At 45.0% G+C, this 57,671-nt stretch carries 42 protein-coding genes and 1 pseudogene (1 of these 43 running past the window's edge); 26 read left to right on the top strand and 17 right to left on the bottom strand.

Going from position 1 to position 57,671, the window contains the following annotated elements:
- Positions 1-1,147 carry the 5' portion of a maltose ABC transporter permease MalF gene (gene malF, locus AB4185_RS18820; RefSeq protein ID WP_017060049.1) on the bottom strand. Its footprint begins 425 nt before the window's first position, so only the first 1,147 of its 1,572 coding nucleotides appear in the window; it begins with the start codon at positions 1,145-1,147; its stop codon lies off the left edge, out of view.
- A gap of 82 nt (positions 1,148-1,229) precedes the next feature.
- Positions 1,230-2,414, bottom strand: coding sequence for a maltose/maltodextrin ABC transporter substrate-binding protein MalE (malE, locus tag AB4185_RS18815; RefSeq protein ID WP_017060048.1), 1,185 nt, complete (start codon positions 2,412-2,414; stop codon positions 1,230-1,232).
- Positions 2,415-3,078: 664 nt separating this feature from the next.
- Here malE and malK point away from each other — a divergent pair.
- On the top strand, positions 3,079-4,191 hold the full coding sequence (gene malK, locus AB4185_RS18810) for a maltose/maltodextrin ABC transporter ATP-binding protein MalK (protein ID WP_017060047.1): 1,113 nt from the start codon (positions 3,079-3,081) through the stop codon (positions 4,189-4,191).
- Between the two features lie 258 nt (positions 4,192-4,449).
- Here the strand turns inward: malK and AB4185_RS18805 are convergent, their stop codons facing one another.
- Both AB4185_RS18805 and AB4185_RS18800 read right to left on the bottom strand, forming a co-directional pair.
- Positions 4,450-4,650, bottom strand: a complete 201-nt coding sequence (locus AB4185_RS18805; protein ID WP_372135754.1) for a restriction endonuclease subunit S — start codon at positions 4,648-4,650, stop codon at positions 4,450-4,452.
- Positions 4,651-4,858: 208 nt separating this feature from the next.
- On the bottom strand, positions 4,859-6,775 hold the full coding sequence (locus AB4185_RS18800) for a methyl-accepting chemotaxis protein (protein WP_017067914.1): 1,917 nt from the start codon (positions 6,773-6,775) through the stop codon (positions 4,859-4,861).
- A 456-nt stretch (positions 6,776-7,231) separates the two neighbouring features.
- Between AB4185_RS18800 and AB4185_RS18795 the strand changes: the two genes are divergently transcribed.
- Genes AB4185_RS18795 through AB4185_RS18770 form a run of 6 tightly spaced genes read left to right on the top strand, consistent with a single transcriptional unit; the run spans position 7,232 to position 14,174 of the window.
- Complete coding sequence (locus tag AB4185_RS18795; RefSeq protein ID WP_017060045.1) at positions 7,232-8,188, top strand: MoxR family ATPase; 957 nt, start codon at positions 7,232-7,234, stop codon at positions 8,186-8,188.
- 10 nt (positions 8,189-8,198) lie between these two features.
- Positions 8,199-9,125: a DUF58 domain-containing protein gene (locus AB4185_RS18790; RefSeq protein WP_017065688.1), complete on the top strand. Its 927-nt coding sequence runs from the start codon at positions 8,199-8,201 to the stop codon at positions 9,123-9,125.
- Positions 9,122-9,607, top strand: coding sequence for a DUF4381 domain-containing protein (locus AB4185_RS18785; RefSeq protein ID WP_065583800.1), 486 nt, complete (start codon positions 9,122-9,124; stop codon positions 9,605-9,607). Before AB4185_RS18790 ends, AB4185_RS18785 begins: the two co-directional genes overlap by 4 nt.
- Complete coding sequence (locus tag AB4185_RS18780; protein WP_017060042.1) at positions 9,600-10,607, top strand: VWA domain-containing protein; 1,008 nt, start codon at positions 9,600-9,602, stop codon at positions 10,605-10,607. Before AB4185_RS18785 ends, AB4185_RS18780 begins: the two co-directional genes overlap by 8 nt.
- Positions 10,600-12,492, top strand: coding sequence for a VWA domain-containing protein (locus AB4185_RS18775; RefSeq protein WP_372135753.1), 1,893 nt, complete (start codon positions 10,600-10,602; stop codon positions 12,490-12,492). The genes AB4185_RS18780 and AB4185_RS18775 overlap by 8 nt, the downstream gene beginning before the upstream one ends.
- A 2-nt stretch (positions 12,493-12,494) precedes the next feature.
- Positions 12,495-14,174 (top strand): BatD family protein, encoded by a 1,680-nt coding sequence (locus AB4185_RS18770; RefSeq protein WP_372135752.1) that lies wholly within the window; start codon positions 12,495-12,497, stop codon positions 14,172-14,174.
- Between the two features lie 69 nt (positions 14,175-14,243).
- On the opposite strand, the gene AB4185_RS18765 is transcribed toward AB4185_RS18770, so the two are convergent.
- From AB4185_RS18765 to AB4185_RS18745, 5 genes are all read right to left on the bottom strand, one after another.
- On the bottom strand, positions 14,244-16,388 hold the full coding sequence (locus AB4185_RS18765; protein ID WP_017064257.1) for a GGDEF domain-containing protein: 2,145 nt from the start codon (positions 16,386-16,388) through the stop codon (positions 14,244-14,246).
- A 336-nt stretch (positions 16,389-16,724) separates the two neighbouring features.
- Positions 16,725-17,474: a phosphate ABC transporter ATP-binding protein PstB gene (gene pstB / locus AB4185_RS18760; RefSeq protein WP_004737715.1), complete on the bottom strand. Its 750-nt coding sequence runs from the start codon at positions 17,472-17,474 to the stop codon at positions 16,725-16,727.
- Positions 17,475-17,564: 90 nt separating this feature from the next.
- Entirely contained in the window at positions 17,565-18,428 is an 864-nt protein-coding gene (pstA, locus tag AB4185_RS18755) for a phosphate ABC transporter permease PstA (protein WP_017064256.1), read from the bottom strand.
- Between the two features lie 15 nt (positions 18,429-18,443).
- Positions 18,444-19,373, bottom strand: a complete 930-nt coding sequence (gene pstC / locus AB4185_RS18750; RefSeq protein WP_017064255.1) for a phosphate ABC transporter permease subunit PstC — start codon at positions 19,371-19,373, stop codon at positions 18,444-18,446.
- A gap of 111 nt (positions 19,374-19,484) precedes the next feature.
- A complete protein-coding gene (locus tag AB4185_RS18745; protein WP_017064254.1) occupies positions 19,485-20,306 on the bottom strand; it encodes a phosphate ABC transporter substrate-binding protein in 822 nt (273 codons plus the stop codon).
- Between the two features lie 482 nt (positions 20,307-20,788).
- Between AB4185_RS18745 and AB4185_RS18740 the strand changes: the two genes are divergently transcribed.
- Entirely contained in the window at positions 20,789-22,432 is a 1,644-nt protein-coding gene (locus tag AB4185_RS18740) for a methyl-accepting chemotaxis protein (RefSeq protein WP_372135751.1), read from the top strand.
- 107 nt (positions 22,433-22,539) lie between these two features.
- Here the strand turns inward: AB4185_RS18740 and AB4185_RS18735 are convergent, their stop codons facing one another.
- Together AB4185_RS18735 and AB4185_RS18730 are read right to left on the bottom strand one after the other, a co-directional pair.
- On the bottom strand, positions 22,540-23,427 hold the full coding sequence (locus AB4185_RS18735; protein WP_102332719.1) for a lipase secretion chaperone: 888 nt from the start codon (positions 23,425-23,427) through the stop codon (positions 22,540-22,542).
- A 38-nt stretch (positions 23,428-23,465) separates the two neighbouring features.
- Positions 23,466-24,407: an esterase/lipase family protein gene (locus AB4185_RS18730; RefSeq protein ID WP_372135750.1), complete on the bottom strand. Its 942-nt coding sequence runs from the start codon at positions 24,405-24,407 to the stop codon at positions 23,466-23,468.
- A 481-nt stretch (positions 24,408-24,888) separates the two neighbouring features.
- Here AB4185_RS18730 and AB4185_RS18725 point away from each other — a divergent pair.
- Positions 24,889-26,135: pseudogene (locus AB4185_RS18725) on the top strand (SGNH/GDSL hydrolase family protein).
- A 115-nt stretch (positions 26,136-26,250) separates the two neighbouring features.
- Here the strand turns inward: AB4185_RS18725 and AB4185_RS18720 are convergent.
- Positions 26,251-27,582: a DEAD/DEAH box helicase gene (locus AB4185_RS18720; RefSeq protein WP_372135749.1), complete on the bottom strand. Its 1,332-nt coding sequence runs from the start codon at positions 27,580-27,582 to the stop codon at positions 26,251-26,253.
- A 361-nt stretch (positions 27,583-27,943) separates the two neighbouring features.
- On the opposite strand from AB4185_RS18720, the gene AB4185_RS18715 reads away from it, so the two are divergent.
- Positions 27,944-28,210, top strand: a complete 267-nt coding sequence (locus AB4185_RS18715; protein WP_017064250.1) for an Lpp/OprI family alanine-zipper lipoprotein — start codon at positions 27,944-27,946, stop codon at positions 28,208-28,210.
- A gap of 157 nt (positions 28,211-28,367) precedes the next feature.
- On the opposite strand, the gene AB4185_RS18710 is transcribed toward AB4185_RS18715, so the two are convergent.
- Positions 28,368-29,342, bottom strand: a complete 975-nt coding sequence (locus tag AB4185_RS18710; protein WP_029235850.1) for a L,D-transpeptidase family protein — start codon at positions 29,340-29,342, stop codon at positions 28,368-28,370.
- Between the two features lie 346 nt (positions 29,343-29,688).
- Here AB4185_RS18710 and deoD point away from each other — a divergent pair, with 346 nt between their 5' ends.
- From deoD to AB4185_RS18690, 4 genes are all read left to right on the top strand, one after another.
- Entirely contained in the window at positions 29,689-30,399 is a 711-nt protein-coding gene (gene deoD, locus AB4185_RS18705) for a purine-nucleoside phosphorylase (protein ID WP_017061880.1), read from the top strand.
- Positions 30,400-30,481: 82 nt separating this feature from the next.
- Positions 30,482-31,951 carry a lactate dehydrogenase gene (locus tag AB4185_RS18700; protein ID WP_017064249.1) on the top strand — a complete coding sequence of 490 codons (1,470 nt, stop codon included), beginning with the start codon at positions 30,482-30,484 and terminating at the stop codon, positions 31,949-31,951.
- Positions 31,952-32,137: 186 nt separating this feature from the next.
- Entirely contained in the window at positions 32,138-33,607 is a 1,470-nt protein-coding gene (locus AB4185_RS18695; RefSeq protein WP_065583795.1) for a hypothetical protein, read from the top strand.
- The gene (locus tag AB4185_RS18690) at positions 33,607-35,187 is read left to right on the top strand and encodes a GGDEF domain-containing protein (RefSeq protein ID WP_017072413.1); all 1,581 of its coding nucleotides are present in this window, start codon (positions 33,607-33,609) and stop codon (positions 35,185-35,187) included. Before AB4185_RS18695 ends, AB4185_RS18690 begins: the two co-directional genes overlap by 1 nt.
- A 32-nt stretch (positions 35,188-35,219) precedes the next feature.
- On the opposite strand, the gene AB4185_RS18685 is transcribed toward AB4185_RS18690, so the two are convergent.
- Entirely contained in the window at positions 35,220-36,122 is a 903-nt protein-coding gene (locus tag AB4185_RS18685; RefSeq protein WP_065583794.1) for a DMT family transporter, read from the bottom strand.
- Positions 36,123-36,372: 250 nt separating this feature from the next.
- Here AB4185_RS18685 and AB4185_RS18680 point away from each other — a divergent pair, with 250 nt between their 5' ends.
- The 6 genes from AB4185_RS18680 (at position 36,373) to AB4185_RS18655 (ending at position 41,974) form a co-directional block, all read left to right on the top strand.
- Positions 36,373-36,768 (top strand): DUF3302 domain-containing protein, encoded by a 396-nt coding sequence (locus tag AB4185_RS18680; protein ID WP_065583793.1) that lies wholly within the window; start codon positions 36,373-36,375, stop codon positions 36,766-36,768.
- Positions 36,768-37,898: an HlyD family secretion protein gene (locus AB4185_RS18675; RefSeq protein WP_050650987.1), complete on the top strand. Its 1,131-nt coding sequence runs from the start codon at positions 36,768-36,770 to the stop codon at positions 37,896-37,898. The genes AB4185_RS18680 and AB4185_RS18675 overlap by 1 nt, the downstream gene beginning before the upstream one ends.
- Positions 37,899-38,200: 302 nt before the next feature.
- A complete protein-coding gene (locus tag AB4185_RS18670) occupies positions 38,201-38,749 on the top strand; it encodes an ECF-type riboflavin transporter substrate-binding protein (RefSeq protein ID WP_065583792.1) in 549 nt (182 codons plus the stop codon).
- A gap of 6 nt (positions 38,750-38,755) precedes the next feature.
- The gene (locus AB4185_RS18665) at positions 38,756-40,450 is read left to right on the top strand and encodes an ABC transporter ATP-binding protein (protein ID WP_372135748.1); all 1,695 of its coding nucleotides are present in this window, start codon (positions 38,756-38,758) and stop codon (positions 40,448-40,450) included.
- Complete coding sequence (locus AB4185_RS18660; protein ID WP_017064241.1) at positions 40,447-41,286, top strand: energy-coupling factor transporter transmembrane protein EcfT; 840 nt, start codon at positions 40,447-40,449, stop codon at positions 41,284-41,286. Before AB4185_RS18665 ends, AB4185_RS18660 begins: the two co-directional genes overlap by 4 nt.
- Positions 41,287-41,509: 223 nt before the next feature.
- Entirely contained in the window at positions 41,510-41,974 is a 465-nt protein-coding gene (locus AB4185_RS18655) for a TetR/AcrR family transcriptional regulator (RefSeq protein ID WP_372135747.1), read from the top strand.
- Between the two features lie 98 nt (positions 41,975-42,072).
- Here AB4185_RS18655 and glgB read toward each other — a convergent pair whose 3' ends face one another.
- The 3 genes from glgB to AB4185_RS18640 form a co-directional block, all read right to left on the bottom strand.
- Positions 42,073-44,253 (bottom strand): 1,4-alpha-glucan branching protein GlgB, encoded by a 2,181-nt coding sequence (glgB, locus tag AB4185_RS18650; protein ID WP_065583790.1) that lies wholly within the window; start codon positions 44,251-44,253, stop codon positions 42,073-42,075.
- A gap of 174 nt (positions 44,254-44,427) precedes the next feature.
- Positions 44,428-46,608 (bottom strand): 4-alpha-glucanotransferase, encoded by a 2,181-nt coding sequence (malQ, locus tag AB4185_RS18645; RefSeq protein WP_017067441.1) that lies wholly within the window; start codon positions 46,606-46,608, stop codon positions 44,428-44,430.
- A 185-nt stretch (positions 46,609-46,793) separates the two neighbouring features.
- Positions 46,794-49,247 (bottom strand): glycogen/starch/alpha-glucan phosphorylase, encoded by a 2,454-nt coding sequence (locus tag AB4185_RS18640; RefSeq protein WP_102332726.1) that lies wholly within the window; start codon positions 49,245-49,247, stop codon positions 46,794-46,796.
- A gap of 567 nt (positions 49,248-49,814) precedes the next feature.
- On the opposite strand from AB4185_RS18640, the gene malT reads away from it, so the two are divergent.
- The 6 genes from malT to rsgA all read left to right on the top strand — a co-directional run bounded on the left by malT (position 49,815) and on the right by rsgA (position 57,338).
- Positions 49,815-52,523 (top strand): HTH-type transcriptional regulator MalT, encoded by a 2,709-nt coding sequence (gene malT, locus AB4185_RS18635; protein ID WP_017067440.1) that lies wholly within the window; start codon positions 49,815-49,817, stop codon positions 52,521-52,523.
- 579 nt (positions 52,524-53,102) lie between these two features.
- The gene (locus tag AB4185_RS18630; RefSeq protein WP_017064236.1) at positions 53,103-54,023 is read left to right on the top strand and encodes a DUF368 domain-containing protein; all 921 of its coding nucleotides are present in this window, start codon (positions 53,103-53,105) and stop codon (positions 54,021-54,023) included.
- A gap of 203 nt (positions 54,024-54,226) precedes the next feature.
- On the top strand, positions 54,227-54,667 hold the full coding sequence (locus AB4185_RS18625; protein WP_017064235.1) for a hypothetical protein: 441 nt from the start codon (positions 54,227-54,229) through the stop codon (positions 54,665-54,667).
- Complete coding sequence (locus AB4185_RS18620) at positions 54,664-55,260, top strand: SCO family protein (protein ID WP_372135746.1); 597 nt, start codon at positions 54,664-54,666, stop codon at positions 55,258-55,260. The genes AB4185_RS18625 and AB4185_RS18620 overlap by 4 nt, the downstream gene beginning before the upstream one ends.
- A gap of 85 nt (positions 55,261-55,345) precedes the next feature.
- A complete protein-coding gene (locus tag AB4185_RS18615) occupies positions 55,346-55,804 on the top strand; it encodes a copper chaperone PCu(A)C (RefSeq protein WP_065583786.1) in 459 nt (152 codons plus the stop codon).
- A gap of 469 nt (positions 55,805-56,273) precedes the next feature.
- Positions 56,274-57,338: a ribosome small subunit-dependent GTPase A gene (gene rsgA, locus AB4185_RS18610; RefSeq protein ID WP_372135745.1), complete on the top strand. Its 1,065-nt coding sequence runs from the start codon at positions 56,274-56,276 to the stop codon at positions 57,336-57,338.
- Positions 57,339-57,671: the final 333 nt, after the last annotated feature.

Here is a 57,671-nt window from a genome sequence, read left to right as displayed (position 1 = left end):
TCAACACCATGGTTTTCGCTAAGATAGGGTCTGAGAACCAGTTCGGGCTTAAGCCGAAGATATTCTCGAGCACCATGTTGATCTCACCAAAGCTTTGGTTGAATAGACCCTTAAAGATAAGAATCGAGATAAACGCGGGTACGGCGTAAGGCAGAATCAGTAGAACACGATAAATAGAACGACCTTTCAACTCTTCCCATTGCACGATGTTAGCCAATACAAGGCCGATAACTAGCGTGAACGCTACGGTACATACCGAGAAGATAACCGTCCAAATAAAGATGCTGATAAACGGTTCTTTAATGCCGTCATCTTTCCATACACGCTCAAAGTTATGCGTACCAATGCTAACCACGAAACCTGGAGAGATGGTATTACCCGTAAACTCACCATTTGCATCAACAGGCTGGTAGAAACCCACATCCATATTTGGCTTGAGAACTTCACCCGTTTCATTGTTGATTAACGTTTCTTCATCGTCTTGTAGCGTGTAAAGCGGAGCAACAGAAGCAAACTTACGTAAGCCACTCATGCGGATGTCACCACCGTCAGGTAGATTGAAATCAACACCACTGATTGCTGCTCGGTTTTGAATGATCGCTTTGATCTTCTCTTTTTCACCTTGCGCAGACTCAATAACAGATAGGTCCATCTCTGTTTCTGTCATATTGTCTAGAGAAAATACGTCAGTCGCTAACAGTTGATCGCCATCTTTTACAACGATCTGGTGACCGTCATCTGTCTTGTACAAAGTAAATGGGTAGCTCTCACCGCTTTGGAAAGAACGGTCTAAAAGAACGGTTTGAGTACGCTCTAGAGAAAGTTGGTTTTTCGCGCTGTAGTTAGTAAACGCAAGCCCTACGGTGTATGCCAATGGGAAAAGAATGAACAAGATCATTCCGGCAATACCTGGGTAAATATAACGGTGGGCGTAAGTTTTTTTACTACCAAAAATGTAAAGTGCCAAAGCCGTTAAGATCACTGTAAGCAGCGCAAAAGCGAGCTCACCGCGAGAATACATTAGAATTGTAGCGTAGCCGTTTATTAAGCCAACGCTACCAAGCAACCCCCATTTAATGAAGACGCTTTTACTGCCTGGAAGGCTTGATGGTGCTGGGATAGCATCTGTACCTTGAACTGACTGCATAGAGGAACCTGCTAGCGATATAGATAAAAAAATAGAAAAGTAAGGAGAGGTTACCCTCTCCTTAAAAGGTAGTGCCTGGGTGTTACTTAACCATACGACCTTCAGCAGCTTTTAGTGCTTGGTCTACTGATTGACGGCCGTCAACTACGTTGCCGATCGCTTCTTCCATGCTGTACCAGAATGTTGTGAACTGAGGGATGTTAGGCATGATTTCACCGTTCATCGCGTTGTCCATTGTTGCTGCAATACGAGTATCGCTGTCTAGTTGACGTTGGAAAGAGTTAAGAGCAACAGCGCCTAGTGGCTTGTCGTCGTTCAGGCTCTTCATACCTTCATCTGTTAGTAGGTAGTTTTCCATGAACTCAACAGCTAGGTCGCGGTTTGGAGACGCAGTGCTGATACCACCTGCCCATACACCAACGAAAGGTTTAGACGCTTTACCGTTGAACTTAGGTAGTGTTGTTACGCCGTAATCTACGCCAGCTTTCTTGATATTTTCCCAACCCCAAGGGCCGTTGATTGTCATTGCAACGTTACCCGCAACAAATTCAGACTCAGCAACTGAGTAATCCATGTCTGCAGAGATAACCTTGTCTTGTACCATCTTCTCGATGAAACCTAGAGACTTCTGAACACCATCAGTCGCTACGCCCGCATCTTTAATGTCGTAACCTTCTGCAGTCTGTTTGAATGCGTAACCGCCGTCAGCTGCAAGTAGAGGCCATGTGAAGTAAGCGCCGCCACGTAAAGGCCACATGATCGCTTTCTTGCCGTCTTTTTTAAGTTCAGCATCAAGTGCTGGGATTTCTTCCCAAGACTTAGGTGGGTTAGGAACAAGCGCTTTGTTATAAATTAGCGAAACTGACTCAACAGCAACAGGGTATGCGATTGTTTTACCTTCGTATGAAACAGCGTCCCATGCGAAGTCTACGATACCTTCTTTAGTTTCTTTAGAAGGTTTGATATCAACAAGAAGTCCCGCTTCTGCATAGCCGCCAAAACGGTCATGTGCGTAGAAGATCATGTCTGGGCCATCGCCAGCTGCTGCTACTTGAGGGAATTTCTCTTCTAGCTTGTCAGGGAAAGCGACGGTTACTTTAACACCAGTATCTTCTTCGAAGCGTTTACCTACTTCAGCCATGCCTTCATAAGCTTTGTCACCACCTACCCAGATTGTTAGTTGTCCTTCTTCGATAGCAGCATTTGCACCAAAAGAACCCAGAGCAACTATTGTACCTAGAGCTACAGCGCTTAGAGCGTTTTTCATGTGAATATCCTTTTTATATTTATACGTAGGGCACATCTACCAAGACGAGCCAGTTTTCGGAGGTTATGATCTGAGAAAACAGACCCTAGCTCATCATCCTAGCCACTACGCCCTAGCTATTATGGCTTAAATTCGTGATCGCCATCCGGTCAGATTAGAGACTGCAATCACAAAACGTATACTCATCGTGATCAACATCACCGTTACGTGGTGGATTTATTTGAACTGGATCGCCAATTATTAATAACCCCATTTATCTACTCCTCCCCTCCTACTCCCCCTAGTTAATTTTCCATTAGGAGGATGTACCCTTACGCCAATTCACCGAAACTGCATTCATCCAAGAGTGGATAGTAAGAACCCTTTACCGGCAAGTGTTATGCGTTGACGCATTATTCATTTAGTTGGCTTCACTGCCCGCTGGTGTCTTATATTAGCATCGAGCTAAATCTGTGATTGAATCACGGGGGAGGTTTAGCTGGATGTGGGGGAAATGGGCATCAGTTTGGCTATGACGGGTGGGCTTGGTTAAAGAAGCCAAGTCTCACCCACTTTTTTCTTACTCACTCAATACTTACCAATTCCTACAGTTACTGCTGACCCAAAAATTTCTTATAATGATAAGCAGTAAAACTTAAAATTTGATCGATCGAGGACAAGCTAGATGGCGAGTGTCACGTTAAAAAACGTTTATAAATCATATGGTGATGTACAGATTTCTAAGGACGTAACCTTAGACATCAACGAAGGTGAATTCGTAGTATTCGTTGGACCATCAGGTTGTGGTAAATCGACGCTATTACGTTGTATCGCAGGTCTAGAAGACATTACGTCTGGTGATTTGTACATTGGCGACCAACGCATGAATGACGTTGAACCGTCAAAGCGTGGCGTAGGTATGGTATTCCAATCGTACGCGCTTTACCCTCACCTTAACCTATACGACAACATGTCTTTCGGTCTTAAGCTAGCAAACGCAAATAAAGCTGAGATCGACAAACGCGTTGAACATGCTGCAGAAATCCTTCAGCTTGGTCACCTTCTTGAGCGCCAACCTAAAGCGCTTTCTGGTGGTCAACGTCAACGTGTTGCGATTGGTCGTACTCTGGTTTCTCAACCAAACGTATTCCTACTTGATGAGCCTTTATCAAACCTAGATGCCGCGCTACGTGTTCAAATGCGTTCGCAAATCACCAAGCTACAGCGTCAACTGGGTTGTACCATGATCTACGTTACCCACGACCAAGTGGAAGCGATGACAATGGCGGATAAGATCGTTGTTCTGGATGGTGGTTATGTATCTCAAGTCGGTAAGCCGCTTGACCTTTACCACTACCCTCAAAACCGTTTCGTTGCTGGCTTTATTGGCTCACCGAAGATGAACTTCATGTCGGTACACATTGAACAAGCTGAAGCAGAACGCGTATTGGTACAACTTTCTAATGGCATGACTTTCTGGATCCCTGTTGATGGTACGACTGTCAATGCTGGCGATCGTATGTCTCTGGGTATTCGCCCTGAACACTTGATGTCTGCTGAATCAGGTGACGCGACGATTGAAGCTGACGTGATGATGGTAGAGAAACTAGGTAACGAAACTCAGGTTTACCTAAACCTTGAAAGTGCCGATGCTGATGTTATCTATCGCCAGCCAGACACGTTGAAAATCGAATCAGGTGACAAGTTGGCGATTGGTATTCCAGCGCACCGTTGTCACCTGTTCCACAGCGATGGCCGCGCATGTCGTCGTTTGTACAAAGAATACGGCACAGACTAATCGCTTAGCCTTTTAGGATATAACTTGCCCATATCGAATCCCTCTTACTCAGTAAGGGGGATTTTTTTATGTGCTGGATATTTTTATGTGTTGGATACGAGTTTCACTTACATTGAATAGTTCATGAGTCAGCCACTCGGTCTTTCGCTAGCGGCAATAAAAAAGGTCTAGCAAGCGCTAGACCTTTATCTGTTAGTTAGGCTATGAACCCAACCGCTAATATCACTTCTTTCAGACATGAAACCTGTCTAAATCAACTTAGTGAATTGGCGTATCATTCTGTTTGTTGAACTGGCCAAAATGCTTCTCTAACACTTCAGGAGTCAGTTTGCCTTCCGCCTCTAGTCGCTTGAACTCAGCAACAATTGCTTTTTGCTCTTCAAGTGATGGCAGTTTCACCTCAGGCTCATCGCCCATCTCTTGAGTCATCTGCTCTAGTTCTTTTTCAAATTCGCTCATGATACTTACCTAAATATTAAACCTAACGAGATTTTACTCATTTACGCCCTATGATGCTAGGGTGATTAAAAGCAAAGCCCGAAACCAGATCAAGCTAAAGGCAGTTAGAGGCAAATTAGCGCACTAATAAAAAGAGCCGGATTCACGATGAAATGACCCCAGCTCTTCGTCTATATCCCTTTCTAAGTCATGTTACAGCTTGAAAGAATTAAAGCTTAAATGAACCAACCATCTTATCTAGACGAGACGATAGATCACGAAGCTCTTGGCTCGCTTCAGCAAGTTGCTCAGCCGTGCCCGTTGTCACTTCGTTGATTGCGTTAATCTCTTCAATGTTCTGGTTGATGGTGTGAACTACGGTTGATTGCTCTTCCGTTGCCGTTGCCACTTGAGTGTTACGGTCTGTGATATCAACGATACGGTCTGAAATGCCACTCAGCACGTCTACCGCTTCATCCGAAGCCGATACACCTTCAAGGGTAATCACCTTACCCGCACTCATTGCCGTTACCGCATCTTTAGCATCGCTTTGCAGTTGGTTGATCATCTTTTGAATCTCTTCCGTTGAATCTGCGGTACGGCTTGCTAGGTTACGTACTTCATCCGCTACAACCGCAAAACCACGACCTTGCTCACCAGCACGGGCGGCTTCAATTGCAGCGTTCAATGCGAGTAAGTTAGTTTGCTCTGAAATATCACGAATAACACCCAGAATAGAACCGATGTCTTGAGTTGTAGAAGCCAGTTGCTCTACTACCTGACCTGTGCTTTCAATATCTTGCGCCAAACGGCTGATCGCGTCTTTTGCTTTGTTCACCACAGAGCGACCTACTTCCGTATTGCCTGAAGCTTGAGTTGCCGTTTCTGCTGCGGTTGCCGCGTTCGATGCAATCTCACTGATGGTCATACCCATTTGGTTAATGGCAGCTACGACTTGAAGGGTTTGGTCGCGCTGTTCTTGGCTGTTGTCGTGGGTGATGTGAGCTTTATTCGAAACACTCTCTGCAGCCACTTGAAGCGCTTGGCTTGTCGAACACACCTCTTTCATCGACTCGTGAATCTTTTCAATGAATCCGTTGAAGCCTTTTGAAAGCTGTGCAATTTCATCGTTGCCTTTCACTTCGATACGCTGTGCAAGGTCACCGTCGCCTTCACCTAAGTCGCCGAAACGCTTAGCCAAAAGCTTGATCGGTTGAGTAATGCTGTTCGCCAGAACTACGCCCATTAGGATAAACACTAATGCCACAACCGCAGTCATGATCAGCATCTTCTGCGCTGTCGCATCTAACTCTGCAAACACTTCACCAGTCGGAACGACACCAATAACAAACCAGTCCATTGAAGACACATACAAGCTCGCCACGAACAGCTCTTGGCCTTGGCTTTCAGTGGTAATCAGGTTAAAACCCGACTTGTTCAGTAGTTGGCTTGCTTGAGGACCGTAAAGTTGTTGAAGTGAAGAGTCACTGCGAGAACGCTCACGGTGAATTTGAACATCACCTTGGCTATCGGTTAAGAATACGAAGCCGGTATTTTCAATCTTAAAGCCGTTCAGCAGGTTAACCATGTCATCCATCGACTTTGATAGACCAGACATCGCCAAACCAGAAGGTTGTTGATAGTTAGCAAACATCTTCACTTCGCCATTGGCTTCTTGGAACATGCTCACCATGGTCGGCTGTCCAGATTGCGTAAAGCCAAAGAACCAACCATCTTGCTGTTGGTTTAACTGACGTAGGAAGCCATTTTGGTTCCAGTAGTAAGCAGTTTGACGGTTCGCCACTGAGGCATCGTTCAACTGATACTGGTTACGAACATTGTTCAGCTGTTTCACCAGTTTATTTTCTAGTGCGGGATCGCGATCGGTCGATTCGATAGCATCAGAAATAAATTCATTTGAAGCAATTTGCTCCGCCGCTAGTAATAGCTGAGAGACTTCTCGGTCAATTTCACCATTGATTCGCTCTAGCATTCCTGGAAGTTCAATATCGATCAATCGATGACTTAATACATCTCTTGCTTGTTGTTGTGCCATTGCGCCGACAATCACTGTCGATGCAAGAACCGCAAAGGTAATTCCAAGTACAACTTTTTGCTTGATACTCAGAGAGTTAGTTTTAAACATATTTGGACCTTTAAAAAGAATCGCTCGTTATTGGTATACCCTGAACAGGACTTTTTTAGTGCACTCCAACAAGCAATGCACAATCTGAGTGATGTATCGGCCACAACCAATAAAACTAGAGACTTTCTTCTCAAAAAACTGCAAATATGATGTAACAATTAGAAATATTCACCTTGAGCATGAATTAACTAAGCAAATACCGCATTGTCGAGAGTCAATTTTAGTTCTCACCCCCTGAGACCCAACCGAACTCAAACCACTCCCCACCGCCGAGCTTTTGTATATAAAAACCAATTGATATAGTAATAATCACAACCTAACGATTTTTTTAGCTAACCACTTGTAAATATTTCCAATTTTGAAAAAATAAATTACGCAAATGTACTGGAACTTTTTCCTCGAAATCAGTGACCAATACTCAAAATAAAAATCAAATGGATACCCAGAGAGTCCAAAATGCACAAAACAAATTTCGAAGTCCTTCAAAACTATCTAGAGTCTCAAATCATTGGTCAAAAAGAGCTCGTTAAGCAACTGATGATCGCCCTTTTAGCAGATGGTCATATCCTCGTTGAAGGACCTCCCGGCTTAGCAAAAACTCGCGCAGTAAAATCATTGGCTGACTGTGTTGAGGGTGACTTCCACCGTATTCAATTCACTCCCGATCTGTTGCCAGCTGATTTGACGGGTACCGACATTTTTCGCCCTGAGACTGGGGAGTTCACTTTCCAATCAGGCCCGATTTTCAACTCATTGATTCTAGCGGATGAGATCAACCGTGCTCCGGCGAAAGTTCAAGCGGCAATGCTGGAAGCGATGGCAGAAAAACAAGTAACTGCCGGTCGAAAAACCTATGCGCTGCCTGAGCTATTTTTGGTAATGGCAACACAGAACCCAATTGAACAAGAAGGGACTTACCCGCTACCGGAAGCTCAGTTAGACCGATTCTTGCTTCACCTAGAGGTTGAATACCCAGATATGGAAAGCGAGCTTGAGATCTTACGACTCAACCGTGGTGAGGCTCAAGGTAACGAATCAGCTCAGCCACAACAGATATCTCAGCAAACGATCTTTGAAGCGCGCCAAGAAGTGCTCAACACTCACATGGCAGACACCATTGAGCAGTACATCATCAGACTGGTTATGGCGACTCGCCAACCTAAGCAATACAGTGACCAACTTGATCAATGGTTAGACATGGGTGTCAGCCCGCGTGCAACCATTGCGTTAGACCGTTGTGCCCGCGCTCACGCTTGGCTTGCAGGACGAGATTACGTCACTCCACAAGACGTTCAAGCGATGGCATTCCCTGTGTTACGCCACCGTCTACTGCGCAGCTACCACGCACAAGCTGAAGGTGTCACCGCAAACCAAGTGATCGCACACCTTATTTCATTGGTTGGCAGCGCATAGGGATACGCGCATGAATAATCAACTACCCAACCATAGTGACGGTGTCACGTTAAACCTGGACGAACTTCTGCAATACAAAGCGCAGTCTGTTCGCTGGTTGCCTCCCGCCAAGAGCCTTTGGTCACAGCTTAACGGCCAACACGAGAGCAACCGTAAAGGTCGCGGGATGAATTTCTCTGAAGTTCGTCAATATCAAGCGGGAGATGACATTCGCAGCATTGATTGGCGTGTAACAGCCAGAACGGGCAAAGCGCATACCAAACTTTTCTCTGAAGAACGAGAACAGCCTGTCATTTTATTCTTGGATCTATCAAGCAGTATGATTTTCGGCTCAACCTTGTTGCTGAAATCGGTTCAACTTGCACACTTTGCTAGCCAACTGTGCTGGCTTACTGTGGCTCAAAAAGATCGAATTGGCGCGGTGATCGATACTGGCAAAGAGGTCATTGAGATTAAGCCAAGTGCAAGCAACCATGCTCCACTGCGTATTTTGCAAAAAGTCATAGAAATCAATAATGCAGCGCTGACTCATCACGACAATCATAATGACACAACCTTAGAGCATGGGCTGAAATCTCTGCACCAGCTTTGCCCTAAAGGAAGCGATATTATTATGCTCAGTGACTTTGTGCGTTACCAAGAAAGTGACTACTCACTTATCAGTCAAATTCGCCGACACAACAGAGTACGTCTGGTGCATTTCTACGACCCACTAGAGCAAGGTGAAACCACCTATAAAGGCTCTAAACAGGTCACCGATGGCAGCAAAACTCAATGGTTTAATTTCTCTTCTAATAAAGAAAAGCAAAAGCTTAACCATGCTTTTTCGCTTAAGAAACAGCAGCTGCAACAGATGGGGTTATCTCTCGCGATACCTTATAGCTCGCTGTCGAGTGCGCAGTCACTCATGAGCCAGATATCAGGAGCTCAGTCATGAAACAGCCCTTAGATTTAAGTCCGGTGATTGCGCCAGACGCCCCGACTTGGTGGCCTTTGGCGTGGGGTTGGTGGGCAGTCATTATCACAGCCATTTTCCTGATTGCCTTGGTGTTTTTCATTCTAAAACGTAGAAAAAACAATCAACAGGCGAAACAAGAAGCGCTGTCTTACTTTAGTAATAGTCAGTCCCAAGATGGCTTGTCTCCGAGCAAAGCTCAAGACATCGTTCGTCAAGCAGCACTGAGCTATTTCCCTCGTGAAAAAATTGCAGGTTTGTCTGGTGATGATTGGTTGAAGTTCTTAGATGCGCAATTGGCGAAGCCGTTATTTGTAGCAAAACAATCCCAGTGGCAACAAGCGCTCTATCAAGATGTAGCCCTTATGAACGACGAACAGAAAAAGGCTCAACAACAATTAGTTAATGATTGCGAAACTTGGCTTCGTAAAGCCCTTCCTCCTAAGCGAGGTCTTTATGAGTGATTTTCTAAGCCCTATGTTTCTAAGCGGGGACTTGCTAAACATCGAGTTCGTTTGGTGGTGGATGTTCTTCATCGCGCCACTGCCGTTGCTCGTTTACTTGTTCTCACCAAAGTCAGAATCAAGCCATGTCCTAAGACTTCCATTTCTGCCAGAAGACAGTAATACCAAAACACCGAGCAGTCGCTTACCAAAGGCGTTGTCCGTGATTATCTGGCTTCTGCTGGTTACGGCGAGCGCGCGCCCTGTATGGTATGGCGAACCGGTAGAGTTTCAACCGAAACATCGTGATTTGATGTTGGTTGTCGACCTCTCCTACTCGATGAGCCAAGAAGACATGCAGTTCAATGGCGAATACATCGACCGCTTGTCGGCGGTGAAACGCGTATTGAGTGACTTTATTGAGCGTCGTAAAGGTGACCGAGTTGGACTGGTGTTATTTGCTGATCACGCCTACTTGCAGACCCCGCTTACGCTAGATAGAGATACGCTTTCACAACAGCTCAATCAAGCGGTGTTAAAGCTGATTGGTACTCAAACAGCGATTGGTGATGGTATTGGTCTTGCCACCAAAACCTTTGTCGATAGCGATGCGCCCCAACGTGTAATGATTCTACTCAGCGACGGCAGTAATACCGCCGGGGTATTAGACCCATTAGAAGCGGCGGATATTGCAAAGAAATACGACGCAACGATTTACACCGTGGGCGTCGGTGCAGGCGAGATGATGGTCAAAGAGTTCTTCATGACGCGCAAAGTCAATACTGCTCAAGACTTGGATGAACGTACACTAATAGAAATTGCCAAACGCACCGGCGGTCAGTACTTCCGAGCGCGTGACAGCAAAGAGTTAGCGACGATTTACGACACCATTAACCAGTTAGAGCCCGTGACGAACGCCACTAAGATCTGGCGACCGCAACAAGAGTGGTTTGTATGGCCACTGTCGGCGGCAATGTTCTTCGCATTTATGCTGTTAGCCATTAGGAGAAACAATGTCTAACTTTACTTTTATCTACCCATATTGGTTCTTGGCGCTTGCCGTGCTGCCCGCTATTTGGTGGCTGAGCAAGACACAGTCCAAACAAGGATTACTCGCGTCACACATCGCCCGTTACTTGGCGCCAGAATCAAGCAAGCCATCGAAAAATCGCAGTACTTACTTCGGTATTTGGTGGCTGGTCGGCGTTATTGCGTTAGCTGGGCCAAGCTTCGAGAAAAACGAACAACCAAGCTTTGAAAAAACGCAGGCACGAGTTGTGATCATGGACATGTCGATGTCAATGTATGCCACCGACATTAAGCCGAATCGCTTAACTCAAGCGCGATACAAGGCTCTTGATCTGCTTTCATTATGGAAGGAAGGGCTAACAGGCATGGTGGCGTATGCTGGGGATGCTTACACCATTAGCCCGCTAACGTCAGACATCAACACCATCAAAAACCTAGTGCCTAACCTATCGCCAGATATCATGCCTTATCAAGGTGGTGATGCCGCATCAGCCGTTAAGCTTGCGATTGATATGATGACTCGCGCGAAGATCTACCAAGGTGATTTGGTATTGATTGCTGATGACATCGATGACCAAGAGAAGAAGCAGATCGACTCCCTACTCTCTGGCAACGATTGGACATTGTCGATTCTAGCTGTAGGGAGTGAAAACGGTGCGCCAATCTCGTTACCTACGGGGTCGATGCTGCAAAGCGACTCAGGACAAACCGTGGTGGCAAGAACCAACTTGAAGAACATGCGCGAGCTTACACGCAGCTATGGTGGCACGTTCACTGAAGTTCAATTTGATAACTCAGATGTTGAACACATCGCGAGCTACCTCGACCGCGTTGCAACAACATCGGAAGTAACCAAGACCAAGAACTCACTCAACACCAGAGTGAACAACGGTTTCTGGTTACTGCCTTTGCTATTACTTCCGGCACTTGGATTATTCAGGAAAGGGGTTATTTGGTGTGCCTTAGCTGGAGTTATCTCTTTTAGCCAACCAAATACTGCGTTTGCGAACCCGTGGAAAACCAATGATCAAGTAGGCTATCAGCTGTATCAGGACGAGGACTTCCAACAAGCTGCTGAACAGTTCACCCAACAAGAGTGGAAAGGCATTGCTCAATACAAAGCCGGTGATTTCGAAGCCGCAGAGCAGACGCTGCAAGAGCTTTCTAGTGAAGATGCTCGCTACAACCTTGCTAACGCTCAAGCCCAACAAGGTAAGTACGACCAAGCGATCCAAGAGTATCAACGTATTCTTGAAAGCAACCCTGAACATGCTTATGCGAAGAAGAACCTAGAGATTGTCGAACAGGCTCAGAAGCAACAGCAACAGCAACAGCAAGGCGATTCTGACTCCAAAGACCAGAATGACCAAAATCAGCAAGGTCAGCAAGGTCAGCAAGGTCAGCAAGGTCAGCAAGGTCAGCAAGGTCAGCAAAATGATTCTTCGCAAAGCTCTCAGGATCAACAACAAAGCTCCAGTGGCAAGTCGCAAGATCAAAGCAGTAACCAAGATCAACGCGGTAGCCAAGACCAAAACTCATCTCAAGGCCAACCTGAAAATCACTCTGACTCTGAAAAGTCTAAACAAGACGACAAGCAAGCCACGCAACAAAGTAACAGTGATCAGCCGAAACAGAGTGACCAAGAAGGCGCTACACCTCAAAGTGCTAGCGCACAACAAGCTTCAAAAGAAGATGGTGAGCAAAGTAGTCAGCAAGCTGTAGCACAAACCTCAGATCAACCTCTGTCGAGCGACCCTGACATGCGAAAACTTGAGCAAGTAGAAAGCGCCCGTGACCCGAGCCAACTGCTTAAAGCGCAAATGATTTTACAAGCACGACAAAAAAGTGCTCCTAACAACCAGAACAAAAAGTGGTAACCATGCGATTTTTAAACAAGCCATTTTTATCCGTACTCCTAACATTGTTGTTGGGAGCTTTCTCGTCCTTCTCAGTATTGGCTGCAAACGCCGTGGCGAGCGTTTCACATAACAGTGTCACCAAAGATGAAGTGTTCCTTCTTAGAGTTGCAACCGATGAAAAGGTCTCCTCTGATGCTCTAGATCTAACAGCGCTCCAGCAGGACTTCTATGTCGGTACACCAAGCTTTGGCTCGTCGATGCGAATCGTCAATGGCAGCCGTTCGGTGTCAAGCGAGTGGAACATCACCCTTGCTCCACTGCGCTTAGGCCGGATACAGATCCCTAGCTTTGACATTGAAGGGGCTAAAACCAAGCCTATCACCATCAATGTCGCCGTTAATAAAGCGGCGCCAACTCAACATGACATGGCTGAGTTTCAACTTAATCTCAGCAAGAACTCACTATACCCACAAGAGACCGCAGAGCTTGATGTAAAGCTGATCATTAAAGCGGATCCAAGAAGGCTTCAAGATCCGAAAATCGCGCCACCGAGCTCTTCAGGCTTAGATGTGGAACCTATTGGGGAATCGAAGCAATTTCAAGACGTTCTCAATGGAAAGGAGGTGACGGTAGTTCAACAGTCATTCCGTATCTCGTCACAAAAAGCAGGTCAATTTAAGCTGAACGGGCCGAAGCTAACAGGAGCTGTTGTTTACTCAACCAACAACTCCAGTACAACGCGTCTGTTCCAGCTCGACACGCCCGTTGAAATCTTAGATGTAACTGTGAAGGACGTACCAAAAGGCTACCAAGGTGAGTGGTTACCAACATCAAACTTCAAACTGATTCAACAATGGTCAGATAGCCAAGGCAATCAACTGGGAAATAGTAATGGTTTAGAAGGCGACAACCAAACCATTGAAATGGAAGCGGGTGATTCGTTAACTCGTACCATCACGATGACGGCTAGCAACTTAACGCAACACCAGCTGCCAAAACTGAATATCACCTACCCTAATTCGGTACGTGTTTATGAAGAGAAGCCGCAATTTGGCACAACTCAGTCAGGTGATTCTGTCGTTGTTTACAAGCAAGTCTTGATTCCGAAAGAGGCAGGAAACATCTCGCTTCCTGATGTGTCTCAAGCTTGGTTTAACACCGATTTGCAATCAGAACAAACAAGCAAAGCGCAGGGGCTAGAGTTAGCGGTAAAAGCAAGTGATCGCGCAACGTCAAGCACTCCACCAGTAACTGCTACGCCCGCCCAACAAGTAAGCCCGACGGTTGTTACTGTGGATAGCCCTGGGATCTGGCCTTATCTCACCGCCCTATTTGCAGCTTTGTGGCTAATCAGCTCAGCATTGGCATTCTACTTCTGGTCACGCCGCGGTGTAACGACAAAACCAACACACACGGTTGAACGTCAATCAGATACCGCAGAAGCGCTTATTGAAGCTCTAAGAACGAAAGATGGCGTGATGACCAGAACCTTATTTGAGCAATGGAAATATGAAAATACAGATCTAAGTGATGAGACGTTACAAACCGTTGAAGCCGAACTCACCAAGCTAAACCAAAGCCTTTATGGTGAAGCCGGTTCACCAGCCCAAACATGGAGCCCTGAGCTGGCAATCAAAACGGTGAAGAAGCCCAAGAGAGTTGCGAGTAAAAAGCATAATAGTTCGCTAGAAAATCTTTAGTCGACGCTGTTCATCAAGAACAGTAAAACACAAAGGCCGTTGATCATCTTGAGATCAACGGCCTTTATTTTAAGAAAGAGAGGCTGTGACTTTTTTACGTTTTAAGGCAGAAACAATTCGATTTCGCCCCGAGTCTTTGGCTTGATACAAGGCTTTATCTGCCTTGCCATACAACAAATCAAAATCGAACTGATGCTGGTCAGACGTTATCGAGGCATAGCCAACGGATGCCGTTAAATATGGGCTGGTACTACTTTCACAATGCAGGATTTTTGCCTCTTCAATGCATTTTCTAATCGACTCTGCACGTTGCTTTGTCTCTGAGTGATTCGTGCCAATCATCAACAACATAAACTCCTCTCCGCCAATCCGGCAGAAGGTTTCTTTATCATTGTGAACATGGGCATTCAGTATCTCACCTACCGTCCTCAGAGCCGCATCCCCTTCAGTATGACCATAGACACTGTTGTACAAACCAAAGTGGTCGAGGTCGACAAGAATCAAGCCAAATGTAATTTCATTCTGTAAGGCAAAGGCACCTTGATCGTCACCGTTCAAGTCTTCTAGAACCTGCGACAACATACGGCGGTTTCCAAGGCGCGTAAGAGGATCTAGCTTAGAAATGATATCCAATTGCTCATTCGCCAACTCTAGCTCTTGGGTACGCTTACTGACTTCTTGCTCCAATGTTTCATTGAGCTTTTTCAGTTCTTCTTGAGCCATGGTTCTTTGCAGCACCTCAGCAAGGCTCGAAGCAAAGATACGTATTACCTCACGAAGCTGTGAGGTTAAAGGACTGCGAGTTAATAGGTTATCAGCAGCGATAAACGCAATCGGCTCACCCGTATTGGTGGTGAGCATGGTCATTGCCGTCCAACCGACTCCCACAATATTGAAATCGTGATAGATAGGAACTGATTCTTCAAAGGCAACTTGATTAGGGCAAGCACGAGCTGCGGCTACAATGTCACGTTCCACCAGCTCAGAGCGATAATAGGACTCATCGACAATATCGCCTTTGATGTCAGTGCCCCAAGTACCTTGCATGTAACTGCACTTTTTGTCTGTTAGGAAAACAGCCAGTCGATCGATACCTAGATGTTGAATCGCAAAACTAACCGCAGACTTACAGACTTCACTGACGCTATCGCATCGAGACAGCTCAACCATACTTGAGTGCAACATACGTATGTTCTGCTCTTGGCGCTTGCGAATATAGATTTGAGAAAGCAAAGAGCCAAAAGACTCAAGCATCTGCTTTTGATAGTTAGTAATCGGTGAGCGATGAATGTAGTTATCCATGGCGATCCAGCCAACAGGTTTGTCGCCTTCACGCAAGATAAGCATGCCATTCCACCCCTGCCCGACCACCTTACCTTCTGTATACAGGGGCGCATTATCGATGATGACTAGATTAGTATGGTTATCAGACAGCGCTTCAATGTATTCCGCTTCAAGTTGGTGCAAATCGTATTGAGTGTGGTGTTCACTGTTGGTTTTACCCGCTTCGTCAGTGCCATAAGTGCCGCTGAAACAACGCTTTTTCATATCAAGCAACATGAAGATCGCACGATCAAACCCTAACCTGTCTCGCACAGCCTCAACCGATGCTTTATACAAAGCATCGAGTGACTCAGGGTTAGAAAGCTCAAGCGCGACCTGATGAACCAGCTTCATGTTCTCTACAAACAGCTCACGTAACTTTATCTCATCTAAGTATTGAGCTTCACGTGTGTCTCTGTGTTTGATTTCTAGCGCCGCGTTCTTTTCGGCACGAATACATTGCCAACGGGCAGCCGCGAGCTGTAACACATCAAGATCTTGGTCAAAGGTTTGATTAACCTTCTCAGCATTGCAATTTTGAACAATTAAATAAGTTCTGGAGGCAGGTGCGTTGTCGAGCATCATGATAAACGACTCCCCACCAAGCACTTTCATGTGTTCCCACTTGCAGGTGTTGATAGCCATTGGCAAAACCCCGTCTGCGGTATCAAACTGTGAGACCCACGGCCAAAATGTAGAGGGGTAGCTCGCCAATGAGGTTAGGTCGCCATAAGAAAAAAGCGGTAATGCGTCGCTCTCCGGCGTCGGTTCAGCAAATATTCCTATCCCTTTTGGAGTAAGTACCTTAACCAGATAGTCAAAAAGAGACTCAGCCAACAGACGATGGTCGCGTGTCGCAGATATTTGTTTTGCAAAGGCTTTAACAGGCACAGCTTCCTTCCATTGGCGATTAAGAATAAAGCAAAAATACAGAAGGCTTGATATGCAATCAATGTAAGTAAAAATGAGATGTTAAGCGGGTCGCAGTTTCACCTTTAACATTATCACAAGCATGAGAAGGACGACAAAAATGGGATTCTCTGCCCAAAATCACATCGACATTGGGGATTTTTTAGACACATAAAAAAGCCCCACCTATAGTGGGGCAAAACTTCCATCGCTTATAGTTATAGTGATAATTCTGTTGTTCTATTCGATTATCTAACCTGCGTTTCAGTTAGTGTGTAAAGGTATCTAATCGCTTAAATACCACACGTAAATCGTCGATTAACCGAAGTCACCGTTTACGTAACCTTTAGTACGATCATCTTTTGGTTCACTGAAGATAACGCTGGTTTCGTTATGCTCTACAAGCTCTCCCATTAGGAAGAAAGCCGTGCGGTCTGAGATACGACGCGCTTGCTGCATTGAGTGCGTTACGATAACGATAGTGAAGTCTTTCTTCAGATCTTCCATCAATTCTTCAATCTTGTGTGTCGCGATTGGGTCTAGAGCCGATGTTGGTTCATCCATCAGGATTACATCTGGTTCCATTGCAATGGTACGTGCGATACATAGACGCTGTTGTTGACCACCAGACAGACCAAATGCATGCGCTTTAAGACGGTCTTTTACTTCATCCCACAGTGCAGCACTGCGTAGCGAGCGCTCAACCACTTCATCGATGTGTTTTTTGTCTTTGATACCTTGAGCACGTAGGCCGTATGCCACGTTCTCGTAGATGCTCATTGGGAACGGGTTTGGCTTTTGGAATACCATGCCTACGCGGATACGTAGGTCAGCGACATCGATATTACCGTAGATGTCAGTGCCATCCATATCCAGCTTACCCTTAATCGTAACGCCTTCAATTAGGTCATTCATGCGGTTCAAACAACGCAATAGTGTTGATTTACCACAGCCAGACGGGCCAATCAGAGCAGTAACCTGGCGAGTTGGAATTGGCAGGTTGATAGATTTAAGCGCTTGGTTGTCGCCGTAAAACAGATCTAGGTTCTCAATATCAAATTTATTCATGTTCGTAATCTCTAAATTCTTAAATTCGTGTCTAACTTGATGCTTTCTTTATCACGGGGGCTCGCTTTATTTATGAGCCAGCTAATGAGCTTAGTAAGTTGCCGTGTTGAAGCGTCTCGCAATCAGTTTTGTAACCATGTTGATCAAGAGAACCAGTACGATTAGGACTGTCGCCGTGCCGTAGGCTTGGTTCCACTCATCGATAGTAAATAGCTCTGTTGTCAGCTTATATAGGTGAACCGTTAGTGTACGGCCAGAATCGAATACCGACTCAGGAACACGTGCCACCATACCTGCTGTTAAAAATACAGGTGCTGATTCGCCAATTACACGACCAATACTAAGAATGACCGAAGTTAAGATACCTGGCATTGCGCTTGGTAAGATCAAACGCCAGATAGTGTAGATTTTTGAAGCGCCAAGGCCGTATGAGCCTTCGCGGTAAGTTTGTGGCACTGCCATCAATGCTTCTTCTGTAGTACGAATGATTACAGGAAGAATCAGGATACTTAGCGTTAGTGCACCCGACAGAATCGAGAAGCCAAGACCAAGAATCGAAACAAAGAAGGTCATACCGAACAGACCAAAGATGATCGATGGGATACCAGCTAACGACTCAGTACAGAATCGAATCACTTTCACCAATCGGCTACCTACTTTCGCATATTCAGTTAAGTATATCGCCGTCATGATGCCCAGTGGCGCGGCTACCGCAATCGATGCGATTACCATGTAGATCGTGGCAATGATCATTGGGAAAATACCACGTTCTTCACCAGTACGAGTGTAATCGTCAGTGATGAAGTTCCAATCTACGTATTGCAGACCGTTCGATAGGATGTACCAAATAATCCAGAATAAGAAACCAACGGTTACAGCTGCAGCTGCCCAGATAAAACCTTTTAGGATGTTATCTTTGGTTTGACGTGCTTGTTTTAGTTTTACGCGATCCATATTACTTATCCTCGCCTACTTCGCTTTTTCACGGTTAAGATAAAGTAGAGCACCATTTAACATCATGATGAACACTAGAAGTACAACACCTGTTGCGTACAGTGCGTTAGCGTGAACGCCACTTGCGTAAGACATTTCAATTGCAATGTTTGCTGTTAGCGTACGAGCAGAGTCCAAAATGCCTTCTGGCATTGCTGGCGCGTTACCCATAACCATGATGATTGCCATCGTTTCGCCAAGTGCGCGGCCGATACCCAAAATCACACCAGTCATAATGCCTGAACGTGCAGCAGGAACGAGTAGCTTAAAAATCGTGTAGATTTTCGAAGCACCCAGTGCAAGTGAACCTTCTTTGTATGTACGAGGTACCGCACGAATCGAAGTTTCAGAAACCGTGATAACGGTAGGAAGAATCATGATACCCAGAACAATGATACCCGCCAGGATAGTGTTACCCGCTGGTACTTGGAAAACGTTTTGAATCATTGGAACGATAATTACTAGACCGAAGAAGCCGTAAACTACCGACGGGATACCCGCTAGAAGCTCAACTGCTGGTCGAATAATATCTGCAAGACGCTTTGGAGCAATCTCAGCAATAAAAATAGCGGTTAATACACCAACTGGCACACCAACAACTACAGCTCCAAGTGTCGAAACAATCGATGCAACAATCATGGTTGCAACACCGAATAGAGCTGGAGGTAACCAGTCAACACCCAGAACGATGCCAGAAACACCGGCCTCTTGGAATGCAGGGATACTCTCTGCAACGATAAAGTAAGCGATAACGGCTAGTGATACGATGCCGATTACAGCACTCGATAAGAACAAGCCGTGGAAGATTCTTTCTCTCCAGTCGATGCGCTTCTTAGCACGTAGACTTGGCTTGTTGATTTGAGTCGCTTCAGTATTCATAAGCTTTTCACTATTTGCGATGGTCATATATAAAATCTCAAACTTTGTGGCTCAATAAGAGCTCGAAATAAACAAAGTTGAAAGAAAAGGCTCAGCCTAAAGCAGGCTGAGCAATAATTAAGATTGAGTCAGTTAAGATTAGTTAACTGTGATGTAGCCTTTCTTACCAGCGATAGCTTGAGCTTCATCTGCAACCATCCAATCTAGGAATTGTTGAGTTTCAGCTGTTGGAGCGCCTGCTTTGTAAAGAACTAGGAATGGACGAGCAACTTTGTAAGAACCGTTCTTAACGTTGTCTACAGTCGCAGCAGCGCCGTCGATAGTTAGAGCTTGAACAGATTCGTCAACTGTACCTAGAGAGATAAAGCCGATAGCGTATGGGTTGCTTGCTACAGAAACTTTAAGTGCGCCGTTACCGTTTGCAACTTGTGCACGTTGAGAGATAGCCGATACTTTCTTATCGCCAATCTTCTTCTTAAGCTTCATGATGTCTTCGAATGCACCACGTGTACCTGATGCAGTATCACGAGTGATTGCTACGATTGGTTTATCAGCGCCGCCAACATCTTTCCAGTTAGTGATGTCGCCTTTGTAGATTGAAGTGATTTGCTCAGCAGTAAGAGCAGATACTTCGTTGTTCGGGTTAACAACAACTGCGATACCGTCACGAGCGATAACTAGCTCTTTCAGGTCAGCTGTTTTCTCTTCTTCTTTTAGGTCACGAGAAGAGATACCAAGGTCAGCACTTCCATTTTTTGCTGCTTTGATGCCTGCAGAAGAACCTGGTGCTTGAATTTCGATGAACACTGGTTCGCCTTTATTCATGTAGGTTTCTGCAAAAACTTCAACCAGTGGAGAAGCACTGTTAGAGCCAACTACAGAGATAGTTTCTTTAGCTGAAGCTGTATTCACTGTTAGAGCGCCTAGTAGTGCGATTGCACCGATAACTGTCTTTTTCATCACAAATTTCCTTTAGTGGCGTTATTGCCGTAATGTTTTGCTTGAACGAGGCCTACTTTAGAATCCGAATGTGACAGTTGTGTTTCACTTAATTGAAGCCTATATGACAACTACAAATTAATGGCTAATTTCTCTCCTACTCGATGAATTGATAGTCGCGTCCCCATCAGATGCAGTTAGTGAATGCAGGTCTCACCATCGTTTGAGCACCAAAAAGCTAGATTTCCTTCCCTATTTATATCGAATACTAACCAATATATTTCTCTATTTATCAATCAATTAGCCCTAACACGATGGATAAAAAGATCCACCTTTATCGCCATTTAGAACAATAAACAACCATCTATATCAAATACCTATCGCATATAACGAAATCAAAGCCTTTACTGATTGAATTGTCAGTCTCATTAGTTAGAATCGCCAACTAATTCTAATAATAATAATAATTCTCATCTATTTGTTTTATTCAAGAAGGACATTACATGCGCCAACTTCTCAGTGGCTTATCAATCAAAATACAAATTCTTATACCCGTACTATTTTCCGTCGTTTTACTTTTAGCCGGTGTCATTATCGGTAGTGAAAAGCTAGAAAGTGCATTCAAAGATGTATCAGTAGCGACCGACCAATTAATCTTACATAAAGAAGAACTAAGCGAAATCGTCGACAACAGCTATGGCATGCGCATCAAAGCGATTTACAGTCTATTCAATGCTGATGACGTAAAAACACTGGTTGAAACACTAAACCAAAAACGCGACCAAAATACTCGCCTACTGAATTCATTAGACACAGTGCCAGGCATGCAAGATGAAGTGGCCGCGATGAACAAAGCGATGAATCACTATGTCGACTTTTCTCGCACCACCATGCTTCCTCTATTAAGAGCGAAACACGGCGATACATCACTCTCTTCAGATTTTGAAAACCGCTACCAGATCGCAATCGACCAATACCGACACGCGGGTAATGACATGGTGCAAGCGATCAACACGCTTTCTAAAAAGTTGAATCTGCTTGCGACTCAAGAAGTCGACATCAATGGTCAGCAACACACCAGCACACTCGATACCGCAACCATTGCGCTTCTAGTGATCCTATCTGTAGCTCTAATTATCAGTTGGACGCTGGCTGGCATCATTGTTAAGCCGATCAGCAATATTCAAGCAACCATGCGCGAAGTGGCAAAAGGTAACTTGTTAGTTAAAGCAGAAGAGTATGGCGACAACGAAATCTCACGCCTAGCGCAAGACGTAAACCAGTCTGTTGAACAGCTGCGTGACACGGTAAGCTCGCTGTCTCGAATCAGTATCGAAGTGGCTTCTGCGTCGACAGAGCTAGCGGCTGTAATGACACAGTCCAGCGTTAACTCAGACCAAGAGAAGCAAGAGGTGGAGCAAGTTGCTTCTGCTGTGAACCAATTGGAAAGCACAGCAGCACACGTTAATGAGAACGCAGTACAAGCCGACTCAGCGTCTAAGCAAGCTGACGAAATGGCGACACACAGCATGAGCTTGTTTAATGAAAGCAACAAAGCTAACGAACAGATGGCGATTCAGCTAAGCGAAGCCGCAAATGTTGTGGGCACGCTAAAAGAGCACTCTGAACAGATTGGTAAAGTGATTGAGGTAATTCAAAGTATCTCTGAACAAACTAACCTGCTGGCGCTTAACGCAGCAATCGAAGCCGCTCGTGCAGGTGAAAGCGGTCGTGGTTTCGCAGTGGTTGCTGATGAAGTTCGAATGCTAGCGGCACGTACACAAGATTCAACCAAAGAGATCCAAACCATCATAGAAGGTTTGCAGGTTCAATCCGGTAACGCGAATGAAAGCATGAGCAGCTCATTATCTATGCTGGAACACAACCAAACTCTTGCAGGTGAAGTAAGCGCGGCGCTTTCAGGCATTGCTAACTCGGTAACGGACATGACTGAGATTAACACTCAGGTTGCCTCTGCCGCCGAAGAGCAAAGCCAAGTAACCTCAGACATCAACCGTAACATCTCAAACATCTACAGCCTAGTAAGCCAAAACGTTACCGGCATTACTCAAGCCGCTGCAGCAAGCCACGAGCTTTCTAACCGAGCAGAACAACAGAAGCAGCAGTTGGATTACTTTAAGGTATAGGCTTCAAGGTACGAAGTTCAAGGCAAACAGATTCAGGCTGTATGCTCTTTAGAACTCGCCGATAAACAAAAAGCCAGCCATCATGGCTGGTTTTTCGCTTTTAGACACTACTGACGAGATTCAGCCGCTCGAATTCTTTCAATCGCTTCTACCCTTCTAAGCTGTTCTGGTAGGAAATGTTCAGTCCTAAGTTGCGCAATCTTCTCTTGTTGTTCGGTTTTTGATAGGAATGAATCTTTCAAGACATCATTTCGTTCTGCGAAGTAGACCTCTAACGAGTCTTCAAAGGCCGCTCTTTGTTTATCAAGTGCTTCAAGTCTCTGGGTTGCTTCTTCACCGACAAGTTCGCTTCTCTTTAAGTATTTACCCTGTTCATCGAGACCTTCAGAGCTAGAGAGCTGTTGGAGTAACACCTGATTCTGGTGACTCGACTGAACATAATCAGGTTGCTCAGATAGATAGGATTCGAGTCTTTGTTGGTATTCTTCATCCTCTAATCCCTCCTGTTTCAGAAGTAACTTTTCTAAGGCGATTTCTCTCATTCTGTTGTCGTGCGTAAACAGAATACTTATCTCGCTCTCACTGAAAAACTGAGCTTGGAGGTCAAGGAGCGCTTGATTGAGTGCACGTAGATCATCAGCGGAAATGGATGTGGTACCGAACTGCACGTCCAACGATGTCAGTGCCGACTTATACTCAAGATATTTGGCAAACAGTGCTTCATCAACCACGGTTGTTGATGATTGTTCGTGGTGTTTCGCCACGTTGTCTCGAATACCTTCAAGGGTTAATTCTGTATTACCTGACACGAAATATTCCATCATGTCTTTTGCTGATGCGTTATCGATGTCGGTATCTTGCTGAGAGGTGACTTTCAATGAGGAGACGCGTTGTTCGTCGTCAGTATGTGTATCTTGATTATTTAGATATAAAAAGACCGCCGCTGTGCTCATCAGGGCTATCGTGGTTATCGACAAAATGGCGGTCTTTTTCATCATACTTCCCTTGTTTTCTTATTAAACGGCTTTGCAGACTACAAGCCAGCCAACTTCAATCGATTGGCATGCTGACGATATAGTGTTACAGGATCTGTCTCAAACAAGTGGTGAATTCCCAATAACCCATTAATCTCATCTAGGTGGTTCATTTTGTAATCATCACCAATCACTTTGCCCAAATGCGCGCTGCATGCTCCTACTAAGCCATCATTAGGTTCGTTGAAGGTTAAGCCTAGGATTGTCATCGCTCCGTCGGTAGGATCAAGAAGGTTGGTAAAAGTGGAAGACCCTGTCCATGAATAATAATAAACGCCGTTACTTGCTTGCCACTCACCATCGCCACACTCAGACGTCGGAACGCCCTCAGGGTAAAACTGGTTGAAGGCTAGCGAGCCTTCTGTGGTCAATGCTTCAAGAGAAGCGAGGCCGTCTTGGTCGAGATCCGTTCCACCAGATAAAAGGTTAATCAGTGTCGTTAATCCACCTGCTAATTTAACCGCGATACCTTCTGTGACAGAGCCTTCAGATACGTTCCCTCGAACGAGATCAGCGACCTTAGAACCTTTATGCACACCGCCAATACTGGTCACTGAAGCAACAAGATCAGGTCGAACTGACGCAACATAACGAGCCGTAGGCCCACCGTGGCTATGACCAACCAGATTCACCTTACTTGCTCCTGTTGCAGCTAACAGCGTTTCAACTTGGCTGAGTAACTGTTCACCACGGACCTCTGAACTGTTGGTTGCAGAGACCTGAGCGACATATACGTTCGCGCCATCTTTGGTTAGGGATTCAGGTACGCCATAGAAATAGTCAACGCCCGCTAATGTATCGAAACCAAACAGACCATGTACCAACATAATGGGGTATTTCGTTTCAGTGTATCCGCTGGCTTCTAATGCTGATGCGCTCGTTCCGGCATATACGCCAAAACTGGATAGGCAGGCTATCGTCCAAATTAATATCTTTTTCAATGCTCTTTCCTTAAACAGATTAGACCTCTGATGAGTAAAAGAACCGTAGATGATGATTTTATAAAACAGAAAGTAACGACTTCATATTTGTGATGGCGAACTTGAATTAAACAGGTGCGATGAACATCAGGCAAACAGAATCAGGAGAACAAAACATAAGCAATTGATTAAATTAACATTTAACTAAGGTTGATGAGATTGTTCTTTCAATATCCCGACTCAAATATCAATTCAACATTCTCAATAAACCAAAATTATTCGACAAATAACCGTTTGGAAACAGGTATTTTTCAACCAAAAACTCGTTGATAACTTGAGGCTTATTCCATTAACGACACACCATAACCCTGAATATATTGACGCTAATTATTGATTTTAGATATAGGTCGTACCAGTTATTTACTTATCCACTTATCAAGAAACAAGCAACAAGCAACAGCGTTTCTGTTTGGCTCATCTAAATATAAAAGAGAATACAGTGATGAAAAATACGGCTCTAATACTCACGTTAGCCCTGCCTTTTGCCGCTTATGCCGCTGAAGACTCAATACCAACACCTGAATCGATTACATCTGCACAAGTACTCAGTGCACAAGGCTCAGAGACCTATTCATATGTTAGATGTTGGTATCGAACCGATGCCTCTCATGATTCCCCAGCCACCGACTGGAAGTGGGCAAAGAAAGAGAGTGGTGATTACTACACGATCAACGGATATTGGTGGTCTTCTGTTTCTTTCAAAAACATGTTCTACAGTGATGCGCCTCAATCTGAAATCAAACAGCGTTGCGAACAGACGCTCGACATCCAACATGACGCCGCTGACATCACCTACTTTGCCGCAGATAATCGCTTCTCTTACAACCACTCCATCTGGACCAACGATAACGCGTTCCAGGCCAATAGCATCAATCGTATTGTCATCTTTGGTGATAGCCTGTCCGACACTGGTAATCTATTTAATGGCTCACAATGGTTTTTTCCGAACGCAGATTCGTGGTTTTTAGGGCACTTTCGAATGGTTTAGTCTGGACGGAGTATTTAGCAAAAGCGAAAGATGTCCCTCTGTATAACTGGGCTGTGGGTGGCGCCGCAGGTACCAACCAATACGTGGCATTGACTGGTGTTTATGATCAAGTCACCTCTTATCTGACCTACATGAAAGTCGCCAAAAACTATCGTCCGGAAAACTCACTGTTTACTTTAGAGTTTGGCCTCAATGACTTCATGAATTACAACCGAGAAGTCGCCGATGTAAAGGCTGACTTTAGCAGCGCGCTGATCCGCTTAACAGAATCTGGTGCGAACAATATCCTGCTGTTCACCTTACCCGATGCAACCAAAGCCCCTCAATTCAAATACTCTACCGAACAAGAGATAATAAAAGTTCGTGGCAAGATCTTAGAATTCAACCAGTTCATCAAAGCTCAAGCCGAGTATTACCAAGGTATAGGGAAAAACGTGGTGTTGTTCGATGCAAGTGCGTTGTTCGCCAGCATTACCGATAACCCAGAACAACATGGCTTTCGAAACGCGAGCGATGCTTGTCTTAATATCAATCGAAGCTCAGCCGCGGACTACTTGCGAAGCCACAGCTTAACCAATGACTGTGCCACCTATGGTTCAGACAGTTATGTATTTTGGGGCGTGACACACCCAACTACAGCTACTCATAAATACATTGCCGACCACATCTTGGCGTATTCGTTCTCGACGTTCAATTTCTAACTAAATATCGAAAAGTAATGGCTGAGCCAAGGTCGAGATACAAAAAAACCGCCTAATATTGGCGGTTTTTATTTATGTCAGTTTTACTAGCAAACGCTTTAAAACTGGCTGGTGATTACTCGTCGTCCACTTTTGGTGCGACTTTCTTCTTAGGGATAAACACGGTATCACCCACGGCCACATTTTGGTGGAAGCTCTTATCGCGCTTAACTGGTTTCTTCGGCGTTTTCTTCGCTTGAGTGTTGGTCTTATTCTTAGCAGGACCGCCTTTAGCAAACGCAGGTTTACGAGGTTTAATGCCTTTGAATTTACCTTTTAGGCCTTCAAGTACAGAGAAGGTCAAATCTTGTTGAAGGTAAAGTTCAACACGCTTGAAGCTGTCCCAGTCTTTTGGACCAACCAAAGAAATCGCATCGCCTTTGTTACCCGCACGGCCAGTACGACCTACACGGTGCACGTACTCTTCCGTATGCTTAGGCATATCAAAGTTGATAACGTGGCTCACGTTTGGAATATCAATACCACGTGAAGCAACATCGGTAGTTACCAAGATCTTGTAAACCGCACGCTCGAACTGGCTCATAATAGCATTACGTTGCGTTTGGTTTAGGTTACCACTCAGTGCTACCGCTTTAAGCTTCTTCTCGTTCAACTTATCTGTTAAACGGTCAGTATCAGCGCGTGTTGCTGTGAAGATCATTACCTGACGGTATTCAGCTTCTTCCAGTACACGGTCTAAAATCGCTTCTTTGTGATCTAGGTGATCACATAAGTAGAATTTCTGTGTGATATCTAAGTGTTGCTCGTTAGAAACACCAACAGAGATACGCTTAGGTGCGTCTAGCATTTCATTTGCAATGCCATTTACTTCAGCGTGATCTAACGTTGCAGAGAACATCAACGTTTGACGACGACGGTGTTTAGCTGCATTGGCAATGCGACGAAGTTCTGGAGCGAAACCCAGATCAAGCATACGGTCCGCTTCATCAAGGATTAGCGTTTCAACACCATCTAGGAACAATGAACGATGTTCTAGGTGGTCAGCAAGACGGCCTGGAGTCGCAACGATAAAACGAGGGTACTTACGCAGTGCTTTAACTTGGTCGTTAAAGTTCTCACCACCTAAGATAAGCGCCGCTTCATAAGACAGACCACCAAGCATGCTACGCAGTTCGCCGTAAACTTGCTTCGCTAGCTCACGAGTAGGAGCCAAAATTACACCACGAGGATCTTTAGCAGAAAACGCTTTTGTTTTTAATGCTTTATGTATCATTGGCAACACAAACGCCAATGTTTTTCCTGATCCCGTTTTTGATGAAGCCAATAGATCCTTACCAGCAATAGCAACAGGGATCGCTTTTGATTGGATCTCTGTCGCCTTCTTGAAGTCGTAATGTTTTAAGTTCTTCAGTAAGCGGTTATCTAAGCCTAAATCTTTAAAGTGCAAAGGACTCTCCAGTCATGATGGTATTGAATAAAATTAATTTAACGTGACATGATACCGCGAAAGTACTTTATAAGGATAGAGATCACAGTAAATTTATCCCTTTATCTATCTTTAGCTAGAACAACGTATGCATTGCTAGCAAAGGGATAGCTCTCCAAAAACACCTTCAAGTCGTCTCTAAATCCTTCATCTCATAAATGAGACACAACGTGATACTTAGCTAATTAACTCAAAAATTTAGCAATTTCTTTAGTTATTGTTTTTGCAGTTAAAAAATTAGTCGCTACAATCATTAATGAAGCGACTATATGATAAAGAATGTATAGCGCATCTTTTGATGATAAATAAGCAAGGAGTTCTTATGAATAAGACGTTAATCGCAGCTGCAGCATCAGTTTTCATTTTAGCCGGTTGTTCTTCAGAGCCAGAAGAAGCTGCAGTGTCAGAAATGGATCAACTAACTAACCAAGTCGCTCAACTAACAAGCGAAGTTGAAGCACTTAAGAGTGACAAAGCAGCCGCAGAAATGAAGGCTCAAGAAGCAGAAGCAGCCGCAATGGCAGCGAAAGAAGAAGCGGACCGTGCTAACGACCGTATCGACAACATCGCTGAGTCTTACACTAAGTAGTTTGAGATCTAATCGCGATTAAGCTGTAGATTAAATAAGTCGCAAAAAGCAGTATATAGACAGCACCACTTCTTATCGGATGTGGTGCTTTTTTTGGGTGACACTAATGCGAGTAAACAAGATAAAACCGCCCCTTGTTGCAGAAGAGGCAATCGAATTAAAACTCAATCACAGGTGGTGCTATCTCTACAGGTACGCCGTTTTGAGCAAAGATAACCGCTTTCGCCTTTGAATTTGGCAGTTCTGCGTCTTCAAGCCACCATTTTAGTTCCACAGGGATCTGTAATGATTTCTTTGAACCATCACTTCGAGTTAATGGCTCGTGCGCTTCTACAAACACACTTCTATCAGGCTCTAATGACACCTTAATCGGCTCATTGATAATGGTGACCTGTTCACCACGGTTCACTTGCTCAAACAGCCACTCAATGTCTTTAGGTTCCATTCGGATACAACCAGAGCTAACTCGTAAACCTATCCCGAAATCTTTGTTTGTACCATGGATCAAATAGTCGCCAGCGCCATAAGCAAGCCTCAAAGCGTACTCTCCCAATGGATTTTCCGGCCCGGCAGGAACCACTCTCGGTAATTCAATGCCCTTTTCAAGATACTCGTTGCGGATTGAATTTGGTGGCGTCCATGTTGGATTCGGTCTTTTTTGGCTTATCTTGGTGATCATCTCGGGAGTATCACGCCCCACTCGACCGATGCCGACAGGGAAAACATGCACCTGATTTTTCTCAGGCTCAAAGTAATACAACCTTAACTCAGCAAGATTGATGACAATCCCCTTTCTTGGGGTGTCAGGCAAAATCAAGCGGCTTGGAATGCTTAACACATAGCCTTCCGCGGGAAGAAAAGGATCCACCCCTTTGTTGGCTGCCATTAAAGAGAGAAAACCAATATCGTATTGCTTGGCAATGATGGCCAAGGTTTCGCCCGCCGCCACTTCATGCTGCTGGATTCTGCCCACAATGCGGCTTTCCGTTGGTGGCAATTCAAAGGTTGCAGCAGACACCCACGATGAAGCTATCCCGCTGGCAAGCAAAGTAGTTCTTACAACAAGCGACACCGCCCTGTGAAGTCGTGTTTTCATTGACGGCAAAGGCGTCGAGTTAGCGCAATGCGACATACAAATCCTTGGTTTGTCTTTTATCAAAGTTTAGATTATCTCTGATCAAACGTCTCTACAACGTATTGTTGTCTCGAAACTGATAGACAACAAGTTTATGTGTGGGCCTTTTCCTCTCATTCGCTTGCAATTAACCCATACAAAATCGATTGCCTTTACGCTTTCAACAGATTTAGTTATCAATATTAATAAAACTATAATGGCAGACCTGTTTTGTGACTAAAGTCTCATGGATCCACGTTCTAACTCGCTAATATTGCCTCAACAAAACGAATTCAATTCAACAGAATCGGTAATTGATTAAATCCTGTTCCTATAATTACCGTTTAAACTTTGGAGAACGACCATGGCTACACCTCATATTAATGCTCAAGCTGGTGATTTCGCAGAAACAGTACTTATGCCGGGCGACCCGCTTCGCGCAAAATACATTGCAGAAACATTCCTTGATGACGTGAAGCAAGTTTGTGACGTTCGCAACATGTTTGGCTACACAGGCACTTACAAAGGTAAGAAAGTTTCTGTAATGGGCCACGGTATGGGTATCCCATCATGCTGCATCTACGTACACGAGCTAATCGCTGAGTTCGGCGTGAAAAACGTTATTCGTGTAGGTAGCTGTGGCGCGGTACGTGACGACGTTAAACTAATGGACGTTGTTATCGGCATGGGTGCATCTACTGACTCAAAAGTAAACCGCATTCGTTTCAACAACCACGACTTCGCTGCTATCGCTGATTTCGGTCTTCTAGAAGAAGCAGTAAACCAAGCTCGTGCACAAGAAGTTCCAGTTAAAGTTGGTAACGTATTCTCTGCAGACCTTTTCTACACTCCAGAAGCTGACCTTTTCGAAAAAATGGAAAAGCTAGGCATCCTAGGTGTTGATATGGAAGCGGCTGGTATCTACGGCGTTGCTGCAGACCTTGGTGCTAAAGCACTAACTATCCTAACAGTATCTGACCACATCATCCGTGGTGAAAAACTAAGTTCTGAAGAGCGTCAAAAGTCTTTCAACGACATGATGAAAGTTGCTCTAGAGACAGCAATCAACATCTAACGATTTGATAAAAGATACATTGAAAAGCGTTACCCCGCAGCCAGGCTCGCTTGGCTGCTCAAATAATCCCGAGGGGGAGATCGTGTCTAACGACAAGCTGCCAAAAGATGCGGATGGTTTGCAACTCAACTTTTGTAAAACATTGGCGTGTGACAACTTTGGCTTGAGCGATGCAAAACGGTATGTTTTGCAACACGCGAACCCTAAGCGTCCAGCGATGGTTTGTCGTGAATGTGGAGCTTTCCCCCCCTTACTTAACAATCGTGAAGTGTTAAGCGAACTTCATCGCTTAAGACAACTTCACAGCGACGGGCTCCCTGCTTGTCGTAATGATGATTGCGATAACTTCGGCTTATCGGTTCATACCCATAAACATCTTTATCATGCCTTCGGCTACAGTGGCGACAGGCAGCGTTATCGATGCAAAGACTGCCAAACAACCTTCGTTGATAAATGGTCTGGATCCAATAAAAAACTCCAATTTCAAGAGAACCTCATGGGCTTACTGTTCATGGGCTATTCCGTACGTGAAATCTGCCGAAAATTAGAGATCAACCCAAAGACTTTCTATGATCATGTTGACCATATCGCGAGCCGTTGTCGTCGTAAATTAGCGATGATCGATGCACGATGGGTTAACCATGCGAAAGATTACGAGTTCGCATCTCACTACCAGCGTCTGCAACCACAAAGTAACAACGGTGTGGTGTGGATAGCGACGGGCGAGGCGCATTCTGGCTATATACTTTGCCAACACGTTAACTACTCTCAAAATGAAGAACCATCAGGAAACGTCGACCATAACCCTTATGATGATGTGGCACGATTTGTATCCAAAGAGCACTCTTCAGAAGCAAATCTCGAACTGCCTCAGCCCTCTGACAAACTAAAAGAGCGCATTGAACAGCAGTACCAAGTGATTCTTGCGAGAGGTAACGTTGAGGACCCTATGGGTAACCTCACCACATTTAGTTACCCTTCAAAAGGCGCTCTCATTCGACCGCCTTATACCTCTTATGCTCACTTCTTACATGTGTTGGATATGTGTAACGAAGACAAGCATGTCGCCATCTATATGCCACAAGATCCATTACTAAGATCTGCCGCTTTAAGTGTATGTTTGCCGCGCATTCAGAGTCAAAATATTGACCTCATGTATGTCGAAGAAGATTCAGGCTGGCAAGACGACCAAAGTTTTGAAAAGATCGACATCGTTCACATGAGTTGGTGGCGAGATCGCTGGGCTATTGCCAATCAGGGTGATAACCAGAAAGGTATCTGCTACCTAACCGGTAACAATCCAGAACCAAAACAGTGGTTTAACACAGCCTCAATTCAACAAACTAAGTTCTATCAACAGCGCTTTCAGTTGTTATTTGATAGCTTTATTAATGAGCCCAGACGTAAGCTTCGTCCTGGGGGCATTCTTCCATTGCTCGACATATTTAGAGCTTGGCACAATCTGTGCTACCAAGATAAGCAAGGGCTCACGGCAGCACAACGCTTAGGCGTAGCGGAGCTGCCATTAACTCTAAAGCAACTACTTTCATAGCAACAAAGCCTCTAGGTAATTATTCGGGAACTCATTGATTTTAAAGCGACAACATGAGGTAACACCCATAATTAGAAAAGATCGATGTTCCTTTGACGCTCTACGAAAGATAATTGGTGCTTATCTCAAATTACACTCTTATAATGATTGTGTTATCAATATGTTCGATAATCATGGATGTAAGTCTTGGACAAAAATCAGTACCTTCTTGAAACAGAATTAGAAAAACTCAAAACTCGAGTCGACTCTGAGCCATCGGTGATCCTAGAGATTGCCCAACAGTGCCTAGTCCGATCAGAGCAAGTTCTGTTTGAAGAGGGTGCCATCCAGTCATTAATGTTAATGGCAAGATGTAGCTGGAACCTGATGGATTACCAAAAAGGTTTAAAATACATCAAGGAAGCCTACAAGCGCCAAAGCCGATTAGATACCGATCTTTTTCTGCCCGAAATCCTCCATTTACACGCGCTCCAGTTCTGGGGACAAGCCAAGTACTATTCCGCCCAACAGTTCTGGATCAATGCTTTAGAGCAGTCCGCGTTGGTTGATGAAGTCGAAATTCAAATTGAATGCCTCATTGGCCTTGGCAATATTTGGCGGATGACCCACGAATATAAACTTGCACGTTCTACCCACCAGCTTGCCGTTAAAGTTGCTAACAACAGCCGCATTGGTTGGTTAGAGGGTAAAGCCAGAATACTGCTTGCGTGGGATTACTACCTGCTCAACAACTATGTTGAAATGCTGTCGGTATTGGACGGTGCAGAAGAAGCATTAAAAGACCATAAAGATAACACTTGGCATGCAGAGGTATGGGACTTTCGAGGCCTTGCCCTACTTGGTCTTGAACGCTTAGATGACGCGGAGCGCGCCACGGCCAAAGCGCACAATCTGGCAGTTAAACACAACCTAGTTTGGATGAAGGCGCACTCATACATCAGCCGAGCTAGATTGGAGCTCCTGAGAAAAAGACCAGAACAAGCGGCGGAATTACTGAGGCTCGCAGAACAATCCGCAAACGAGTTCGATAATGGCGAGTTGCTGAGCCAAATCTGTTACCAACAATCCTTGGTGGCGGAAGAAAACCAAGACTTCCAAGCCGCGCTCGTCGCCTTTAAAAAGTACCGTCAATATTCTATCGGCATGCTCAAAGAGCAAACGACACGTGTCGGTTTGGACAAAGCACGCAGTTCAAAACGCCAACTTGAACAGAGAGCACGAAAACTGATTAATCGTATTCGCGGTCAGCACGAGTACGATCCTGAAAAGCACCTCTCTTACGTTGTCTCTGAAACCTTTTGGTGGGAAAAGTTGGTGCTGTTCAAGACAGAGCTTAAACGTTCAAACCACAGCATCATTATGTTCCATCATGTCGATACTGATTACTTAGATGTCTGTACCGAGATTGCTCATGCTTTATGTAACCAGAATGACTTCATCGCAAGGCTAAGTTCTGAGCGTGTGGCCCTTATGCTTTCCGAAAAAGGCGAAGCCGCAGAGCAAACCTTCCAAACTCTCAGCACCATGCTTGATATCTATCCATGGCATAGAAAAGGACTAAAGGGTTCGAAACCGACCGTCAGCCTCAATGATATTTTGACGTTCCCGTTCACGCTTGAACAATTAGAAGAAGACGATGCTGAGGTAATAGAATAATGGAAACTCTATTAAGCAAGATCACAGACGCCGGTTTAGACCCTTCATCAGTATCAGGTGAAGAAGCGATCATCTTCTGGAACCACATTCGTCAGCACGTTTCGACAACGCAAACAGAGCAAGCGCACTGCTATATCATTAGCTCTGAATACCGTGCCGAGTTACAACAAAATCAAACCAGTATCGAAGAGTTGAGACGAGCACTCGATCTGCTCCACCTTCCTGCCGATATCGAAGATATTCTGACAGTCAAAACCAGTTTAAGTGACCGCTTAGTTGAAACTGGTGATTACACCTCAGCACTCAATGAATTCGTCAGTTCATCGACTATCGCGGTTGAACACGGTCATATCGATGAGTATGTATTAGCTATTTTAGGCATGGGCAACCTGTGTGATTCCTATGGCGATCACAACAGAGCACTTCGTTACTACCAAAAAATCAGCAGCATAGACCATGCGATAAGCAGTCGCTCACTTCGCCTCAAATTCAAGCTGCATATGGTAGCAAGCCTACTTCTACTCAATCGCATTACAGCAGCCAGCGATTTACTGAATGAGTGCGAAGAACTGAGTATTTTGGTCAGTGACAAGTTGCTCACAGCTCAAATACTGCTTTACCAAGCAAAGGTGCTGCGCGCTAAGAAAAAACACCATGAAGCGCTACGCTGTCTGTCTAAGGTTCAATACCCAGCCAACAGCACTCAAGCAAGCTGGCTTGCAACCATGACTCGTCTAGAGCTCGCACATTGCCTAAGTGCAACCGGCAAGCAAGACTACGCGAGCATGATTTTGTCGAGCACAGACAAACGCGTGAAAGCCTACTCGTCGCCAGTACTTGCAAAACGATTCTACGATTCGCTGAGTGATGTGTGTATGAATCAAGGGCGTTTTCAAGAAGCGCTAAGCTATGAGAAAAAAGGCTACCGAATTGAAACCGATCTGATGAAGCAGATCCCGATCAGTGAACTCGGTGCAAGCCAGCTACGCCGCCTGTCCCGTTTTGAATTACAACTCAAACTCATTCTCTCTGAACAAGAGAACAAAGAGTTGAAAGAGACGACTGAACAACACAAGAATGCGGTGGCTCAGCTTCAACAAGACGTATTCACCGATCCATTGACAGGGTTACACAACCGTCGCTGGTTAGATGTGAAATTGAAAGACATGCTGCTGCACGATACCTCTTTCGCGCTGATGGTTATTGATATTGACCACTTCAAGTCTATCAATGATGAACTGAGTCACTTAGTGGGTGATAAAGCGATTGTTAGTGTGTCTCAAGAGCTGCGTTCATACTTTAAGTTTAGAGGCGCATCGTGTGTCAGGTTTGGTGGAGAAGAGTTCCTCGTCATTCTAGAGAACACTGATCTCCCTAAAGCAGAAATGCACTCTGAAAATTATCGAGAGCGCATCTTCCAATTCGGTTGGCATGAGATACTTGGGGAGCGCGGTTTGACCGTGAGTATCGGTATCACTTTACATCGTGACGGAGAGAATACTCAACGTACCTTCTACCGTGCCGATAAAGCGCTATACCGAGCTAAAGCCAACGGCCGTAATCAAGTGTGTACAGAGTAATGGCATGTCACTCTGTAGCTAAGGCCAACAGCTTATTGAAAAAAGAACAGAGAAATACCAGCAAGGGCGGCAAGCGTCCCGATGATACTTTGTTTTGACACTTTCTCCCCTTTCAGCGCATAGATCACCAGAATAAAGACCGGGCTGGTCGCTATCAACGTTTGTGCAATCGCAGGGTTAGCATTTTTCAACGCCACTTGTTGAAGCCATAAAGCGAGAAACGTTCCGACAAAGATTGCCCCTAATAACCACAGTTTATCGAACCTAGTCATTTCCCATAGGTCTCTTTTTATCGATGAATACGGCTTCTTTTCAACAAAAGGGATAATCAGCATCACAGCAAACACGCCAATCGTCAGGCGAATCAGCGCACCTAACAATGGTGGAATATCACCCGCCACTAGCGCGTAGTGAGAGATAACCACACCAGATGCCTGACAGACACTCGCCACAAGCCCATAACCAATGCCACCCCACTGCTCTTGGTCATTCGATTTACCGCTCACCGATTTTGATGGTTGGAAGACAACGAAGGTCACCGCCAATGTTGTAATCACGACACCGAGCCAGCTTTGCACTGTCAATACAGCGCCAAGGAATATTAATGCCAACACACCAGAGAGAGGCGGGGCTAAAGACTCCAGTAACAACGTCTTATTAGCACCGATTCTTTTCAACGCTGCAAAATAGGCGCTATCTCCAATCGCAATGCCAATCACACCTGAAATTGCCAATATCAGAAAATGGTTGGTACTCAGTTCAAACTCCGGCATCGGTATAAGAGGCATCACCAGCAACATCATCCCTGACGCCACTACACCCTTAACAATGTTCAATTGCATCGCAGAGAAGCGATGTCCAAATTGCCCATAGATCCATGTCGCACATGCCCACACAATTGCAGCGCCAATGGCCGCCAATTCACCTATATACATCCGTATTTGTCCCTTGTGGTTATGCCCGTCATTCAGAATCTTAACTGTCATCATTTCAGCTTAAATACCAACCAGAAAGTCGAAATAGCCTCTTCAAACGCGATGAGAATTTATAAGATTCATCAATGCTTTTATTCGCATTAGAAGCGACAACACATTATTTTCAACTCGGTAAATCATTTTTATAACAATTGCTTAGATGATAGCGTAGTATATTTATAACTAATATCTAACATTACAAGGATCTGTTATGTTTTTAGACTACTTTGCACTCGGTCTACTGATTTTCGTAGCATTGGTTATCTTTTACGGCATCATCGTTATTCACGATATTCCCTATGAAATAGCTAAAGAACGCAACCACCCTCATCAAGATGCTATTCATGTCTCAGGCTGGGTTAGCCTATTCACCTTACACGCTATTTGGCCATTCCTTTGGATCTGGGCAACGCTGTGGCGTAAAGATCGTGGTTGGGGCTTCGCTAAATTAGAAGAAGAGCAACACGATATTCATCATCGCGTCGATATTCTCATCGAGCAAGTGAGTACCCTTCAGGAAGAAATCGCCCAGCTCAAGCAAGCTGGTGCTGGGCAAAACAGTTCAGAGAAAGAGACCAACAACGTTCAAGATCAGGAGGCTAAGTAATGGATTTACTGCTGATAATGACCTACGCGGCACTTTGTATCACCATCTTCAAAGTATTTAATATCCCGCTCAATAAATGGACCGTGCCTACCGCCGTTCTTGGTGGTGTCGTCATCATAGGTACTTTGATCCTACTGATGAACTACAACCACCCTTTCACGCAAATTGGTAATCAAGTTTACTCAACAACGCCAGTCGTTTCAGGCGTTAGGGGTAAAGTTATCGAAGTGCCAGTAGAGGCAAACAAACCTCTGAAGGAAGGGGATATTCTTTTCAAAATCGACCCAGTTCCATTCGAAGCTGAAGTTGCAAGATTAGAAGCTAAAGTAAAGGAAGCAAGCCAAGGTGCGCTTGGAATGGAATCTGAAGTGGCTGAAGCTGAGGCTGCAAAAATCAAAGCCATCGCAGAGAGAGATAAAGCCCAACGTGAATTCTCTCGTTACAAGCGCGGTTATGACAGCGGAGCCTTCACTGAGCAACAATTAGATACTCGCAGACAAGCTTACAAGGCATCAGAAGCCGCCGTGAAAGTGGCAGATGCTAATCTAGAACAGGCAAAAATCGCCTTAGACTCTGAAATTGGTGGCGAGAATACAGCCGTTTTAAGCTTACTGGCTGAATTGCGTAAAGCTCAGTTTGATTTAGAGCAAACCGTGGTTCGAGCTCCCACTGACGGATACGTTACGCAGCTAGCATTGCGCCCAGGCGTTATGGCAGTGCCGCTTCCTTTAGCTCCGGTAATGACGTTTGTTCACACAGAAGAACAATTCTATACCGCTGCGTTCAGACAAAACTCCTTACAACGCCTGCAACCGGGTTACGAAGCTGAGTTCTTGTTTAGAGCATTGCCAGGGAAGATATTCAAAGGACGTATTGATGAAGTGATTCCAGCTATTGGTGAGAGCCAATTCCAAGCTAGAGGCGCGCTTCTAGGTACTGATGCGTTGCGTACCAGTGGTCGTGTGTTTGTTAAATTGAGCATCACTGATGATCTGTCTGACTACCATTTACCTATGGGTACCGCGGTTGAAGTTGCCGTTTATTCTGACAGCTTCACTCACGTGTCTATCATGCGTAAGGTCCTTATTCGCATGAAGAGTTGGCAAAACTATCTATACCTAGACCACTAAACGGGCGTAGATATGTGACGAACCCGCTTAACACATTGTTAAGACGAATGAAAAAGCCAGACCCGCTCTGGCTTTTTTGTTGCTTGATTAACCGTAAAATTGCGCTTTTTACACGATATTTAGGTGTTCAGATGGAATTTTAGACATCTAGACACTTACCTTCCCTTATGGAAGGGTTCTACTGTATAATGCGCGCCTTATTTTTTATATTTGCCCAAAAAACGTTCTCATTGAGACGCATATTAATAATGGCGAATATTCGTTCTTTATTAAGCTTTATCTTTCAGTATTCGAGGTTATCTATGAACTTTTCAGCTAAAACAGTGGTCGTTATTGCCATTGGCGCGGCACTGTACGGCATTGGTGGTTTACCTATGTTTGGTGTCCCAGTGTTTGCGAACACGACATTGAAACCAGCGATGGCAGTTCTAGCACTGTTTTCTGTTTTGTTCGGCCCAATTGTTGGCTTCTTAGTTGGCTTTATCGGTCACTGGGTTACGGATCTATTCGCAGGCTGGGGCGTGTGGTTAACTTGGGTTTTAGGCTCAGGTATCGTAGGTATGGTTATCGGCTTATTCCCAATGATGACTAAGAACCGCCTTCAACAAGGTGAACTGCCTATGAAGGACTTCGCGCTGTTTGTGGTACTTGCCCTTGCCGGTAATGTGGTTGGTTACGGCTGCTCTGCATTCCTAGATACCATCCTTTATGCAGAACCGTTTACTAAAGTCTTCACTCAGCTGTCTATCATCGCAGCGGGTAACACCGTTCTGATCGCTGTTGTGGGCTTACTGATCCTAAAATCAGTCGCTAAACGCAACAAACAAAGCCGCAACCTGACTGAGGCATAAGCGATAATGACTATAGCATTTTCGAACTTCTCTTTTAGATATGAGTCGCTGGATAAACCGACGCTAAAAAATATCAATCTAAGGATAGAGAAAGGAGAGAAAATCGTCATTATTGGACCAAGTGGTAGTGGTAAATCTACCCTAGGTCAATGCCTTAACTGTCTGATTCCTCATGCTATCAAAGGTGAGGTGACTGGCTCTCTAGAGATCAACGGTAAGAACATTTCTGATTTTTCTATGCACGACTATACCGAGCAGGTTGGCACAGTATTACAAGATACTGATAGCCAATTTGTCGGTTTGAGTATTGGCGAAGACATCGCATTCGCACTGGAAAATCAGTTAGTGTCGAACATTGATATGTACCCTCTGGTTAAGTCGACAGCAAAAATGGTCGACTTAGCAGATATGCTTGATCGCTCGCCACATGATTTATCCGGCGGCCAGAAACAACGCGTGTCATTAGCGGGCATCTTAGTTGATGACGTTGACATCCTGTTGTTTGATGAACCTTTGGCTAGCCTTGACCCGAAAACGGGTAAAGCGACTATCGAAATCATCGACCAACTTCATAAAGAAACCAACAAGACTATAGTCATCATCGAGCATCGCCTTGAAGATGTACTACATCGCGATATCGATCGAGTGATCTTGATGGAGCGCGGTGAAATTGTCGCGGACATGACACCCGATGAAATCTTAGCTTCTGAACTGCTTGAAACACACGGTATTCGTGAACCACTTTATTTATCTGCTCTGAAGGCAGCGAAAGCACCTTTGACCAGTGAAGATAAGCTATCAAACCTCAAAGCTCTCGATTACAAAAGATTCCGCCCTGCGGTTCAGGCTTGGTTTGCAGAGCGCCCGACTCCAGTTGCCGAGAAGCAGTACCAACCTTTGCTTGAGGTCCACGGCCTGACTTACTCTTACGATGGTGAAAAGAACGCTCTCGAAGATGTCAGCTTTAAGATTGGTAAGGGTGAGTTCGTTTCAATCTTAGGCAAAAACGGTTCAGGCAAATCTACCATCACTAAACTCATCATGGGTGTGATCGATGCCGATTCAGGCTCTTCCTATCTAAATGGTGAAGACCTATCTGAGCTTTCTATCTTTGAAAGAAGCCAGAAAGTCGGTGTCGTGATGCAGAACCCAAATCATATGATCTCTCATCATATGATTTTTGATGAAGTTGCATTCGGTCTGCGTAATCGTGGGGTTGCAGAGCAGGAAATCAAAGAGAAGGTGGAAAACGTTCTTGAGCTGTGTGGCTTGAGCAAGTTCCGCCACTGGCCAATCGAAGCGCTAAGCTACGGTCAGAAAAAACGCGTAACGATCGCTTCGATCTTAGTATTGGAGCCAGAGCTTCTGATCTTGGATGAACCAACAGCGGGTCAAGATTACCGCAACTACACCTCAATGCTGGCGTTTATCCAAAAGCTTAACCGCGAGTTAGGTATCACCGTCGTGATCATTTCACACGACATGCACCTTGTTCTAGAGTACACCACACGCTCAATTGTCATTGCTGACAGCAAGCTGATTGCCAATGCCGCGATGACGGAAGTATTCAGTCAGCCATCGCTGTTAGAACGCGCAAATCTTTGTACCACCAGCATTTATGAACTCGCGACTATGATGAAAATCGACGACACCAACGCATTCATGCAGTACTTCATCGACTACGAGAGAAGCGCTCAATGAACGTATCAAAAGTAAAATTCGGCATCAATTACATTGATACAAAATCACCGCTTCATGCACTTAACGGCATCACCAAATTTGCGCTCTTCTTAGCTTGGGTAACCGTGGTCTTAACTACGTTCGACCTAAGATTGATTGCACTGCTTATTGTGACTGGTTTATACCTGCTAAAGCTGACCAATGTGCCTGTACGCGTATATAAGCCTCTGTTATTGGGTACGGCGAGTGTATTGAGCCTAAATGCTTTGTTCATGTATCTGCTGGCTCCACAGCAAGGTACTGAGCTCATCGGCAGCAAAACCTTATTGCTGACATTGCCGGGTAACTACTCGTTGAGCCAAGAGACTCTGTTTTACTTGGTTACTGTGACGCTCAAATACATGAGCATGTTCCCGATAGCGTTGATTTTTGTCTTCACAACGCATCCGACTGAGTTTGCAGCTAGCCTCAACCGTATCGGTGTTCCTTACAAGATCGCCTATGCGGTCAGCTTAACACTGCGTTACTTGCCAGAAGTTAAGAAAGACTTCATCAATATCATGCATGCTCAACAGGCTCGTGGTGTAGAGCTCTCAAAGAAAGCGCCTCTAATTACTCGAATCAAAAATGTGGCTAAGGTTCTAGGCCCGCTCATTTTCTCTAGCTTGGACCGAGCAGACGAGATCTCTAACGCAATGACGTTACGAGGTTTTGGCCGACACAAAGCTCGCACTTGGTATAGCTATGCACCTTTGAAACGTATCGACTTTGTTTGTTTAGGTGTCATCGCTTTTATCGTGGTGTTAGCCATTGCGAAACGCATTCTAGAGCCGCAGTTATTTTGGTATCCGTTCTAGTCATCTGAATTAGCATTGATAAACAAAGACTTTAAATAACACACCGCTCAATAGGGCGGTGTTTTTGTTTATGCCAAAATCTAATTGATAATTGAACCAATGACACAATACTGACTATATTTAACGATAAATTGACCAGTTATTTACCCTTGGAGTTTGAGATTTAATTCATAGGCTCTTAATATACTCGTTTACAGAATGTTACAATCAGTAGAGATTTGTAATGGCTCGAATTACTCAAGTACAAAAACTAGAAAATCAAAAAAACTACGATGAGATCGTACTAAACCTTTTTCTGGCTGAAGGACATGAAGCACTAACTTATGCAAGGATTGCTCAAGAGATTGGCATTAGTTTAACGACGCTTCAGGGCTATTATCCGTCGACCCGCGCTATTCGTTCAGTACTTCACGAACACATGCTATCGATCGTTATAGACGGTCTAGACTTTTCATCGGAAGCGCTTTTTATCCAATCTTGGCAAGCCGCTCTAGATAATGAGCAGTTTCGATACGTGATTAAATTGATGTTTTTCCATGCTTCGCAAATAAAGAACCCTGAGCAATTTAACCTCAGCTCGAACGGCGAATTTCGTAAAAAGATGTTGGACAGTTTAGGCAACGACTCAGTTCGAATCCTTGAAATGGTAGTCGGACGCTCAATGTTCTATCTCACCAACTTCAAGTAACGCTAACCAGCTTACTGAAATAGAAAAAGGGAACCCTAGGGTTCCCTTTTTTAGACTTTCAGAAAAGTGAGCAGCGATGACCTGCTCAACTTATAGACCTAATTTAGCTTGTAAAAAACGGTCGATAACGGCGGCAAACGCAGCTCAATCGATGTGTCTAGCCCTTCGCTCTCTACAGATTCAATCTCAGCAGTCTGCTTCACTTCAAAACCGCTGCCTGCATAGTCGACAGAGTCTGTATTCAACAACAATGCGTATTCACCTTTTGCAGGAACACCTAAGCGGAAATGCTCGTGAGGCACTGGCGTAAAGTTAGACACTATCAATACTCGCTCACCAGATTCACTGATGCGCTCGTGCGCAAGAATGCTCGCTTCAGCAGAGTCCTGTAGACGCCATTCAAAGCCTTTCGGATCAAAATCAAGATCGTGCATTGCAGCTTCAGAGCGGTACAGATTGTTCAGGTCTTTCGTTAAACGCTGAACACCTTGATGACGCTCGTAATCCAGCAAAAACCATTGCAGCTGGTCGTCATGGTTCCATTCAGCCGTCTGACCAAATTCTGCACCCATGAAGTTCAGCTTCTTACCTGGTTGCGCATACATGTAACCCATATAAGCACGTAGGTTTGCCGTTTGCTGCCATTCATCACCAGGCATCTTGTTGTGGATAGAACCTTTACCGTAAACCACCTCATCGTGAGACAGAGACAATACATAATTCTCACTGTGTGCGTAAACCAGTGGGAAGGTAATCGTATCGTGGTGATATTTACGGTTGATTGGGTCTTCTTGAATGTAAGACAAGCTGTCGTGCATCCAACCCATGTTCCACTTAAAGCCAAAGCCTAAGCCGCCCATAAAAGTCGGTGCTGAAACACCAGGGAAAGCCGTTGATTCTTCAGCAATCGTCATCGCATTCGGAAAGTGTTTATACACTTCTTCGTTCATCCACTTAAGGGTTGCGATAGCGTCGTAGTTTTCGTTGCCGCCATCCGCATTCGGGATCCATTGGTCATGGCTACGCGAATAGTCGAGGTACAACATCGAAGCAACCGCATCAACACGGATGCCATCAATGTGGAATTGCTCGAACCAGTACAGTGCATTAGAAACTAAGAAACGACGAACATGCTCTTTGCCTAAATCGTAAATGTACGAGTTCCAATCTTGATGCCAACCACGACGTGGATCTGGATCATGGAATAATGGCGTACCATCGAAGTTTGCTAGGCCGTGATCATCACTTGGGAAGTGAGCAGGAACCCAGTCCAGAACAACGCCAAGACCCGCTTGGTGACATTGATCGACGAAGTATTTGAAATCATCTGGAGAGCCAAAACGGCTAGTCGGTGCAAATAGACCTACAGGCTGATAGCCCCAAGAACCGTAGAATGGATGTTCTGAAACTGGCATTAGTTCAACGTGCGTGTAGCCAAGATCCGTTAGATATGGGATCAGCTCTGCCGCAAGCTCGCGATAATTTAAGAATTCACCTTCAGCGTTACGCTTCCAAGAACCTGCATGCAATTCATAGAACGAAAGCGCTTCTTTGCGCTTTTGCGTTACCGGGCGATTTTGCCATTGAGTATCTTGCCACTGGTAACGAGCGTGATCGTAAGTTACAGATGAGAACGATGGGTATTGCTCAGAGTAGAAACCCCATGGGTCAGATTTGTGTGGTAAGCCTTCGCCATTTGGTCCTTTTAATTCAAACTTGTATTGAGCGCCTTCTTCCAGTTCAGGAATGAATAAGCCCCACATACCGTAATCTAGGCGTTGCATTGGGTGGCGGCGACCATCCCAAGCGTTGAAGTTACCCACCAAGCTTACCGCAGTTGCATGCGGTGCGTACACCAAGAAACGCGTACCTGAAATCGTCTGTCCATCACGCTCTAGCGTAATAAACTGAGCCCCCATGTGATGATACATATCTTTCGGTGTATGAAGATCTTCATAACTCGCGTACAGATCGTGGTACTGGTAAGGATCATCGATGATCTGTTCTACGCCAGCCCAATCAACCGCAAGCTTATAGTGAGTAAAACGTAAGTCTCTCTCTTGCTTAAGAATGAAACCACTTTCACCCTCTCGCGCTAACTCAATACGAGGTTCCTTTCCAACAATCAACTCGACTTTATCTGCCCCAGGAATCCACACACGTAATGCACCTTGCTCAGAAGGTAGGTATGGCCCTAAAAACGCGAATGGGTCTGTGAAACAAGCCTGTGATAGTTGGGTATATATTTGTTTTTGCTTTGAAATCGAACTTAGTTCCAAAACGTTTCTCCCTAACCAAACATCCAAAAAACATAATACAAAAATGCCCGCTATTAGTGCGGGCAATATAACGACGGTTTATTCTACCAGATGAGCATTCATTATTGAGTGACCGAGGTTGTAGTTTCGTACGGCGTAAGCAAAAAACCACCTAATTTCAAGTCACTCACGTCATTACTTACCGGCTTTTTCTCGAACGTCAGTCAGCTTAGAAGCGATACGATTAACGCCTTCGTGAGCAAATATTTCGTCCAAGTTCATTGATAGTTTACGACGCCAGTTAGGGTATTCATCAACCGTGCCAGGAATGTTTACTGGCTTGTCCATCTCTAGCCAATCTTCTAGCTGAACGCTCAGTAGTGTTGAACCACCAGCCGCTACGTGCAGTTGAAGTGCCTCAGCAAGGTAAGAGTCCATCGGTACTTGGCTCGCATCGCGGCCCACACCTTCTGGTAGGAAACCATGCCATGCTACTGAATCTAAGATACCTTGCTTGCACTCTAGGCGGTCATCGAACAAGGTTTCTAATTGTTCTGCATCTGGGTATAAGCCAATCTCTTGGCCCATTTTCAGGTCATCACAGTGCCAGAAGCCACGAAGCGTTGGCATATCGTGAGTACACAGTGCCGCCATCGATTGTGATGCGTAGTGTTTTGGTGAGATGAAACCACCGTCATCTTCTGATGTTTCGAAGAAGAACACTTTGTAAGAGTGCACGCCAGCATCTGCAAGGATGTCGACAATCTCATCCGGTACCGTTCCTAAATCTTCACCGATAACGCTACATTGGTAACGGTGAGATTCAAGCGCCAGAATAGACAGCATATCTTGTACTGGGTAGTAGATGTACGCGCCCTTAGTTGCGTTCTCACCCTTTGGAATCCACCACAAGCGCAGTAGACCTAAAACGTGGTCGATACGCAGTGCACCACAGTGCTTCATGTTCGCACGAAGTAGCTTGATGTAAGCGTCGTAGCTTGTTTCTTGAAGCACTTCTGGGTTTAACGGAGGTAGACCCCAGTTCTGACCCAAAGGACCAAGAATATCAGGTGGAGCACCAATGCTCGCATCCATCACTAGGTTGCCTTCGTCAGCCCAAGTCTCGCTGCCTGAATCTGCAACACCTACCGCTAAGTCACGGTACAGGCCAACAGCCATGCCCTTCTCTTCTGCAAGAGACTGTGCATCGTTGATCTGGCAATCTGCTAGCCATTGCAGGTACATGTACAGATGAACGTTTTCTAAGTTCTCTTTGATGTATTTCTGTGTCGCTGGGCTGTCGAATGTACGGTACTTCTCAGGGAATACCGGCCATCCCCACATGCCAGAATCTTCTGCATGCAGTTCACCATGTAGAGCATCAAACGCCGCTTGATGCATCAGGCTATCGCCACCCTCTTCTACGAAGGCTAAGAACGCTTGTGCACGGTCGCTGTTTTTGTCTAGATGACGAGTCTTAAATTCTGCGAATAGCAGAGGCAAGATGCTCATCTTAAGCTCAGACACTTCGGTGTAGTTTACCCAGTGTGCTTCACGCGCTTTTTGTAGACGCTGTTGGAACTCTGCGCTGCCGACTGTTTGTTGTGCTTCTGCACTTAGTGCAAATTCAGGAACTGAACTCACATCAATGTATAAGATGTTCAACCAGCGACGAGAAGATGGGCTATATGGGCTCGCACCTTCAGGGTTCGCAGGGAACAATGAGTGAATTGGGTTTAGACCAACGAAGTCACCACCACGAGAAGCGATATCCGCAACAAGCTGTTTTAGGTCTCCGAAATCACCAATACCCCAGTTATGCTGAGTTCTTAGGGTATAAAGTTGAACACTGGGTCCCCAAAGCTTTTTGCCTTGCTCGATTGGTGACTGCTTGAAACACGCTTTTGGCGTAATAATCAGTGTCATCTCGTAAGGCTTCTTACGGCGCTTACGGCTCACAATGAGCTTGTGATAACCCCATGCCAAATCACTTGGCAATGCAAACACTAAAGGGCCACCCTCGGCACGCTCGTCACGAATGACTTGAGATTGAAGATAGCCTTCAAGTACCTCTCCTTGCTCTGTTTCTAAGCGCCAGCTGAACTCACTTTCACGAGCACTTACACCTAGATTAAGCGCCACTTCTACTGGCTCACCGTCACGCAAGACAAGAACTGGGTCTAGTACATCTTTTTTGTGTTTTCTTTCTGCTGACTTAAGCAGTGCATCATCGCTGCTTGTATCGTAGCCCAACGAAGCCAATAGAGACGTGATCGTCTCGTCTGATACTTGTGCTTCATCGCCCCACGCACTAACGTAACTGTCGGCAATGTTTGCCATTTCTGCGACTTGTTTTAATACGGTCTGTTCTTTCATCGCTCTCTCCGAAAACGTTCTGACGCTTTCTATTTTGTAGGGTTGTTAATTTAATTTTTACTAATCAATTAGCTTGTGACAATCGGTTTGTAAGCAGCTTGTTTATAAACGAAACCTTTAAGCCTTTCGTTTGCTCACAAGCTAATTGAGCCAAGGCAGAAACTGCCTTGGCTACTTTGGAAGTATTAACGGTTAACCGCTTCAAGTTTCCAGATGTTGTTCACGTAGTCGCGGATAGAGCGGTCTGATGTGAACTTACCAACCAATGCTGTGTTAAGAATTGCTTTCTTAGCCCAACCTGCTTGGTCTTTGTATTGCGTGCCCATGTCTTCGTGCGCTTTCACGTAAGATGCGAAGTCAGCAAGACATAGGTAAGGGTCACCACCGTCTAGCAGGCTATCAAACGTTGCACGTAGAAGGCCTGGTTGACCTGGAGTGAACTCATCGCCAGTCAGTAGGTCTAGAGATGCTTTCAGTAGTGGGTCTGCATTGTAGTAGTCGTATGGGTTGTAGCCTTGAGCTTTCAGAGCTTGAACACCATCAACGTCTAGGCCGAAGATGTAGATGTTTTCATCACCCACTTCTTCACGAATCTCAACGTTTGCACCATCCATCGTACCGATAGTTAGCGCGCCGTTTAGAGCCATCTTCATGTTGCCCGTACCAGATGCTTCTTTACCCGCTAGTGAGATTTGCTGAGAAACGTCTGCTGCAGGGATGATGATTTCAGCCATGCTTACACGGTAGTCAGGAATGAATACCACTTTCAGTTTGTTACCGATGCGAGGGTCGTTGTTGATCTTCTCTGCAATCTTGTTAACCGCGAAGATGATCTCTTTCGCTAGGTGGTAACCCGGTGCTGCTTTCGCTGCGAAGAAACATACGCGTGGCTCACACTCGAAACCAGGTTCGTTAAGAATACGGTGGTACAGAGATAGAATGTGTAGCAAATCTAGGTGCTGACGCTTGTATTCGTGAAGACGTTTGATTTGAACGTCAAAGATAGCGTTAGTATCTAGCTCGATACCCATGTTCTCTTGAACCCAATCAGCTAGGCGCTGTTTGTTTTCTTTCTTAACAGCCATGAATTCTTTTTGGAATTTCGCGTCTGTTGCAAACTTAGCGATGCCTTCTAGCTGCTCAAGTTTTGCTGGCCATTCAGTGCCGATCTTACCCGTGATTAGCGCAGATAGACCTGGGTTACAGAACTTCAACCAACGACGTGGCGTGATGCCGTTCGTTACGTTAGTCAGTTTACCTGGGAAGATTTCGTTGAATTCAGGGAACAAGTCTTTCTTAACCAGTTGAGAGTGAAGCGCAGCTACACCGTTTACTTTGTAAGAACCAATCACACATAGGTTTGCCATGCGAACCATACGGTGGAAACCTTCTTGGATGATAGAAAGCTTCGCTTGCTTCTCACCATCACCAGGCCACATCTTGCGAACTTCTTGCATGAAGCGGTGGTTGATTTCAAAGATGATTTCCATGTGACGTGGAAGAAGACGATTGATTAAAGATTCAGACCAAGTCTCTAGCGCTTCTGGAAGTAGTGTGTGGTTCGTGTAAGCGAACGTGTGAGCACTGATTTCCCATGCTTGATCCCAAGATAGACCTTTCTCGTCAATCAGGATGCGCATTAGCTCAGGAATCGCGATCGTTGGGTGTGTATCGTTCAGCTGAATCGTTTCTTGCTTAGGCAGATCTTCTAGAGAGAAACCTGCTGCTTCGTGGCGACGTAGAATATCGCGAACCGATGCTGCTGAATGGAAGTACTGCTGCATTAGACGCAGAGTCTTACCTTTCTCGTGGTTGTCGTTCGGGTAAAGAACTTTAGTGATGTTACCTGCATCGATTAGCGAGTGTTGCGCTTCGAAGTAATCACCGTTGTTAAAGCTTGCTAGCGAGAATGGTGCGATTGCCTGACATTCCCAAAGACGCAGCGGGTAAACCGTGTTTGACTCGTAACCTACGATAGGTAGATCCCAAGGCATTGCTTTTACTTCCATACCTGGAACCCAAGTACGAACTTCTTTACCGTCAACGAATTCAACGTCTACATGACCGTAAAAACCAATGTGTTGTGCTAGTTCTGGACGAGCTACTTCCCATGGGTAACCTTCAACACCACGCCATGCGTCAGGTGCTTCTTGTTGACGACCGTCTTGGAAAGATTGTTTGAATAGACCGTACTCGTAGTGAAGACCGTAGCCTACTGTTGGGTATTCTTGAGCGGCACAAGAATCCATGAAACAAGCAGCTAGACGACCAAGACCACCATTACCTAGTGATGGGTCGCGTTCTTCTTCTAGAAGGTCAGTTAGGTTTTGACCTAGCTCTTCCATTGCATGAGTGATCTGTTCGTAAAGACCCATGCTGATCAGGTTGTTACCTGTTAGACGACCAATCAAAAACTCTAGTGATAGGTAGTTAACGCTCTTAGCGTTCTTAATTTTTTCATCATTTTCAGTTTCTAGCAGGTCAAAAGTCGTTAGCTCTGCAAGAGCACGACCCATTGCTAGATACCATGAACGGCTGTCTGCTGTTTCAACGGTTGTTGCGTAGGTTGCAGATAAATGTTTCTTAACACTCTCTTGGAATGACACTTTATCGAAAGTTTTTTGCTGAGTTGGTTTCATTTCAGAAATCTCGCTTTTAATAGTTCTAATTCATCTGTGACATATCGTGCATGGTCACCATAAACTAAACATCCTCCCGCTAATGCAACTGACTAGGAGTAGATGGGAGGGCGTAGGGGGCGTACCGACTTAGGGTTAGTGATCTGACTCTCATGTTCTGACTGAGAACAAAAACTTGGAGTGACTAAGATCACAAGCTCCCGTTCGATAACTTAACTTCAATTGATGTGACTTTTATTTAACCAGATTAAAGTCATTGTCAAATCTGATATTCAGATCACGAAAATAATTTCCAACTCTCATCTTTTGCATAGATTCCCGTGTAGGGATGAACGAAGTCATATTCACAAACCAACCCGCAACGTGAGCAAAGTCTCAAATAAAGGGCGTAGACACCCAAAAACATGCAGGAGCGCAAGGTTTCTGAGGAGGATCATAGTCGGTGACGTTTGGCTTCACGTAATATGAGTAAAGACTTAAGTAATTAGGCTAATGTCATTGGAGTGCACTCAACGATAGATTGGGATATTCCAGAACATAGCCACGGAATAGGTGTAAAACTTCGATATGTGGATCCCTTCGAAACTGACTCGTCCCGGCCGCTTACATAATGCAATCCTACGACCTAGGGTTCTCGATCTGCTTCACAATGCAGATTGCTATAAGCTTGTGTTGTTCCGCTCTCCAGCGGGCTACGGCAAAACCACCATGGCTGCACAATGGTTGGTAGATAAACCCAATGTGGGTTGGTACAGCATTGATGATAGCGACAACGATGCCTTCCGCTTTATCAACTACCTACTTCAATCACTTAATAAAGCGACTCAAAATGCCTGTCCGAATGCCCAAAAGCTGGCAGAAAAACGACAGTTTTCATCGCTGCATTCTTTATTAAGTGAAGTATTTGCCGAGATGTCGGAATTCCATCACGAGTGTTTTCTGGTGTTGGATGACTATCACTTGGTCAACAATGACGACATCCACGAAGCCATGCGCTTCTTCCTCAAACACATGCCCGATAACCTAACGTTGGTTGTCACCAGTCGTGGTACGCCACCACTTGGTACAGCAAACCTGCGCGTTCGTGACTTAATGATCGAATTAGGTAATGACTCGTTGGCGTTTGATACCGAAGAAACCACACGCTTTTTCAACCAACGCGTAGCCGACGGCATTGATGACACCACGGCAGATAGCATTTGTAGTTATGTAGAAGGTTGGCCTTCTGCACTACAACTTATCGCGCTACAAGCACAACACCAAAAACGCACTCTTGCACAGTCCGCAGAGTCATTCTCTCACTTTAACCACGCCCATCTTTGGGACTACTTGGTTGAAGAAGTATTCGACCTGCTAGACAAAGAAACCCGACAGTTCTTGATGCAATGTTCCGTGCTTGATCACTTCAACGATGAACTTGTGTGTGCACTTACACAGCGTGAAGATGCGTTAGGTATGATCGAATCACTCAACCGTTTTGGTTTGTTCATCTACCCGCTTGAAGGTGAAAAGAACTGGTATCGCTTCCATAACTTGTTTGGTGAATTCCTCGCACATGAGCGCCAAGCTCGAATTCCTCAGCAAGAAGCAGAACTGCATCGAAGTGCTGCAAAAGCGTGGATCAAGCAAAACACACCACACCAAGCACTACGTCACGCACAGCGCGCTGAAGATCCAGAACTGATCATTCAAATCCTGACTGAGCACGGTTGGCCGATGTTCAACCAAGGTGAGCTTTCGTCATTAGAAATGGCGATCAAACAGCTAACCACAGATCAACTATACAGTGAGCCAAAGCTTTCGATGTTGCGTGCTTGGCTTGCACAAAGTCAGCACCGTTATGACCAAGTGGGTACTTTGTTGGAAGAGGCTGAGACTCAATATCAAGCTCGAAACATTGAACTCGATACTCAGCAGCAAGGCCAATACAACGCCTTACGCGCACAAGTTGCCATCAACAGCAATGAGCCTGAGAAAGCATTGGAATTGGCTGAGCTTTCGTTGAGTCAGTTGAACACCACCGTTTATCGTAGCCGCATTGTCGCAACCTCGGTTGTAGGCGAAGTGAATCACGTAATGGGTAACCTAAGCCGTGCGCTACCGATGATGCAACAAACAGAAAAACTGGCACGTCAGTATCAGGTTTACCATCAGGCCCTGTGGGCGATTCTGCAACAAAGCGAAATCTTGATTGCTCAAGGTTATGTTCAAGCTGCATTTGAGCTACAAGACAGTGCATTCAAATTGATTGAAGAACATCAGCTGCAATACGTACCTCTGCACGAATTCTTGCTGCGTGTTCGCGCTCAGATCTTCTGGTGTTGGAACCGACTAGATGAAGCGGAAGAGTGTTGCTACAAAGGCTTAGATATCCTTGGTCACCACTCTCCGAGTAAACACCTGCACAGCTATTCTATGTTGGCTCGTATTTCATTGAGCCGTGGTGAGATTGATAAAGCGTCGAAATTTATCGACCAGATTCAGCACCTATTGCGTCAATCGACTTACCACGTAGATTGGACGGCAAATGCTTCTCTTTCTTTGATTCTGTTCTGGCAAGTAAAAGGCGATAAAGAAGCTATCCGTGATTGGCTGAGTGTGGCTGTTCGACCTGAATCGGCAAGTAACCACTTCTGCCAACTTCAGTGGCGAAACATCGTTCGTGCTCACATCATCCTTGAGCAGTATGAAGACGCAGAAGAAGCGCTAACTTTCCTTAAGAGTGAAGCCCAGCGTTCGCACCTGATTACAGACACCAACCGCAACTTGATCGTTGAAGCCGTGTTACGTACACAAATTAACGATGAAGACAGCGCACGAGTACTGCTTGAAGAAGCGCTTCATATGACTAACCAAACCGGTATGGTCGGTAACTTCTTAGTCGACGGTGGGACTATCGGGCATATCTTGGATAAGTTGAGCAACAAGCCTGGCTTAGGTGATTTAGAACGTCACCGCGCGCAACAAATCATGAAGGATATCTCCACGACCCAACGCAGTCGTTCGGTGCATTTCGATGAAGACTTTGTTGAGAACTTGGTTAATCACCCGAATATCCCTGAGCTGGTGCGCACTAGCCCACTCACTCAGCGTGAATGGCAAGTGCTTGGTCTGATCTATTCAGGATTCAGTAATGAGCAGATCGCTCAAGAACTCGATGTAGCGGGTACCACGATCAAGACTCACATCCGTAACCTTTACCAAAAACTCAATATTGCTAACCGTAAAGAAGCAATCAGCACAGCGGAAAACTTGCTGCAGTTGATGGGGTACTAAAACGGATTCGAGATTGATTCGAGATTGATTCGAGAAAACATAAGCTAGTCACCGATGGTGGCTGGCTTTTTTTTCATCTGAAGTTTAGAACCTAAAAATGTAGGAATGGGAAAAGTAAAAAGACGATCACCAAACGACAGGCAAAAAAATAGCCAACCGCAATAATCGCGATTGGCTCTATATATTTGTGAACAAATCATAGGTTCACTAACAACGTCAGTTGGCTAGGTGACCCTCGGCTTAAGAAGGGTCAATGTATATAATGCAGTTAGCGTGCCAACTTTTATTCGACGTTTTATAAGCCCTGCATCGCATAAAAACCATGAATTTGTCATGCGAATTGCAAAGTGCATTTGCATAATGCAACCAAGATGCAATATCGATAAGAGATCAGTTTCATCGCTGCTCTTAATGACAAATCACTAAGTGGTTGTTATCTAAATGTTAGGCAAATATTCACTTCAACTTATTGCCTTACAATTAATAGAGTAATAAAAGCCCTTCCCCAAAAGCATATTCATACTTTTTTTACACTAAAGTTTGTATACTGCACAAAATCATCCTCAACTCTATGAAGCAATGAACTACTTAAGTACTTTTTTCAAAGGCATGGCTATGGGCGCAGCAGACGTTGTTCCTGGCGTGTCGGGCGGAACCATCGCATTCATCACTGGTATCTACGATACGCTGCTAGAAAGCATTCGCAGAATTAACCCTAGCGTACTTGGCTTATGGAAACGCGAAGGCTTCAAAGCCGCGTTTAATCACATCAATGGTTTCTTCCTAATTTCACTGTTCGCGGGCGTATTCACGAGCATTGCGACATTCGCAAAATTGATTTCTTGGTTATTAGTCACCCACCCTGTTCCACTGTGGTCTTTCTTCTTCGGCCTGATCTTGGTCTCGGTTTTCCATATTCTTAAGCAAGTAGAGAAACGCGATATGATTCGCTTCGTGTTTTTGCTGCTTGGCGTTGCTTTCGCTTATAGCATTACCGTGCTTAAACCGCTGCAAATGGAACCAACCAGCATCAACGTATTGATTGCGGGTGCGATTGCTATCTGCGCGATGATTTTACCCGGTATTTCAGGCAGCTTTATTCTGCTCCTGATTGGCATGTATGGCCCCGTGCTTGGCGCCGTTAAATCATTTCAAGTCGATGTACTTGCGCTATTCCTTGCGGGCTGTGTGATCGGACTGCTGACTTTCTCACATGTACTGTCTTGGCTATTGCGTTCATTCCGCGACTTCACATTGGTATTCTTAACCGGTTTGATGATCGGTACGCTGCCTAAGATCTGGCCTTGGAAAGAGACCATCAGCTGGCGCACAAACTCAAAAGGTGAACAAGTTCCTCTGATTCAAGAAAACCTATCACCGTTTGATTTTGAAGCGGTAACCTCTCAGCCTTCTCAGTTGGTCATGGCGATTGTGATGATGTTTGCTGCGATTGCATTGGTTTTAGGCCTGGAGAAGTTCGCAGAGCGTAACGCTGACTAATCATTCAACGTATTTCTGGAACATGTTCAGAATGGATAGAACTTAGAAATACTAAGCTCACATATCTATTAAACAGACAAAAGCGAAGCCAATGGCTTCGCTTTTTTAGTTCTACCATACGCACAAAATTGCTTTTTGATACAAGCACGTATTGAGTGGTGTGATACCATCGCCGTTCTTATAAAATCAAATGAGAACACGACATGCACCCAGCATTAAAGGTTGCTGCGCTCGGTATTGCGCTGGTCGCTGGCTTTTATGGACCACAGGCAGTTGAGCAATTTAAATCGGTAGTAGAGAGCCACTCTCCTGACGTCAACTTAGATGACTACTGCATGCTTTCAACAACATGGTGTGAGCAAGACAGCGTTGCTATGACCCTTGAGCATGAAACAGCTCAACCTCTAGTCCCAACAAAAATCAAAGTGGTGTGGGAAGGCGCGGCCTCTGAAACCTTGATGCTATCGCTGACCGGTTTAGAGATGGAAATGGGCTCAGCACGTTTCCAATTAAAAAATACTGGTAACAACATCTATGAAGGTGATGTCATTTTACCCGTGTGTACCATGGATCACATGACTTGGCTTGGTGAGCTCACCGATGGTGTTGAAACCGTAAAACCTGCAATAAGGATGGCAAGATGAGTAGAAATTGGTCGTTAGCATTGGTTGTCGCTTTTGTACTTGGCTTTGGTGTCAAAAGCTATCTTGATGGGCAAAACGAAGTTCAAGAACAACACACTGCAAAACAAGAGTTCTCCGCAACGACTCTTTTCGGCAAAGACAACCAACCAACGGAAATCTTTGACCAAACCGATGACAGAATTCGTATCGTTTACTTCGGTTTCACACGCTGCCCAGATGTGTGCCCCACTTCTTTGGCTATGTTGGCCGGAGCACTTAACCAAGTCTCTGATGAAGCAAAAGCCAAGATTCGCCCGATGTTTGTCTCTCTCGACCCTGAGCGTGATGCAGCAGAGGCCTCATACGAATACGCACAATACTTCCACCCAATGATGGAAGGATTAAGTGGTCCTTTGGATGTGACAACCACGCTTGCACACAACTACGGTGTTATTTTCAGAAAGACCAAGCTGGAAGGTTCAGAGTTGGAATACACCCTTGACCACAGCTCATATTTTTATTTTTTAAAGCCCGACGGTACCTTGATTACCAAAGTGCCGCATACGTTAACGCCAGCGCCGATTGTTGAGGCCATCAACCAATTGACGCAGTAAAACGTAAAAATAAAGAACTTAACCAATAAAGTTCGAACAAAAAAGTCAGGTCCCAGACCAAAACATAAAAATTAAGGACAACAACATGAAGTTAAAAGCACTTGCTCTAGCAGGCTTATTGCTCACTCCCCTTGCTCACGCTAATAGCGACATTATGGTTCATGACGCGTACGCTCGTGCAACACCGCCTTCAGCAGTGAACAGCGCGGTATTCACGACTCTGATGAACCACAGCGATAAAGATCGCGCTATTGTTTCTGCGACAACGCCAGCAGCAGGAAAGGTAGAACTTCATGATGTTATCGTTGACGGCGACGTAATGAAGATGCGCCAAGTTCAACAAATCACAATCCCTGCAAATGGTGAAGCGGTACTAAAGCCAGGTAGCCTACACATCATGTTGTTCGACCTAAAAGATGGTCTAAAAGAAGGTGAGCAGATCGAAATGACTCTGACTTTCGCTAACGGTGAAACGCAAACCTTTGACGCGCCGGTTAAGAAAGTAATGAGCGGCATGAAAAAGATGAATCACGATCATCACTAATCGGATTCATAATCAATGAAATAAATTAAGCCACGATGACTTCTCGCCATCGTGGCTTTTTGTTAAACTGAGCGCGCTTTTTATTCAAAGCCTGAACACATCAATAAACCAAGGAGAATAGAAGATGATTGTAATGAACACACTAAAACTGGCAGTAAAAGTAACGCGTTAATTTGTTTGGTTAATCAAACTTAAACACCGATCTACCAACTTATCGTCATCCATTGACGACCGCACACTTTTACCCGGTTTACTGTTGATCATAAGTGATCAATACCTGCATGCCCAACAACGCATGACTAAATCCGGGGTCCTATCTATTTGAATTCGACCCAAGCACAAAACATTTTTGACGTCTCGACGCTTTTTGATATGACTAACGCTTTTCGATCTCATCAACAACCTGAGATCTTACAAGACGTTAATGCTCTCATAAGAAAAGAAAGCTCGCACGTCTGGGTAAATAGACATGAATTCACAAAACGCATTTTCTCATCCAATGTCACTTCAACAACTTGGATGGCAACCTGTATTCCAACAACAACTGACACTCGAAGACTATGACCACTCCGTCATTGCTCGTATCGTCGCACATCACCGTAGTGGCTATACATTAGCGTCAGAGCAAGGTGAAATTGTTCTACCCATCCACCAAAACCAACCGGCAATGACCGTTGGCGACTGGGTGATTTTGAACTCTGATCTGCAATTCGACCGCTTACTAGACCGTCAATCGCTCTTCCGCCGTAAAGCTGCTGGCAGTCGCGTAGCTGAACAATATATTTCAGCCAATATCGACACGGTTTTTATCGTGGTGTCGTTAAATAACGACTTTAACCTAAGCCGCATCGAGCGTTATCTCGCTCTCGCTAATGAAGCGCAAGTTGAAGCCGTTATCGTACTCACCAAGAAAGACTTGTGTGACGACTACCAAGACAAAGTACAGCAAGTACAAAGCCTAGACCCAATGCTGATGATCGAAGCGGTCAACAGCCTAGATCAAGACTCAACCCAAGTACTTTCACCTTGGTGTAAAATCGGCAAGACCGTCGCGCTAATGGGCTCTTCTGGTGTGGGTAAGTCGACTTTGGTTAACTCATTGCTAGGTGAAGCATCGCAGGCAACTGGTGGTATTCGTGAAGACGACAGTAAAGGTCGTCATACAACCACATCACGATCACTCCACTTGCTCGCATCAGGTGGCTTGCTTCTCGACACTCCAGGAATGCGAGAGCTACAACTTGCAGACTGCGCTGAAGGCGTGAGTGAAACTTTTTCAGACGTCGAAGAGTTAGCAATGCACTGCCGCTTCTCTGATTGTCATCATGAATCAGAGCCGGGATGCAAGATAAGGGCTGCCATTGAGAGTGGTGAACTGTCTGAAAGACGATTTACTAACTATCAAAAGCTACTGAGAGAGCAAGCAAGAAACGGCGCTTCTCTTGCAGAGCAACGCGCTAACAATAAGCAGCTTTCCAAAATGTACCGAAACGTACAGTCAGAAAGCCGCAATATTAAGAAAGGCTCATCTTAAGCAGTTGGATATTGACGGTAATCTGAGTTAATCGCTCAACGCTGAGCTGAAACACCGAGCCCCACGTGTCAATCGCGTGGGGCTTTATCTACAAATTCCCTTCCTCATCAACAAGGGATATTAAGATATCGTCTGCTTCCGAAAGTAAAAATTCACCATTTATAATAGTTGGAATTTTTCTTAGCGAGTTAATCATCACGTTAATGATTCTCTTTATCCAGTTCAATATAATTCGCCCTTGAACAATAAAGTTAAAATACGATTAATCGCGTCACTTTTACTATCAGATTGACTGAATATAACGAACATAAAGTGGCTTTGTTTCCTAATTGG

It is taken from the genome of Vibrio sp. 10N.286.48.F5 (genome assembly GCF_041469785.1).
GTDB classification, from domain to species: Bacteria; Pseudomonadota; Gammaproteobacteria; order Enterobacterales; family Vibrionaceae; genus Vibrio; species Vibrio crassostreae_C.
This window is presented reverse-complemented; position numbering and strand designations above follow the sequence as displayed.

Coding starts and splice junctions, on each gene's coding strand:
- malE (WP_017060048.1), bottom strand. CDS start 2,414: ATGAAAAACGCTCTAAGCGCTGTAGCTCTAGGTACAATAGTTGCTCTG.
- malK (WP_017060047.1), top strand. CDS start 3,079: ATGGCGAGTGTCACGTTAAAAAACGTTTATAAATCATATGGTGATGTA.
- AB4185_RS18805 (WP_372135754.1), bottom strand. CDS start 4,650: ATGAGCGAATTTGAAAAAGAACTAGAGCAGATGACTCAAGAGATGGGC.
- AB4185_RS18800 (WP_017067914.1), bottom strand. CDS start 6,775: ATGTTTAAAACTAACTCTCTGAGTATCAAGCAAAAAGTTGTACTTGGA.
- AB4185_RS18795 (WP_017060045.1), top strand. CDS start 7,232: ATGCACAAAACAAATTTCGAAGTCCTTCAAAACTATCTAGAGTCTCAA.
- AB4185_RS18790 (WP_017065688.1), top strand. CDS start 8,199: ATGAATAATCAACTACCCAACCATAGTGACGGTGTCACGTTAAACCTG.
- AB4185_RS18785 (WP_065583800.1), top strand. CDS start 9,122: ATGAAACAGCCCTTAGATTTAAGTCCGGTGATTGCGCCAGACGCCCCG.
- AB4185_RS18780 (WP_017060042.1), top strand. CDS start 9,600: ATGAGTGATTTTCTAAGCCCTATGTTTCTAAGCGGGGACTTGCTAAAC.
- AB4185_RS18775 (WP_372135753.1), top strand. CDS start 10,600: ATGTCTAACTTTACTTTTATCTACCCATATTGGTTCTTGGCGCTTGCC.
- AB4185_RS18770 (WP_372135752.1), top strand. CDS start 12,495: ATGCGATTTTTAAACAAGCCATTTTTATCCGTACTCCTAACATTGTTG.
- pstB (WP_004737715.1), bottom strand. CDS start 17,474: ATGAATAAATTTGATATTGAGAACCTAGATCTGTTTTACGGCGACAAC.
- pstA (WP_017064256.1), bottom strand. CDS start 18,428: ATGGATCGCGTAAAACTAAAACAAGCACGTCAAACCAAAGATAACATC.
- pstC (WP_017064255.1), bottom strand. CDS start 19,373: ATGACCATCGCAAATAGTGAAAAGCTTATGAATACTGAAGCGACTCAA.
- AB4185_RS18745 (WP_017064254.1), bottom strand. CDS start 20,306: ATGAAAAAGACAGTTATCGGTGCAATCGCACTACTAGGCGCTCTAACA.
- AB4185_RS18740 (WP_372135751.1), top strand. CDS start 20,789: ATGCGCCAACTTCTCAGTGGCTTATCAATCAAAATACAAATTCTTATA.
- AB4185_RS18735 (WP_102332719.1), bottom strand. CDS start 23,427: ATGAAAAAGACCGCCATTTTGTCGATAACCACGATAGCCCTGATGAGC.
- AB4185_RS18715 (WP_017064250.1), top strand. CDS start 27,944: ATGAATAAGACGTTAATCGCAGCTGCAGCATCAGTTTTCATTTTAGCC.
- AB4185_RS18710 (WP_029235850.1), bottom strand. CDS start 29,342: ATGTCGCATTGCGCTAACTCGACGCCTTTGCCGTCAATGAAAACACGA.
- deoD (WP_017061880.1), top strand. CDS start 29,689: ATGGCTACACCTCATATTAATGCTCAAGCTGGTGATTTCGCAGAAACA.
- AB4185_RS18690 (WP_017072413.1), top strand. CDS start 33,607: ATGGAAACTCTATTAAGCAAGATCACAGACGCCGGTTTAGACCCTTCA.
- AB4185_RS18685 (WP_065583794.1), bottom strand. CDS start 36,122: ATGTATATAGGTGAATTGGCGGCCATTGGCGCTGCAATTGTGTGGGCA.
- AB4185_RS18680 (WP_065583793.1), top strand. CDS start 36,373: ATGTTTTTAGACTACTTTGCACTCGGTCTACTGATTTTCGTAGCATTG.
- AB4185_RS18675 (WP_050650987.1), top strand. CDS start 36,768: ATGGATTTACTGCTGATAATGACCTACGCGGCACTTTGTATCACCATC.
- AB4185_RS18670 (WP_065583792.1), top strand. CDS start 38,201: ATGAACTTTTCAGCTAAAACAGTGGTCGTTATTGCCATTGGCGCGGCA.
- AB4185_RS18665 (WP_372135748.1), top strand. CDS start 38,756: ATGACTATAGCATTTTCGAACTTCTCTTTTAGATATGAGTCGCTGGAT.
- AB4185_RS18660 (WP_017064241.1), top strand. CDS start 40,447: ATGAACGTATCAAAAGTAAAATTCGGCATCAATTACATTGATACAAAA.
- AB4185_RS18655 (WP_372135747.1), top strand. CDS start 41,510: ATGGCTCGAATTACTCAAGTACAAAAACTAGAAAATCAAAAAAACTAC.
- malQ (WP_017067441.1), bottom strand. CDS start 46,608: ATGAAAGAACAGACCGTATTAAAACAAGTCGCAGAAATGGCAAACATT.
- AB4185_RS18640 (WP_102332726.1), bottom strand. CDS start 49,247: ATGAAACCAACTCAGCAAAAAACTTTCGATAAAGTGTCATTCCAAGAG.
- malT (WP_017067440.1), top strand. CDS start 49,815: ATGTGGATCCCTTCGAAACTGACTCGTCCCGGCCGCTTACATAATGCA.
- AB4185_RS18630 (WP_017064236.1), top strand. CDS start 53,103: ATGAACTACTTAAGTACTTTTTTCAAAGGCATGGCTATGGGCGCAGCA.
- AB4185_RS18625 (WP_017064235.1), top strand. CDS start 54,227: ATGCACCCAGCATTAAAGGTTGCTGCGCTCGGTATTGCGCTGGTCGCT.
- AB4185_RS18620 (WP_372135746.1), top strand. CDS start 54,664: ATGAGTAGAAATTGGTCGTTAGCATTGGTTGTCGCTTTTGTACTTGGC.
- AB4185_RS18615 (WP_065583786.1), top strand. CDS start 55,346: ATGAAGTTAAAAGCACTTGCTCTAGCAGGCTTATTGCTCACTCCCCTT.
- rsgA (WP_372135745.1), top strand. CDS start 56,274: ATGAATTCACAAAACGCATTTTCTCATCCAATGTCACTTCAACAACTT.